The sequence below is a fragment of the Streptomyces tirandamycinicus genome (genome assembly GCF_003097515.1).
Classification (GTDB): domain Bacteria; phylum Actinomycetota; class Actinomycetes; order Streptomycetales; family Streptomycetaceae; genus Streptomyces; species Streptomyces tirandamycinicus.
This window is the reverse complement of record NZ_CP029188.1, coordinates 4483466-4540276: the sequence shown is the minus strand read 5'-3', so window position 1 is coordinate 4540276 and position 56811 is coordinate 4483466. Positions and strand designations below refer to the sequence as shown.

53 protein-coding genes (1 of these 53 running past the window's edge) are annotated in these 56811 nt (G+C 73.6%); 22 read left to right on the top strand and 31 right to left on the bottom strand.

The window, feature by feature from the left end:
- The first annotated feature begins 195 nt into the window (after positions 1-195).
- The 3 genes from DDW44_RS20180 (at position 196) to DDW44_RS20170 (ending at position 4734) form a co-directional block, all read left to right on the top strand.
- Complete coding sequence (locus tag DDW44_RS20180) at positions 196-1071, top strand: MHYT domain-containing protein (protein ID WP_108907279.1); 876 nt, start codon at positions 196-198, stop codon at positions 1069-1071.
- A 215-nt stretch (positions 1072-1286) separates the two neighbouring features.
- The gene (locus DDW44_RS20175; protein WP_108907278.1) at positions 1287-3035 is read left to right on the top strand and encodes an alpha/beta hydrolase; all 1749 of its coding nucleotides are present in this window, start codon (positions 1287-1289) and stop codon (positions 3033-3035) included.
- A 157-nt stretch (positions 3036-3192) separates the two neighbouring features.
- A complete protein-coding gene (locus DDW44_RS20170; protein WP_425275652.1) occupies positions 3193-4734 on the top strand; it encodes an alpha/beta hydrolase in 1542 nt (513 codons plus the stop codon).
- 472 nt (positions 4735-5206) lie between these two features.
- Here DDW44_RS20170 and moeZ read toward each other — a convergent pair whose 3' ends face one another.
- From moeZ to DDW44_RS20135, 7 genes are all read right to left on the bottom strand, one after another.
- Positions 5207-6385, bottom strand: coding sequence for an adenylyltransferase/sulfurtransferase MoeZ (gene moeZ / locus DDW44_RS20165; RefSeq protein WP_018889041.1), 1179 nt, complete (start codon positions 6383-6385; stop codon positions 5207-5209).
- Between the two features lie 66 nt (positions 6386-6451).
- Positions 6452-7207, bottom strand: a complete 756-nt coding sequence (locus tag DDW44_RS20160; RefSeq protein ID WP_108907276.1) for a spherulation-specific family 4 protein — start codon at positions 7205-7207, stop codon at positions 6452-6454.
- Positions 7195-8166 (bottom strand): SDR family oxidoreductase, encoded by a 972-nt coding sequence (locus tag DDW44_RS20155; RefSeq protein ID WP_017947167.1) that lies wholly within the window; start codon positions 8164-8166, stop codon positions 7195-7197. Before DDW44_RS20155 ends, DDW44_RS20160 begins: the two co-directional genes overlap by 13 nt.
- A 160-nt stretch (positions 8167-8326) precedes the next feature.
- The gene (locus tag DDW44_RS20150) at positions 8327-9580 is read right to left on the bottom strand and encodes a hypothetical protein (RefSeq protein ID WP_108907275.1); all 1254 of its coding nucleotides are present in this window, start codon (positions 9578-9580) and stop codon (positions 8327-8329) included.
- Entirely contained in the window at positions 9573-11234 is a 1662-nt protein-coding gene (locus tag DDW44_RS20145) for a DUF3492 domain-containing protein (RefSeq protein ID WP_108907274.1), read from the bottom strand. Before DDW44_RS20145 ends, DDW44_RS20150 begins: the two co-directional genes overlap by 8 nt.
- A 432-nt stretch (positions 11235-11666) precedes the next feature.
- Positions 11667-12980: a DUF3152 domain-containing protein gene (locus DDW44_RS20140; RefSeq protein ID WP_108907273.1), complete on the bottom strand. Its 1314-nt coding sequence runs from the start codon at positions 12978-12980 to the stop codon at positions 11667-11669.
- Between the two features lie 8 nt (positions 12981-12988).
- Entirely contained in the window at positions 12989-13948 is a 960-nt protein-coding gene (locus DDW44_RS20135) for an alpha/beta fold hydrolase (RefSeq protein ID WP_108907272.1), read from the bottom strand.
- Positions 13949-14113: 165 nt separating this feature from the next.
- Between DDW44_RS20135 and DDW44_RS20130 the strand changes: the two genes are divergently transcribed.
- The 3 genes from DDW44_RS20130 to DDW44_RS20120 all read left to right on the top strand — a co-directional run bounded on the left by DDW44_RS20130 (position 14114) and on the right by DDW44_RS20120 (position 15530).
- On the top strand, positions 14114-14356 hold the full coding sequence (locus tag DDW44_RS20130; protein WP_108907271.1) for a hypothetical protein: 243 nt from the start codon (positions 14114-14116) through the stop codon (positions 14354-14356).
- A 163-nt stretch (positions 14357-14519) separates the two neighbouring features.
- Complete coding sequence (locus tag DDW44_RS20125) at positions 14520-15173, top strand: TetR/AcrR family transcriptional regulator (protein ID WP_017947173.1); 654 nt, start codon at positions 14520-14522, stop codon at positions 15171-15173.
- Between the two features lie 129 nt (positions 15174-15302).
- Positions 15303-15530 (top strand): DUF3107 domain-containing protein, encoded by a 228-nt coding sequence (locus DDW44_RS20120; RefSeq protein ID WP_017947174.1) that lies wholly within the window; start codon positions 15303-15305, stop codon positions 15528-15530.
- A gap of 261 nt (positions 15531-15791) precedes the next feature.
- Here DDW44_RS20120 and DDW44_RS20115 read toward each other — a convergent pair whose 3' ends face one another.
- A complete protein-coding gene (locus DDW44_RS20115; protein WP_206307367.1) occupies positions 15792-17027 on the bottom strand; it encodes an IS30 family transposase in 1236 nt (411 codons plus the stop codon).
- A 367-nt stretch (positions 17028-17394) separates the two neighbouring features.
- Between DDW44_RS20115 and DDW44_RS20110 the strand changes: the two genes are divergently transcribed.
- Positions 17395-17664: a hypothetical protein gene (locus tag DDW44_RS20110; RefSeq protein ID WP_027733473.1), complete on the top strand. Its 270-nt coding sequence runs from the start codon at positions 17395-17397 to the stop codon at positions 17662-17664.
- A 154-nt stretch (positions 17665-17818) separates the two neighbouring features.
- Here DDW44_RS20110 and DDW44_RS20105 read toward each other — a convergent pair whose 3' ends face one another.
- Positions 17819-18568 carry a ferritin-like fold-containing protein gene (locus tag DDW44_RS20105; RefSeq protein ID WP_026281538.1) on the bottom strand — a complete coding sequence of 250 codons (750 nt, stop codon included), beginning with the start codon at positions 18566-18568 and terminating at the stop codon, positions 17819-17821.
- Between the two features lie 459 nt (positions 18569-19027).
- Between DDW44_RS20105 and DDW44_RS20095 the strand changes: the two genes are divergently transcribed.
- Both DDW44_RS20095 and DDW44_RS20090 read left to right on the top strand, forming a co-directional pair.
- Positions 19028-20662 (top strand): DEAD/DEAH box helicase, encoded by a 1635-nt coding sequence (locus tag DDW44_RS20095; protein ID WP_108907269.1) that lies wholly within the window; start codon positions 19028-19030, stop codon positions 20660-20662.
- Between the two features lie 111 nt (positions 20663-20773).
- On the top strand, positions 20774-21637 hold the full coding sequence (locus DDW44_RS20090; RefSeq protein ID WP_018889049.1) for an alpha/beta fold hydrolase: 864 nt from the start codon (positions 20774-20776) through the stop codon (positions 21635-21637).
- 60 nt (positions 21638-21697) lie between these two features.
- On the opposite strand, the gene DDW44_RS20085 is transcribed toward DDW44_RS20090, so the two are convergent.
- Positions 21698-22594, bottom strand: a complete 897-nt coding sequence (locus DDW44_RS20085) for an NYN domain-containing protein (protein WP_170812759.1) — start codon at positions 22592-22594, stop codon at positions 21698-21700.
- A 136-nt stretch (positions 22595-22730) separates the two neighbouring features.
- Between DDW44_RS20085 and DDW44_RS32120 the strand changes: the two genes are divergently transcribed.
- Positions 22731-22883 carry a hypothetical protein gene (locus tag DDW44_RS32120; RefSeq protein WP_017947180.1) on the top strand — a complete coding sequence of 51 codons (153 nt, stop codon included), beginning with the start codon at positions 22731-22733 and terminating at the stop codon, positions 22881-22883.
- Between the two features lie 94 nt (positions 22884-22977).
- Here DDW44_RS32120 and DDW44_RS20080 read toward each other — a convergent pair whose 3' ends face one another.
- From DDW44_RS20080 to DDW44_RS20060, 4 genes are all read right to left on the bottom strand, one after another.
- Positions 22978-23583 carry a MarC family protein gene (locus DDW44_RS20080; RefSeq protein ID WP_017947181.1) on the bottom strand — a complete coding sequence of 202 codons (606 nt, stop codon included), beginning with the start codon at positions 23581-23583 and terminating at the stop codon, positions 22978-22980.
- 173 nt (positions 23584-23756) lie between these two features.
- Entirely contained in the window at positions 23757-24629 is an 873-nt protein-coding gene (locus tag DDW44_RS20075; RefSeq protein WP_108907268.1) for a PHP domain-containing protein, read from the bottom strand.
- Between the two features lie 427 nt (positions 24630-25056).
- Positions 25057-25695, bottom strand: coding sequence for a DUF6758 family protein (locus DDW44_RS20070; RefSeq protein WP_026165182.1), 639 nt, complete (start codon positions 25693-25695; stop codon positions 25057-25059).
- A 352-nt stretch (positions 25696-26047) separates the two neighbouring features.
- Entirely contained in the window at positions 26048-26632 is a 585-nt protein-coding gene (locus DDW44_RS20060) for a suppressor of fused domain protein (RefSeq protein ID WP_108907267.1), read from the bottom strand.
- Between the two features lie 421 nt (positions 26633-27053).
- On the opposite strand from DDW44_RS20060, the gene DDW44_RS20055 reads away from it, so the two are divergent.
- Both DDW44_RS20055 and DDW44_RS20050 read left to right on the top strand, forming a co-directional pair.
- Positions 27054-28169, top strand: coding sequence for a magnesium and cobalt transport protein CorA (locus DDW44_RS20055; protein WP_018889053.1), 1116 nt, complete (start codon positions 27054-27056; stop codon positions 28167-28169).
- A gap of 13 nt (positions 28170-28182) precedes the next feature.
- A complete protein-coding gene (locus tag DDW44_RS20050) occupies positions 28183-28725 on the top strand; it encodes a hypothetical protein (protein ID WP_108907266.1) in 543 nt (180 codons plus the stop codon).
- 275 nt (positions 28726-29000) lie between these two features.
- On the opposite strand, the gene DDW44_RS20045 is transcribed toward DDW44_RS20050, so the two are convergent.
- Positions 29001-29780: a hypothetical protein gene (locus tag DDW44_RS20045; protein WP_108907265.1), complete on the bottom strand. Its 780-nt coding sequence runs from the start codon at positions 29778-29780 to the stop codon at positions 29001-29003.
- 230 nt (positions 29781-30010) lie between these two features.
- On the opposite strand from DDW44_RS20045, the gene DDW44_RS20040 reads away from it, so the two are divergent.
- Both DDW44_RS20040 and DDW44_RS20035 read left to right on the top strand, forming a co-directional pair.
- Complete coding sequence (locus tag DDW44_RS20040) at positions 30011-31105, top strand: CBS domain-containing protein (RefSeq protein WP_108908892.1); 1095 nt, start codon at positions 30011-30013, stop codon at positions 31103-31105.
- 43 nt (positions 31106-31148) lie between these two features.
- The gene (locus DDW44_RS20035; protein ID WP_026281541.1) at positions 31149-32282 is read left to right on the top strand and encodes an Mrp/NBP35 family ATP-binding protein; all 1134 of its coding nucleotides are present in this window, start codon (positions 31149-31151) and stop codon (positions 32280-32282) included.
- A gap of 97 nt (positions 32283-32379) precedes the next feature.
- Here DDW44_RS20035 and DDW44_RS20030 read toward each other — a convergent pair whose 3' ends face one another.
- From DDW44_RS20030 to sigE, 5 genes are all read right to left on the bottom strand, one after another.
- Positions 32380-33042: a hypothetical protein gene (locus DDW44_RS20030; RefSeq protein ID WP_108907264.1), complete on the bottom strand. Its 663-nt coding sequence runs from the start codon at positions 33040-33042 to the stop codon at positions 32380-32382.
- Positions 33043-33169: 127 nt separating this feature from the next.
- Positions 33170-33613, bottom strand: coding sequence for a sec-independent translocase (locus DDW44_RS20025; RefSeq protein WP_017947191.1), 444 nt, complete (start codon positions 33611-33613; stop codon positions 33170-33172).
- Between the two features lie 287 nt (positions 33614-33900).
- On the bottom strand, positions 33901-35697 hold the full coding sequence (locus DDW44_RS20020) for a trypsin-like peptidase domain-containing protein (protein WP_108907263.1): 1797 nt from the start codon (positions 35695-35697) through the stop codon (positions 33901-33903).
- A gap of 228 nt (positions 35698-35925) precedes the next feature.
- Complete coding sequence (locus DDW44_RS20015) at positions 35926-36771, bottom strand: anti-sigma factor family protein (protein ID WP_018889058.1); 846 nt, start codon at positions 36769-36771, stop codon at positions 35926-35928.
- Entirely contained in the window at positions 36768-37529 is a 762-nt protein-coding gene (gene sigE / locus DDW44_RS20010) for an RNA polymerase sigma factor SigE (RefSeq protein ID WP_170812764.1), read from the bottom strand. The genes DDW44_RS20015 and sigE overlap by 4 nt, the downstream gene beginning before the upstream one ends.
- A gap of 140 nt (positions 37530-37669) precedes the next feature.
- Between sigE and DDW44_RS20005 the strand changes: the two genes are divergently transcribed.
- Positions 37670-38335: an O-methyltransferase gene (locus DDW44_RS20005; protein WP_018889059.1), complete on the top strand. Its 666-nt coding sequence runs from the start codon at positions 37670-37672 to the stop codon at positions 38333-38335.
- A gap of 232 nt (positions 38336-38567) precedes the next feature.
- Here DDW44_RS20005 and DDW44_RS20000 read toward each other — a convergent pair whose 3' ends face one another.
- Positions 38568-38735 (bottom strand): DUF3117 domain-containing protein, encoded by a 168-nt coding sequence (locus DDW44_RS20000; RefSeq protein WP_003966491.1) that lies wholly within the window; start codon positions 38733-38735, stop codon positions 38568-38570.
- 335 nt (positions 38736-39070) lie between these two features.
- Between DDW44_RS20000 and chcB the strand changes: the two genes are divergently transcribed.
- Positions 39071-39871: a 2-cyclohexenylcarbonyl CoA isomerase gene (chcB, locus tag DDW44_RS19995; protein WP_108907262.1), complete on the top strand. Its 801-nt coding sequence runs from the start codon at positions 39071-39073 to the stop codon at positions 39869-39871.
- Between the two features lie 238 nt (positions 39872-40109).
- On the opposite strand, the gene DDW44_RS19990 is transcribed toward chcB, so the two are convergent.
- Together DDW44_RS19990 and DDW44_RS19985 are read right to left on the bottom strand one after the other, a co-directional pair.
- Positions 40110-40694, bottom strand: a complete 585-nt coding sequence (locus DDW44_RS19990) for a DNA-3-methyladenine glycosylase I (RefSeq protein ID WP_108907261.1) — start codon at positions 40692-40694, stop codon at positions 40110-40112.
- Positions 40691-41188, bottom strand: coding sequence for a hypothetical protein (locus tag DDW44_RS19985; protein ID WP_108907260.1), 498 nt, complete (start codon positions 41186-41188; stop codon positions 40691-40693). Before DDW44_RS19985 ends, DDW44_RS19990 begins: the two co-directional genes overlap by 4 nt.
- Positions 41189-41298: 110 nt before the next feature.
- Here DDW44_RS19985 and folP point away from each other — a divergent pair, with 110 nt between their 5' ends.
- Positions 41299-42171 carry a dihydropteroate synthase gene (folP, locus tag DDW44_RS19980; protein WP_108908891.1) on the top strand — a complete coding sequence of 291 codons (873 nt, stop codon included), beginning with the start codon at positions 41299-41301 and terminating at the stop codon, positions 42169-42171.
- Between the two features lie 201 nt (positions 42172-42372).
- Here the strand turns inward: folP and DDW44_RS19975 are convergent, their stop codons facing one another.
- Both DDW44_RS19975 and dapE read right to left on the bottom strand, forming a co-directional pair.
- Positions 42373-43152: an LOG family protein gene (locus DDW44_RS19975; protein ID WP_017947201.1), complete on the bottom strand. Its 780-nt coding sequence runs from the start codon at positions 43150-43152 to the stop codon at positions 42373-42375.
- 181 nt (positions 43153-43333) lie between these two features.
- On the bottom strand, positions 43334-44413 hold the full coding sequence (gene dapE, locus DDW44_RS19970) for a succinyl-diaminopimelate desuccinylase (RefSeq protein ID WP_108907259.1): 1080 nt from the start codon (positions 44411-44413) through the stop codon (positions 43334-43336).
- A 253-nt stretch (positions 44414-44666) separates the two neighbouring features.
- On the opposite strand from dapE, the gene DDW44_RS19965 reads away from it, so the two are divergent.
- Together DDW44_RS19965 and DDW44_RS19960 are read left to right on the top strand one after the other, a co-directional pair.
- Positions 44667-45608 carry a VldE C-terminal domain-containing protein gene (locus DDW44_RS19965; RefSeq protein WP_240800448.1) on the top strand — a complete coding sequence of 314 codons (942 nt, stop codon included), beginning with the start codon at positions 44667-44669 and terminating at the stop codon, positions 45606-45608.
- 508 nt (positions 45609-46116) lie between these two features.
- Entirely contained in the window at positions 46117-46584 is a 468-nt protein-coding gene (locus tag DDW44_RS19960) for a hypothetical protein (protein WP_017947204.1), read from the top strand.
- A gap of 293 nt (positions 46585-46877) precedes the next feature.
- On the opposite strand, the gene dapC is transcribed toward DDW44_RS19960, so the two are convergent.
- Both dapC and fdxA read right to left on the bottom strand, forming a co-directional pair.
- Positions 46878-47975, bottom strand: a complete 1098-nt coding sequence (gene dapC, locus DDW44_RS19955; RefSeq protein WP_027733460.1) for a succinyldiaminopimelate transaminase — start codon at positions 47973-47975, stop codon at positions 46878-46880.
- Positions 47976-48155: 180 nt separating this feature from the next.
- A complete protein-coding gene (gene fdxA, locus DDW44_RS19950) occupies positions 48156-48476 on the bottom strand; it encodes a ferredoxin (protein ID WP_010474859.1) in 321 nt (106 codons plus the stop codon).
- 139 nt (positions 48477-48615) lie between these two features.
- On the opposite strand from fdxA, the gene DDW44_RS19945 reads away from it, so the two are divergent.
- Both DDW44_RS19945 and DDW44_RS19940 read left to right on the top strand, forming a co-directional pair.
- On the top strand, positions 48616-49623 hold the full coding sequence (locus DDW44_RS19945) for a GNAT family N-acetyltransferase (RefSeq protein ID WP_108907257.1): 1008 nt from the start codon (positions 48616-48618) through the stop codon (positions 49621-49623).
- A 17-nt stretch (positions 49624-49640) separates the two neighbouring features.
- Positions 49641-50480 carry a transglutaminase family protein gene (locus DDW44_RS19940; RefSeq protein ID WP_108907256.1) on the top strand — a complete coding sequence of 280 codons (840 nt, stop codon included), beginning with the start codon at positions 49641-49643 and terminating at the stop codon, positions 50478-50480.
- A gap of 383 nt (positions 50481-50863) precedes the next feature.
- On the opposite strand, the gene DDW44_RS19935 is transcribed toward DDW44_RS19940, so the two are convergent.
- The 4 genes from DDW44_RS19935 to DDW44_RS19915 all read right to left on the bottom strand — a co-directional run bounded on the left by DDW44_RS19935 (position 50864) and on the right by DDW44_RS19915 (position 55001).
- Positions 50864-52987 carry a hypothetical protein gene (locus tag DDW44_RS19935; RefSeq protein WP_208647986.1) on the bottom strand — a complete coding sequence of 708 codons (2124 nt, stop codon included), beginning with the start codon at positions 52985-52987 and terminating at the stop codon, positions 50864-50866.
- Between the two features lie 176 nt (positions 52988-53163).
- Positions 53164-53565: a DUF6113 family protein gene (locus DDW44_RS19925; protein ID WP_017947210.1), complete on the bottom strand. Its 402-nt coding sequence runs from the start codon at positions 53563-53565 to the stop codon at positions 53164-53166.
- The gene (mshB, locus tag DDW44_RS19920) at positions 53565-54590 is read right to left on the bottom strand and encodes an N-acetyl-1-D-myo-inositol-2-amino-2-deoxy-alpha-D-glucopyranoside deacetylase (RefSeq protein ID WP_244224069.1); all 1026 of its coding nucleotides are present in this window, start codon (positions 54588-54590) and stop codon (positions 53565-53567) included. Before mshB ends, DDW44_RS19925 begins: the two co-directional genes overlap by 1 nt.
- Positions 54591-54806: 216 nt before the next feature.
- On the bottom strand, positions 54807-55001 hold the full coding sequence (locus DDW44_RS19915; protein ID WP_017947212.1) for a hypothetical protein: 195 nt from the start codon (positions 54999-55001) through the stop codon (positions 54807-54809).
- A 249-nt stretch (positions 55002-55250) separates the two neighbouring features.
- Between DDW44_RS19915 and DDW44_RS19910 the strand changes: the two genes are divergently transcribed.
- Positions 55251-56811: the 5' portion of a S9 family peptidase gene (locus tag DDW44_RS19910; RefSeq protein WP_108907254.1), read on the top strand. It continues 569 nt past the right edge of the window; the window shows 1561 of its 2130 coding nt (coding positions 1-1561); its start codon is at positions 55251-55253; its stop codon lies off the right edge, out of view.

The following is a 56811-nucleotide window of genomic DNA, read 5'->3' as shown; positions in this document are numbered from 1 at the left end:
ACCCGGAGCCGAACCCGGCCCCGTCGAGGTCCGGCGGGAGGGTGCGCCGCATCCTCGTCCCCGCCCACCGCACCTGTTCCGCCCGCAGCCCCACCCATCCCGCCGTCGCACACAGCCGCGGTCGCCCACAGCCGCCGTCACCCACATCCCGCCGTCACCTGCATCCCGCCGCCGCACCTACGGGGAGGACCCTGAATGACCGCCACGATCTCCAACTTCCACTACGGCGCGGTGACCCCCATCTCCGCCTATCTGCTGGCCTGCCTCGGAGCGGCGTTGGGGCTGCGGTGCACGACACGCTCCTTGCGGCGTCCGCACGGCAGGGCCCGATGGCTGGCACTGGGCGCCGTGTCGATCGGGTGCGGCATATGGACCATGCACTTCATCGCCATGATCGGCTTCAGCATCCAGGGCGCGCTGGTCAGCTACGACACCCCGAGAACGCTGCTCAGCCTGGCGGTCGCCATCGCGGTCGTCGCCATCGGGGTGTTCCTCGTCGGTTACCGGGGCGGCTCACCGGCGAACCTGGCCGTGGCGGGCACGATCACCGGTCTCGGGGTGGCCGCCATGCACTACCTCGGCATGTCAGCCATCCACACCGCCGGTGACCTCCACTACGACACGCCGACGGTGGCGCTGTCGGTCGTCATCGCCGTCGTGGCCGCCACCGCGGCCCTGTGGGCGGCCGTCTCCGTCCACGGGCTGTGGGCGAGCCTGGGCGCGAGCCTGGTCATGGGAGTGGCCGTGACCGGCATGCACTACACCGGCATGGCCGCGGTCTCCGTCCACCTCACCGGCCAGACCTCGGCCTCCGCGGCGCACACGAGCCTGATGTCCTTCCTCCTGCTGATGCTCGCCGGCCCGCTCGCCGTGCTCCTCATCGCCGCCGTGATCGTCATGTTCGACCCCGACATGATGCTGGGCGACAGCGACAGCTGGGACCCGCCCGCCTCGACACCGCACGGCACCGGCACCGGCACCGGCACCGGCACCCCGGCATGGCAGCCGGGACAGCACCCGCCGTCCTACCCGTCCTCCGGACAGCACCCGTCGTCCTCCCGGTCCTGGTGACCGTCCCCCCGTCCCGGCGACCGGTTCCGCCGTCCCGGTGACCGGCGCAGAGGGGGAGCCGAGCGGGCCCCGATGCCGGACCCGGCTCGGGGCACGCTCCCGGTCCCGGCCGGTCGGAACCCGGGGGCGGCCCCCGGGCGGGCCCGGGTCCCGCCCGGTCCCGGCCGGGCCGCCGCCGACAGGCGGAGCGCCGCGCGGGGCCGCAGGATGGGGTCATGCCGACCACCCCCACCGGTCGCCCCGCGGCCGGCCCCGACCCCGGCGGCGACGGCCGGGACACCGACCCACCCGGCTCGCCGGAGGCGCCCGGCCCGCGCCGGGACGCTCAGGCCCCGGCCCGGGACGGCGGCACCCGGAGGGCGTCCGGCACGGTCCACTCGCGGGGCTCCGGACACCGCGGCGCCGCCGCCCGGCGCGCCGGGACCCTGCTCGCCGCCGCGACCGCCACCCTGCTGCTGGTCACCGCAGGCTGCTCGGACGGTGACGCCGGAGGCGGGAACGGGGAGCAGCCCGACCGGGACCTCGGCAGCCAGAACCTCGACTGGAGGCCGTGCCCCGCGCCCTCGGAGGCCGAGGGCGGCGGCACCGCGCCCTCGCCGCTGCCCGGCGGCACCCCGTGGGAGTGCTCCTTCATGGAGGTGCCTCGCGACTGGGCGAAGCCCGACGGCGAGACCATCGAACTGGCCCTCATCCGGGCGAAGGCCCGCGACCAGGCCGACCGGATCGGTTCGCTGATCTTCAACTTCGGCGGCCCCGGCGGCTCCGGGGTCAGCACCCTGCCCGCGGCGGCGGCGGACTTCGAGCGGCTGCGCGCCCGCTACGACCTGGTGAGTTTCGACCCGCGGGGGGTCGGCCGCAGCCAGCCCGTGGAGTGCCTCGACGACCAGGAGCTGGACGAGTACTACGCCCAGGACGCGACCCCGGACGACAGCGCCGAGGAGAAGGCGTACAGCGAGAACCTGAACCGGTACGACTCCGCCTGCGAGGAGAACTCGGGGCCTGACCTGCCCTACGTCGGCACCACCAACGCCGCCCGGGACATGGATCTGATGCGCCGGGTCCTCGGGGACGACAAGCTCCACTACTTCGGCATCTCCTACGGAACCGAACTCGGCGGCGTCTACGCCCACCTCTTCCCGAAGAACGTCGGACGGGCGGTCTTCGACGCCGTCGTCGACCCGACGAGCACCGCGGTGGAGGGCTCACTCGGCCAGGCCAGGGGCTTCCAGCTGGCGTTCACCAACTTCGCCGAGGACTGCGTCGCGCGCGGAGACGCCTGCCAGCTCCCGGGCAGCACACCCGAGGAGATCCAGCAGTTCGTCCTGGACCTCCAGAACCGGCTGGAGAAGAAGCCGATCCCCGGCATCGGCGACCGCGAACTCACCCAGACCCAGGCGACCAACGGCATCGCCCAGGCCCTGTACTCCAAGGAGTACTGGCCGCTGCTGGAGCAGGGGCTCGACGAGGCCGACGGCGGTGACGGCTCCCTGCTGCTCGCACTGTCCGACGCGATGAACGGACGCAACAGGGAGGGGCAGTACAGCAATCTCCAGGCGGCCAACGCGGCGATCAACTGCGTCGACTTCAAGGAGCGGTACTCGCTGGACCAGGCGAAGGCGAGGCTCCCCGAGTTCCGCGAGGCCTCGCCGATCTTCGGCGACTACCTCGGCTGGGGCCTGATGGGCTGCAATCACTGGCCGGTACCCGGGCAGTGGGAGACGCCCGACGTCAGCGCGCCCGGCGCCGCGCCGATCCTCGTCATCGGCAACACCGGTGACCCGGCGACCCCGTACGAGGGCGCCAGGGCCATGGTCGAGGCGCTCGGCAAGGGCGTCGGGGTCGAGCTGACGTACGAGGGCGAGGGCCACGGCGCCTACAACAGCGGCAACAAGTGCGTCGCGAGAGCGGTGGACCAGTACCTGCTGAACGGGAAGGTACCGGCGTCCGGGACCGTCTGCCGCTGACGGCCGACGAGGCGGAGGGCCTGCCGGCGTCCGGGACCGTCTGCCGCTGACGGCCGGGCGGGCCGCACCCGCGAACGGCCCTCGCGGTCACTGTCAGTGACGGCGCCTAGGATGGCGCAGCAGAGTGAACGGACCGGGTGATGCACGGGGGGCACGGATGTCTTGGCGTAGGGGACCGGCCGCGGCGGCCGCGGCGCTGGTGCTGGCAGGCGGAGCGGCGACCGGCTGTGACCCGGGAGGTGGTGCGGGGGCGGACGGCAAGGGACGTCCCACGGCCTCCGTCCCGGTGCGGCCGGGCGACGCCGCCGAGGGACTCCCCGGCAGGCTCGTGAACCAGCGTCCGAGCTGGGCGCCCTGCGCGGGTGCGGAGGGCTGGACCTGCGCCTCGGTGAAGGTCCCGCTCGACTACGGCGCCCCGGACGGCAGGACGATCTCCGTCGCGCTGGTCCGCCGCCCGGCGCGGGACGAGGAGGGGCGCCTCGGCTCGCTGCTGTTCAACTTCGGCGGCCCCGGAGTCTCCGGCGTCGGCCTGCTGCCCCGGGCCGCCGCGGAGTACGAGAAGCTCAACTCGCGCTACGACCTGGTGGGTTTCGACCCGCGCGGGGTGGCGGCGAGCTCGGGCGTGGTGTGCCGGGACGACGAGGGCATGGAGGCGGCCGCCGAACGCGTCGACCTGACCCCCGACACGGCCGCGGAGGAGGCGGCCTACTTCGCGGACGCCAGGGACTTCGGCAGGGGCTGCGAGCGCCGCTCCGGAGAGCTCCTCGCCCATGTGGGCACGGCGAACGCCGCTCGGGACATGGACCTCCTCCGCCATGTCCTGGGCGACCGCCGGCTCAACTACTTCGGCATCTCGTACGGCACCCAGCTCGGCGGCATGTACGCCCATCTCTTCCCGGGGAACGTGGGACGGATGGTGCTGGACGCGGTGGTCGACCCGACGGCGGACACGGTGGGCCACGCCCGCAACCAGGCCGCGGGCTTCCAGCGTGCCCTGGACAACTACCTCACGAGCAGGGGCGAGGACCCGCAGCGGGGCACGGCCCGGATAGCGGCGCTGCTGGCGCGGATCGACAGGGAGCCACTGCCGGCGGGCGACGGCCGCGAGCTGAACCAGAGCCTGGCGCTCACCGGAATCGTGTTGCCTCTCTACTCGCAGAGTATGTGGCCCGACCTCACGGCGGCCCTCGACGAGGCGGAGGGGCGCGGTCGCGGCGCGAAGTTGCTGGCCCTGGCCGACTCCTACAACGACCGTGCACCGGACGGCAGTTACGGTACGCAGAGTCACTCGCAGCGGGCGATATCGTGCGTGGACGACGCCCAGCGCCCGACCCCGGCCGAGGCGAAGGCCCTGCTGCCGGAGTTCAAGCGGATATCCGAGGTGTTCGGCCCGTTCCTGGCCTGGGACACGGCGGGCTGGTGCGCCGACTGGCCGGTTCCCGGTGAGCACGAGACCCCCAAGGCCAGTGCGAAGGGCGCGGGTCCGATCCTGGTCGTGGGCACGACCGGTGATCCGGCGACGCCTTACGAGGGGGCTCGGCGGATGGCGGACGAACTGGGCGAGGACGTGGGCATCCTGCTCACCAACAAGGGCGAGGGCCACGGCGGCTACACCCCTTCGAACGGATGCGTGACCAGCATCGTCGACGACTACCTGCTGGAGGGAGAGGTTCCGGAGGACGGCGGGACCTGCGGCTAGTGCCGCGTTCAGGCAGGTTGTGCTGGTCGCGGAGCGCGTCCGGTGCATGGAATGTCCCCCGGCCCTCCGAGCCGAGGAAACGGGGTGTCCCCCGGCCCCCCGGGCCGAGGAAATGGGGCGCCCCCGGCCCCCCGGGCCGAGGGGATGGGGTGTCCCCCGGCCCACCCCCGGGCCGAGGGGAAGATCGCAAGACGCCGGACCGCCTGATCGTGGGTCTACTCGGTTGATTCGGCAACGCCGCGAGTATCCGTGCCGGGCGTCGCGGCGGGGCGAAGGCTGCCCGATGGGCACTGGACACCTCTTCGCGAATGCCGCCCGCGAGACCGGCCCGCGATGTGACGGCCGGGGCCCCGCGCGCCGCGCCGTCCGTGAGGGCCCCTCCGCGCATCCGGCTCTCCCGGGCCTGCGCCGATCCGGCCGAGACATGCGGAGGGGGCCGGCCTCGGCGGCCGGCCCCCTCCGATGGACCGTTCTAGTAGACCGGCTTCTGCGGCTCGATCTGGTTGACCCAGCCGATCACGCCTCCGCCGACGTGCACGGCGTCGGCGAAACCGGCCGACTTGAGCACAGCGAGGACTTCCGCACTGCGGACGCCCGTCTTGCAGTGCAGGACGATCTTCTTGTCCTGCGGCAGGTCCTGGAGGGCGCCGCCCATCAGGAACTCGTTCTTCGGGATCAGGCGGGCGCCGGGAATCGAGACGATCTCGTACTCGTTCGGCTCGCGGACGTCGATGATGTCGATGTTCTCACCGTCGTCGATCCACTCCTTCAGCTGCTTGGGAGTGATCGTGGAGCCGAGCGCCGCCTCCTGTGCCTCCTCGGACACGACGCCGCAGAAGGCCTCGTAGTCGATGAGCTCGGTGACGGTCGGGTTCTCGCCGCAGACCGCGCAGTTCGGGTCCTTGCGGACCTTCACCTGGCGGTACTGCATCTCCAGGGCGTCGTAGATCATCAGCCGGCCGACCAGCGGCTCCCCGATACCGGCGAGCAGCTTGATGGCCTCGTTGACCTGGATGGAGCCGATGGACGCGCAGAGCACGCCCAGGACGCCGCCCTCCGCGCAGGAAGGCACCATTCCGGGCGGCGGGGGCTCCGGGTACAGGCACCGGTAGCAGGGGCCGTGCTCGGACCAGAACACCGAGGCCTGGCCGTCGAAGCGGTAGATCGACCCCCACACGTACGGCTTGCCGAGCAGCACGCAGGCGTCGTTCACCAGGTACCGGGTGGCGAAGTTGTCCGTGCCGTCGACGATGAGGTCGTACTGGCTGAAGATGTCCATCACGTTGTCGGCCTCGAGGCGCTCCTCGTGGAGGACGACGTTCACGTACGGGTTGATGCCCTTGACGCTGTCGCGCGCGGACTCGGCCTTGGAGCGGCCGATGTCGGACTGGCTGTGGATGATCTGACGCTGCAGGTTCGACTCGTCGACCTCGTCGAACTCCACGATGCCGAGCGTGCCGACACCGGCCGCCGCCAGGTACATCAGCGCCGGTGAGCCGAGGCCGCCGGCACCCACACAGAGCACCCTTGCGTTCTTCAGCCGCTTCTGCCCGTCCATCCCGACATCCGGGATGATCAGGTGGCGGGAGTACCTGCGGACCTCGTCTACGGTGAGCTCGGCGGCCGGCTCGACCAGGGGTGGCAGCGACACGGGGACTCCGTCGTTGGTGGTTGCGTCAGTACGGTTGTTCTCGCTGTAACACTGCCACGCGCCCTCTCATTCCGAGACACCCGGTCCAATCCGCGAGACGATTTCGTCCCAGTAGCCGGGCAACGAGTGGAATGCCCCGTTCTGCCCCCGCCCTGCGCCCGAGCGGTCGGTGAAGAAGATCGTTCCCGCTCCTTGCCAGCGGGCGATCCTCATGGCCTCGTCCAGATGGGTCCGGGGCACCCCGTGCACGAAGTGCACAAAGCGCTCGGGCGGATGGTCGGCGGTCCACTCCGCCACCTGCGACCAGCGGTAGTCGGTCCAGGCACCGCGGAAGGTGACGAGCTGGTCGGCCACCTCCGCGTATCCGGGGTGCGGGTGCCCACCGTGGCCCAGCACGATGTGCCCGCCGTCGAGAACGGCCTCCAGCGTGGCCGTGGCACGGCGTACCCCGGGGAGGTCCGCCTGATCGACCGGACAGCGCTCCAGCAGGAACCCGCCGACCTTGTACCAGTCGAGGTAGCGGTGTGCGTCGGAGACGATCTCACCGAACTCCCGGGCGCCGTGGGCGAGGTCGATACGGCCCAGCACCCGGACTCCGGCGTTGGTGAGCTTGCCCGCCGCCTCCAGGCAGTGCGGGTCCGGTCTGCTGCCGGGGCCGTCCGCGACATCGAGGACGGCCCAGTGCAGCGGGGTGCCCGGTCTGGTCAGCTCGGCCCATTCGGCCGGGGCGACCAGGGGGTGGGCATAGCCCGGGACACCGAGACCGAGCCGGTCGGCGCCCGTGGCGGAGAGTGCGCGGTCCGTGCTGATCAGATGCGGCATGCCGCCTCCATCCAGATGTCCGCGAGGGACTCCTCCAGGTTGATCCGCGGCCGCCAGCCCAGCCGGTCGCGGGCGGTCCGTACGTCCGCCTGCTGCCAGCTGCCGCAGCCGTCGGGGTACGGGTAGGGCGTGATGCCCAATTGCTCCGGCGCGGGCTCGGGGCCCCGTGGCGCCCCGATCACGGGGTGACCGGCGCGGTGCGGCGGGCCGTCCAGCTCGTGCAGCGCCCCCGCGTACCCGGCCACCCGGGCGAGCACGGCGGCGGCGTCACGCAGCCGTACGGAGCGGCCGGTTCCGATGTTGACGACGCCTTGTGCGGCGGAGAGCGAGGCGGCGTGCACGGCGCGCGCCACGTCGCGCACGTCGACGAAGTCGCGCTGGACGCCCAGGCCGCTGAGCTTCAGCTCGCCGTCGCCGGACTGCATGGCCCGGCGCATGGCCTCGGCCAGCCGGCCGAGCGGTGAGCCGGCCGGGGTGCCGGGGCCGACCGGCGAGAAGACCCGGAGGACGATGGCGTCCAGTCCGGACCCGAGGACCAGCTCGGTCGCGGCGAGCTTGGACACCCCGTACGGCCCGCCGGGGCGCGGCACGGCGTCCTCCGCGGTCGAGGAACCGGGCTGCGAGGGCCCGTACTCGGAGGCGCAGCCGAGCTGGACGAGCCGGGCGTCGCAGCCGCTGCGGCGCATGGCCTCGCAGACGGTGGCGACGGCCACGGTGTTGTGCCGGGTCAGATCGCGGGCGCCCCCGCGGGTGGCGCCGGCGCAGTTGATCACGACCCCCGGGTGGACGGCGTCCAGGAACCGGGTGAGTGCTCCCGGGCTGCCGCCCGCGAGGTCGAACCGTACGTCGGCGTCGTCGCCACGCCCCAGCGCGGTGAGATGCACGGCCGGGTCGGCCAGTAGCCGGTCGGCGACGAAGCGGCCGAGGAATCCGTTTGCTCCGAGCAGCAGCACCCTCATCGCGTGGCTCCTCGGGGCCGACGGGCCGGTGCTGGGTGGTGCGGGGTCATCGTCGTCTGTCTCCTCGGGGATGGTGCGGTGGTGGGATACGCCCGCGGCGTCGGCTCCGCGGGAGTGGGTGGGGGGCACGGGAAGGTCGTCTGGTGGGGGCTCGCGAGGGTCATTGGGTGTGGGCCGATGCCCGGGAGAGGGCCGCGGTCGCGTGGACCAGCAGCCCCAGGGCGGCGGCGCCGCACACCAGGGCGGGCACGGCCGGGGCACCCCAGGCGTGCACCGCGGCCTCCACGGGCCGGGCGAGGAAGCCGCAGCCGGGAAGGCGGCCGCCGAGGACCGCGGCCAGTGCCAGGGCCTCGCCGGCGCAGGCGAACGCGAGACCGGACACCGCCGCGTGCGGGTAGCCGTGCACCGTCAGCAGCCGGGCGAGGAAGAGCAGCAGACCGAGGGCGACGGCCGGGGCGATCGCCACGGGCAGCAGCAGGGACGTCAGCACCAGCAGCCCGATGAGGGCGCCGGTGTGCAGGGCGACGCAGCCCAGCAGGAGGGGCCGGGTGCCCGCGGCGAACTCCTCGAGGCCCCTGCTGCCGCCGAGCCTGCGCCGCGCCTGGGCGGAGAAGATCCGCGCGAACCAGGCGGCGGGGGCCACGGCGAGGGCGAGGCCGACGAGCGGGCCGGGCGTGAGCGGCCAGGGTCCGTGGGGGCCGCCGTCGACCAGCTCGGCCAGCAGCCCGTCGCCGAGGAGCGCGTACGCCACGAGCCAGCACACCACATGGCGCGTCGCGCGCATCGTGCGCCCGGGGGCGCGCAGGGGCCCCCGCCGCAGGCTCCAGGCGAGCGCGCCGGCCAGCCCGACGGCTCCGGCCGCCCCCACTCCCAGACTGGCCGCACCGTCGGTGAGGCGGAGACCGGCCGCCGTGACGACGGCGACCGCTCCCGGCGCCGTCGCCGACAGCAGGTGCCCGGGGCGTGCGACGGCGTCCTCGTCCGCCGGGGGCGGCGGGGCCTCCTCACCACGCGGCACCCGGGCGTAGAGCTCCTCCGCGAGGGAGAAGACATCGCGGTGCCGGAAGCGGGCGGCGGTCCGGTCGGTGACGCCGTGGGCCTCCAGACCGGCGGCGATCTCCAGCGGATCCACGGCGCGTTCGCACAGTTCCCGGTGGCGGTGCATCAGGGCCTTCACGGGATCGGCGGGCCCGCGGCGGCCGGTCCGGGTCCGGGCGGCCGCGCCGGTCCCTCCCGCGCCGGCCGCTTTCGGGGCGCGCTCCTTCGCCGCGGGCTCCCGCGGGCCGGCGTCGCGGGCCGCGGCACCGGCGGGTCCTCCGGGAGTGCCGGCCACGGCGACCGGGCGGCGCCCGGAACCGGGCTGCCGCGCGGTGACGGTTCTGCCGGCCGGGGTGGAGTCGGTGAGGTCAGACATCGGGTCCTCCTGGTGCGGCCGCGGTGGTGATGGACGCGGCGTCCGCCCAGCGGGGGCGGCTGCGGCCGCCGGTCCAGTGACCGGGGACATGGGCCTCCGCCGGGGTGGCGAAGGGGACGGGCTCACCGTCGCCGTCGACGGCGTCCGAGTCGCGGTGCACCGGGCTGTGGGAGATGAGCTCCAGGTAGATGCCGCGGAACGCGGCGATGTTCTGCTCGACGGTGAAGAGTTCGAGCGCCCGGGCGCGGGCCGCCGCACCGAGCCGTTCCCGGCGTTCGGGGTCGCGCAGCAGTGCCAGGCAGGCGTCCGCGAGCGCCCGGGGGTTGCGCGGGGGGACCACGAGCCCCGTGCCGCCGATGACCTCGACGACCGCGCCGACATCGGTGGACACGGTCGCCCGGCCGCAGAGCATCGCCTCGACCAGGCTGATCGGGAAGCCCTCGACGACGCTCGACAGCACGATCACCGCTCCGGCGGCGTAGGCGTCGGCGAGGTCCGGGGCCTCCGGCCCGCCTATCTCCTCGAACGAGACGGGGTTGTCGCCGACCGCGTGCGCGTCCGCGGCCTCGTCGGGGAAGAGCTGCGCGGCGAGGGCTTTGCAGTGCGCGAGGTAGGCGCCGGACTCGGGCCCGGTGACGGGGGCGCCCAGAATCCTCAGCCGCGCCCCGGGCTCCTCCTCGCGCACCTTCGCGAAGGCGTGGAGCAGTGCGATGAGGTCCTTGGCCGGCTCGATCCTGCCCACCCAGACGAGGGTGTTCGGGTCGCCCGAGTCGTCCCCCTCCCCCACCGCGGTGAAGCGCTCGGCGTCCATGCCGGGGTAGACCGTGCGCAGCCGGGCCGGGTCGGCCCCGCACCTCTCCTGCCAGCGTCTGGCGTGGGTGTTCCCGGGGGTGATGACGGACGCCTGCCGGTAGACCTCCGAGGCGAGGCACCCGTGGAAGGCGGCGAGCAGGGCACGGACGGGTGCCGCGACGGGCGTGCCGTAGGCCGCGAGGTAGTGGGCCCGCAGTTGTACGCCGTACTCGGTGACCAGGAGCGGAACCCCGAAGAAGCGTTTGGCCAGAAGTCCGGGCAGGGCCGCGGTGCCGCCGGACGCGGCATGGCAGAGGTCGGCCGCGCCGAGGGAGTCGTCCCCGTACCAGTCGAGCGACAGCGGGCGCAGAGCGCGCTCGATCTCGTCGGTGAAGGCGAGGTAGTCCGGTACCGCGGCGGTGTGCACGGCCCGGCGGGCACCGGGGGCGCGGCAGGCGGACTCCAGTGTGCGCACGGCCAGTTCGGAGCGCAGCGCCGCGTACAGGCCACCGCGCTCCCGGGCGAGGCCGGCGAGCCCGTACAGCCCCTCGGCGAACGCCTCCGGGTCGCCGTCGGAGCAGACGGCGGCGGCGAGGGAGGCGAAGTGGGCGGCGAAGAGGCGCCGTTCACGGCGCCCGTAGGTGCGCCCGTCGTCCTCGGGCGCCCACAGCGGTGCCGTCCGCACCCGCTGGACATGGCGCGGCAGCTCCATCCAGCCCTGGTCCTCCTGGTGGGCGGAGCGGCTGAGGGCGTAGACGTCGAAGTCGTGCTGGGGGAGCCCGCGCACGAGCCGGTCGCACCAGAGCCTGGACTGACCCGTCGCATACGGATAGCCACCATCCGTGAGCAACCCGATCCGCACGAGTGCACCCCCGATCTCCTGTGTGGGCGGCCGCCTTCCGTCCGGCGGCCCGCAGCGCGAAAACCTACGCGGAGATGTCGGTGGAGCGACGGACGGTTGTCCGTCGCGCCACCGGAAGGGGTGAATGCACGTAACTTTCCCGCTCTCGTAGCGTTCGGTCGCGCTACACGCGGATTCCGTCATATTCCGTCAGAGCCCGGCGAGTTCCCGCCGACGGCCGTGAGCGGCGGCGGCCACGGGCACGGGCCGCGAGCGGAAGCACCGGAGTACGGCTCCCGACGAGGCCCGTACGCCTTCGGCGGTGTCCCGCCGCGCGGCGCGCTCCTGCGTACGGCCGCCGCCGTGCGCTGCACCTGCCGTACCCGCGCCGGGGCTCGCGTGCGGTGAGCACCGCGCACATCCCCGCGGCGGTCCCGCCACCGCGGCCGCGGATCAACCGCCCGGGTGCGCCCAGGGGTTGGGGCGGCATGCGATCCCGCCGATGTCCAGCGACTTCGTCTGCTGCTGCATCACGGGGGCCAGGGCGCCGGCGGTGCGGCAGTTCACATGGCCGTAGCCGAGGCGGTGGCCGACCTCGTGGTTGATGAGCATCTGGCGGTAGGGCAGCATCGCCTTGGCGCCGTAGGTCTCCGCGCCCTGGGCCCAGCGGTACGCGTTGACCATCACGCGCTCGGTGGAGGCGGAGTCGCAGGAGACGTTGTCGACGGTGGTGTCGAGTCCCGACTTGGCGCACCAGACCGCGGTGGTGCCGGGACTCGCCAGGGTGATGACGAACTCGGGCTCTCCCGAGGAGATCCGCTCGAAGCTCATGGCCCCGCCGTGCGCCCAACTGCGCTCGTCGTTGAGGGTCTTCTGGACGGCGTCCGCGAACAGCGCCCCGTCCAGGCCGAGTCCCTGCTCGACATCCACCCGGTAGCGGATCTTCCGGCCCTTGCCGGGCGCCCGGTCCAGGCCGGGGACCGCCTCGAACTTCCCCGGGCCCTTGAGCTCGGGGTCGAACGGGAACTGCCGGGCCATCAGCTGTGCGTAGGTGGGCGGCGCCGCGGGGGCGGCCTGCCGCGGCGGCTGCGCGCGCTGGTCGGAGCGGGACGCGTCGTCCTCGGTGATCCGCTCGGCCCCCTCGGCCGCCTCCGTGGCGGCGCCCCCCGGCCCGGTGTCCGTGACCTGCCCGGCGACCACGACCGCGAGGACCGTCGTCACGGCGGCGGCCGCGACGCCCGTGACCGTACGGCCGCGGGCGTGTTTGGCGGGCGGCTCGTCCTCGCCGCCGGGCCCGGTCTTCGCGCCCTGCGTCCGTTCGCCCGCCGGGGGCGGTGCGTCGAAGGCCTCGACGAACTCCCGGCGCGGGCCGGGGATCCGGGCACCCGCGCCGATCGGCGGCCGCGCGGCGCCGGGCGGGGAGCCCGGGGGCTGTCCGGTCGTCGCGGTGGCCGGCCCGCCCGGGTGCCGTCCCGTGGTGGCGGCCGTGTGGCCGCGCGGGACGCCCTGCCAGTCTCCGTACCGTCCGCCGTCCGCGGGCCCGCCCCAGCCGCCGCCCGTCTCGTACTGCTGGGGGTGACCGCCGCGCACCTGCGGTACGCCGTGCGCCGGTGTGCCGTCCGCCGCGGGACCGGAGTGCTCCGGCGGTCCGGCCGGCCGCCTGCGCCGCCCGGGGCCGGGGCCGGCGGCCTGGCCCGGGGCGCCCGCACCGCCGCCGCGGGTGTCGGCGGCCTTGGGTGCGGGGCCCTTGCGGCTGTGTCGTCCCACGCCCCGGATCAGCTCCTCGTGCTGTCGTCGAGCAGTTGCCGTACGGCCGCTGCGACCGTCTCCGGATACTCCATCATGGCGACATGGCCCGCGTCCGGGAGGGTCAGCAGCCGCGAGTCGCGGAAGGCCGAACTCGCCCGGCGCGCCATGCGGTACGAGACCAGTTGGTCCCGGCAGCCGTACACCAGCAGCGTCGGCGCCAGCACCCGCTCCGCCTGGCGCCACAGCCCGTGCTGCCCCCCTAGCGTGTACGCGTCAATGAGACCGCGTGCGGAGCGGGCCATGGCGTCCCAGAAGTAGGGCAGCGCCAGCCGGCGCTCCATCTCCTCCACGGCGTGCAGCAGGGCCTCGTCCGTCACCCGGCCCGGGTCTCCGTAGCAGAGGGCCATCACACCGCGGACCCTCGTCTCGGGCGTCCAGTCCCGCGTCAGCCTCTGGACCAGCGGGGCGACGCCGGGCAGAGCCAGCGCCGCGGTGGGCCAGGCGCTGCGCTGGGCGCGGAGCTCGGGCAGCGCGGGCGAGACCAGGGTGAGGGTGGTCACCAGGTCGGGGCGGACGGCCGCGACCCGGGTGGCGACCGCGCCGCCCAGCGAGTTCCCGAGCAGATGGACGGGGCCGCGTCCGCGCGCGTCGACCAGCCGGATCACCGCGCGGGCATGGGCGGTGATCGAGTAGTCGCCGTCGTCGGGCGGCGGGGAGTCCCCAAAGCCGGGCAGGTCGACGGCCTCGCCGTCGACCGTGTCCTTCAACGCGTCCATCAGCGTCGTCCAGTTCTGCGACGATCCGCCGAGTCCGTGGACGAAGAGCGCCGGGGGCAGTCCGGAGCGGGCGGGCGGACGGGCCCGCACCGTGAGCGTCAGCCCGGGGAGCGCCACGGAGCGGAGCTCCTCCCCCTCGGCGACCCGCACGGAACGGATCCGCCCGGCCGGATCGGCGGCACGGGTTCCCGGCAGCTCGGTCGAAGACATGGGGGCAATGTTACGAGACGATCACGCCACGGAACCTGTGTTCGGCATCACACACCGCATAGCGCCCGGCCCGGCATGCTCATACGCTCGATTACGGGGTACTCGCTCCTGGCCGAACGCCGCAGCGGAAGCAGCGGATGCAGAGGGCAGAGGAAGGGGATCCAGATGGCTGCCGACCCGACGGACCCGGACGCCGTCACGGAGTACGACCAGGGGATGCCGAACGAACTCGGGGAGCCGGAGGAGCTCGACGAGGAGACTCCCGAGGCCGACGCCGCCGAGCAGCACACCGAGGTGCGGCCGGTCGCCGACGAGCCGCTCACCCGGATCGACCCGGCCGGCGCGAACGAGGCGGACGCCCTGGAGCAGGCCAGGGTGGTGGCCCTCGACGAGGAGGACTACCGCTGATCTGTTCGTCTTCTTCGAGCCACCACCTACCGCGGGCGTCCGGTACGTGAAATTCTGCGCCCGCAGCGCGCACACCACGGTTACCCAAAAGTACGATGGCGGGCGCGAGCGCAGAGCGCACGCACGGAACACTGTGCTTGTGACATCGAACGTGGGAGGCGGCGTGACAGCCATCGAGCAGACAGAGGCGGCGCGCCCGCGAGGCACCCGCCTGCCGCGCCGTGCCCGACGCAACCAGCTCCTCGGCGCGGCCCAGGAGGTCTTCGTCGCCCAGGGGTACCACTCGGCGGCGATGGACGACATCGCGGAGCGGGCCGGCGTCAGCAAGCCGGTGCTGTACCAGCACTTCCCCGGGAAGCTGGAGTTGTACCTGGCGCTGCTGGACCAGCACTGCGAGTCGCTGCTGCAGGCCGTGCGCGGCGCCCTGGCGTCGACGACGGACAACAAGCAGCGGGTCGCCGCCACGATGGACGCGTACTTCGCGTACGTCGAGGACGAGGGTGGCGCGTTCCGGCTGGTCTTCGAGTCGGACCTGACGAACGAGCCCGCCGTGCGGGAGCGCGTCGAGCGCGTGTCGCTGCAGTGCGCGGAGGCCATCTCCGAAGTGATCGCCGAGGACACCGGACTGTCGCAGGACGAGTCGATGCTGCTCGCCGTGGGGCTCGGCGGGGTCTCCCAGGTGGTCGCCCGGTACTGGCTCTCCAGCAGCTCGGGGATCCCGCGCGACACCGCGGTGCAGCTGCTGACGTCGCTCGCCTGGCGCGGAATCGCCGGTTTCCCGCTCCACTCGGCGGAGGGCCACGGCGACGGCCAGTGACCGCCCGGGCGTCCGGTGTTCGCTGCGGGCGTGCACGGCCGGGCCGTGTGACATCGCCTCACCGGGCTAATGTGTGCTGCGTACGGCGCGGCTGACCGCGCATCGCTGACCGTTCGGAGGGACATAGCCGTGGAGGTCAAGATCGGCGTGCTGCACGCGCCCCGGGAGATCGTTCTGGAGAGCGGCTCGACCGCCGAGGAGGTCGAGCGGGCGGTCGCCGACGCCCTGGCCGGAAAGGCACAGCTGCTCAGCCTGACCGACGACAAGGGGCGCAAGGTGCTGGTTCCGGCCGACCGCGTCGCCTATGTCGAGATCGGCGAGCCGACCACGCGCCGCGTGGGCTTCGGCGCGCTCTAGTTGCTCGACCGGCGGTAGCCGCCCGACCGGCGGTGTCCGCCCGTCGAGGAGCCTCATCCGGCGCCTGCCGCCGCACGGCGGCGGGAAGTCCCGGTGGCGCCGCCGGGTGGGCCTTCGGCCGAAGGGGCGAGGGTGCGTGCCGGACGGCACGACGGGTCGGCGGTCGGTGCCCGGCGCCGTCCCGGCACCGGGCACCGACCGTGCCGAGGGGCCCCGCGGGCGAGTCTTGGGTTCAAGGGGTCGTCGCAACACCACTTGGTTTCAGGTGGTGAGTAGATCACGTAGACGCTCGGCTGGGGTATCCCAGCCGAGCGTCTTGCGTGGGCGGCCGTTGAGTTCCTGGGCGACGTGTTCGAGGTCTTCGGGACTGTGCAGGCTCAGGTCGGTGCCTTTCGGGAAGTACTGCCGCAGCAGCCCGTTGGTGTTCTCGTTCGAGCCGCGTTGCCAGGGCGAGGCCGGGTCGCAGAAGTAGACGGGCATGTCGGTGGCCATGGTGAACTGCTTGTGGCGTGCCATCTCGCTGCCCTGGTCCCAGGTGAGAGAGCCGCGCAGGTGGGCGGGCAGGGTCTGGATGGTGCGGACGAGCCCGTCACGGACGGTCTCGGCGTCGTGGGCTCCGCCCGACAGGTGGACCAGCATGGTGTAACGGGTGCTCCGTTCGACCAGGGTGGCGATCGCGGAGCGCCCGCCTGCGCCGATGATCAGGTCGCCTTCCCAGTGCCCGGGCACGGCCCGGTCCTCGACGGCGGCGGGCCGGTCGCTGATCATCACCATCGGGTCGATGAACCGGGGAGTGCGCCGCTCGGGGTCCCGGCGTGGTTTGCGGCGGGTCCGGCCGGAGCGGATGGCTGCCTGCACTTCCCGTTTCAGGCCGCCGCGGGCCTGGAAATACAGCGCCTGGTAGATCGTTTCCACGCTCACCCGCATGCTCTCGTCGTCGGGATGTTCCTTTACCAGAGCGTGGCAGATCTGTTCCGGTGACCACCGCCTGCGCAGGTGGTCCTGGACGAAGCGGCGCAGCCGTCCCTCGCGCAGCAGCTTGCGATCCTTGGGCCGGGGCCTGCGCGCTGCCGCCGCCCGGTGGGCCGCGTAGGGCTGGTAGCCCTCGCGGCCCGAGTTCGCGTCGATCTCCCGCTTGACCGTGCTCGCCGGCCGTCCCAGAGCACGCCCGATCGCCCGCAGCGACTGACCCGCCGCGCGCAGATCGCGGATCTTCTCGCGCTCGGCGAGCGTCAAGAATCGCGGGTTGAGCTGCTTCTCCAGGGCCGTCAGGCCCACCGGTGGCGTGGTCACACCGCACATCGTGACGGTCCCCGCCGTGTAGTCGACACGCCGCCCGTCGGCATAGGTGCGCGTCGTGGCGGTCTTCTTGACGCCCCAGTCCCAGTCCTTGGCCGTGCGCTCGTTCACACCGACCTGCCGGGCCGCGACCCGGCGTGCGACACCGGCGGCCCGAAGCCGCTCGTACTTGTCGCGCCCGGGGTGCCGCCGCGGCAGGCGCACCGAGTTCCGTCCGGCTTTCCGGGCCCAGCCGAAGGCGGTGTTCCGGTTCACCCCCAGCTCACGCGCCACCACGGTCACGTTCCCCACGGCATCCAGCCGCGCAAGGAAACGCTCCCTCAACCCCGCAAGATCATCGCGTCCAACGGCCACGGTCCTCGCAACTCCCACAGATCGCGGGTGTTGCGAGGACCGTCAGAACCCAAGAGTCGCCCGCGGGGCCCTTCGGCGTGTCCGGCCGCTACCCCGTCGGGGCCGAGGTGTCCAGCGGTGATCGGGTGGAGCGGAGGGTTGTCCGCCGACCGGTCCGGGTAGGACGGGCTACGACCGCATCCGCCGCCCGCCGCCCGTGAGGTGATCCGTGGTGATCCTGGAGGCTCTCGGCTCCGTCCTGCTCGGCCTCGCGCTGTCCTGGGCCGCTCTGCGACGGCTCGCGGACCGGCTCCCGGCCCAGCGGGTGGTGTACCCGGCGGGCACCCTCGGCGCGCTGTTCGGCGCGTACCTGACGCACACGGCCCTCGGCTCCGGCCATCTGCCGGCCACCCTCCTCGGCGCCGCGCTGGTCGCCGCCGTCGCACTGTCGCTGCTGATCCGGCCGAGGACGCGGCGGCTGCGCCGATCAGCCGCCGTCTGACACCCGCCGCCACCCGCCGCCACCCGCCGCCACGCGCCGGACGCACAGACCGCACCGGACGCACGGGACGCACCGGACGCACCGGGATCGAGGACGCGCCGCGCTCGGGACGCCCCCGGATCGAGGGCGCACCGCGCTCCGGCATCCCCGGCCGCTACGAGGCGAGCCCCAGCGCGGCCATCCGCTTGGTGTGCGCCTTGGTGATCCGGGTGAACATCTCGCCGACCGCGGCCAGGTCGAACCCGTCCGCCACCCCGCCCACGAGCATCGTGGACAGTGCGTCGCGCTCCGCGACGACCCGCTGGGCCTGGGACAGCGCCTCGCCCATCAGCCGGCGGGCCCACAGCGCGAGCCGGCCGCCGACCCGCGGGTCCGCCTCGATCGCGGCGCGGACCTTCTCCACGGCGAAATTGCCGTGACCGGTGTCGTCGAGCACCGCGAGCACCAGGGCGCGGGTGTCGGAGTCCAGCCGTACGGCCACCTCGCGGTAGAAGTCGCTGGCGATCGAGTCGCCCACGTACGCCTTGACCAGGCCCTCCAGCCAGTCGGACGGGGCGGTCTGGCGGTGGAACCCGTCCAGCGCGGCCGCGAACGGCTCCATGGCCTTGGTGGGCTCGGTCTCGATCGCGGCCAGCCGGTCGCGGAGCCGCTCGAAGTGGTGGAACTCGGCGGAGGCCATCTTCGCCAGCTCGGCCTTGTCGGCCAGCGTCGGGGCCAGCTTGGCGTCCTCGGCGAGCCGCTCGAAGGCCGCCAGCTCGCCGTAGGCGAGCGCGCCGAGCAGATCCACGACCGCGGCGCGGTACTGGGGGTCGGCGGAGGCCGCGGCCCAGTCCTGGGCGGCGATCCCGGTCGGTTCTTCGGCCGCGTCGGCGGCCGGCGCGGTGGCGTTGTCAGGCGTCTCCATGAAGCGCACAATAGCCCGCCGTCGGCAGCGCGGAAGGGCCTGGTCAGCCCCGTCGCGACACGGCTCCGGGGAATTCGGCCGACACAGATGCGCGAATCCGGGGTACAGTGGTATTAAGCCTGCCGGTCTTATCGGCGGGCCCTCTGAATGAGGATGCCCGGTCGGTGGCCCGATCGGCTCCGACCCGACAGCCCTCTGTGCGCATTCCGCCACATGAGGGGACCTCAGCGGCACGAGCGCTCGAGCGACGGCAGTGGTCCCGCGCCTTCCGGCCAATCCACCGCCGGCACCCGTACCCAGGTGCGGTAGGACCCCCAGCGTTCGCCTCGCGCCGCGTCTCACAGAAGAGGCAACACCCTGACTACGCAGGCCAAGACTTTCCGAGAGCTCGGGATCCTCCCCGAGACCGCCGAGGCCCTGGAGGCCGTCGGCATCACCACGCCGTTCCCCATCCAGGAGATGACCCTTCCGGTCGCGCTCTCCGGCTCCGACGTCATCGGCCAGGCCAAGACCGGCACGGGCAAGACGCTGGGCTTCGGCCTCCCGCTGCTGGAGCGGGTCACCGTGCCCGCCGACGTGGAGGCGGGCCGGGCGAAGCCCGGGGAGCTGACCGACACGCCGCAGGCGCTCGTGGTCGTCCCCACCCGTGAGCTGTGCACGCAGGTCACCAACGACCTGCTCACGGCCGGCAAGGTGCGCAACGTCCGGGTGACCGCGATCTACGGCGGCCGCGCCTACGAGCCCCAGGTCGAGGCCCTGAAGAAGGGCGTCGACGTCGTCGTCGGCACACCCGGCCGGCTGCTGGACCTCGCGGGGCAGAAGAAGCTGAACCTCTCGCACGTCAAGGCGCTCGTCCTCGACGAGGCCGACGAGATGCTCGACCTGGGCTTCCTTCCCGACGTCGAGAAGATCATCCAGCTGCTGCCGGTGCGCCGCCAGACCATGCTGTTCTCGGCGACCATGCCGGGAGCGGTGATCGGGCTCGCGCGCCGCTACATGTCCCAGCCCACCCATATCCGCGCCACCGCGCCGGACGACCAGGGCGCGACCGTCGCGAACATCACACAGCGCGTGTACCGGGCGCACTCCCTGGACAAGCCCGAGCTGGTCGCCCGCATGCTGCAGGCCGAGGGCCGCGGCCTGGCGATGATCTTCTGCCGTACGAAGCGCACGGCCGCGGACATCGCCGACCAGCTCGCGCGGCGCGGCTTCGCCTCCGGCGCCGTCCACGGCGACCTGGGCCAGGGCGCGCGCGAGCAGGCGCTGCGCGCCTTCCGCAACGGCAAGGTCGACGTGCTGGTGTGCACCGACGTCGCCGCGCGCGGTATCGACGTCGAGGGCGTCACGCACGTGATCAACTACCAGACCCCGGAGGACGAGAAGACGTACCTCCACCGCATCGGCCGGACGGGCCGTGCGGGCGCGACCGGTACCGCGGTGACGCTGGTGGACTGGGACGACATCCCGCGCTGGCAGCTGATCAACAAGGCGCTGGACCTGGACTTCAACGACCCGGCCGAGACGTACTCCACGTCTCCGCACCTGTTCGAGGAGCTGGGCATCCCGGCGGGTACCAAGGGCGTACTGCCGCGCGCCGAGCGCACCCGCGCCGGTCTGGCGGCGGAGGAGCTCGAGGACCTGGGCGAGCCCGGCGGCCGCGGGTCGCGCACGAGGACGTCCGACCGCTCCGAGTCTCCCGCCCGTACCCGCACCCCGCGTCAGCGGCGCCGCACCCGCGGCGGAGCTTCGGTGGAGGCGGAGGCTGCCGTGACCGCCGCGGCCCCGGCCGCCGTGGAGGAGACGGCGGAGGCGCCGCGCACCCCGCGCCGTCGCCGCCGGACCCGGGTGGGCGCGGGCGCCGAGGCGTCCGCCGTGCCGGCGACCGAGGCACCGGCCACCGACGCCACCGCCGAGGAAGCGGCCCAGCCGCGCCGACGCCGCACCCGCGCCAAGGCGGTTCAGCCGGAGGCCGCGACCGCCACCACGACGGACGCACCCGCCGCGGAGGCACCGGCCACCGACGCCACCGCCGAGAAGCCGGCCCAGCCGCGCCGACGCCGCACCCGCGCCAAGGCGGTTCAGCCGGAGGCCTGAGCCGTTCACCGAGGGCCCGCCCCGTCCCGCCGAGGGATGGGGCGGGCCCTCGGCCGTCCGCTGCCGCCCGCCGGCGGCCAGCCGGCCGGACACGCCGGTAACCTCGTCCGCATGAGCCGGCCGCCCACCTTCCGCCCGCCCGCCTGTGCCCGCGCCTACGCGCTGCGCACCAGCCGCGGGGAGTTCGCCGTGCTGGACGCCGGACCGGGCCCCTGCCCGGACGGGGGCGTCCGGGACCGCAAGGGGACCGCGCTGCTGCTGCCCGGGTACACCGGCAGCAAGGAGGACTTCATCGCGCTGCTGGAGCCGATCGCCGCGGCTGGGTTCCGGGCCGTCGCCGTCGACGGGCGCGGCCAGTACGAGACCGGCGGCCCCGACGACGAGTCGGCCTACGCGCAGACCGAGTTGGCACGGGACGTGCTCGCGCAGGCGGAGGCGATCGGCGACGCGCCCGTACACCTCGTCGGGCATTCCCTGGGCGGCCAGATCGCACGGGCCGCCGTACTCCTCGACGTACGCCCGTTCCGGACCCTGACGCTGATGTCGTCCGGCCCGGCGCGCATCGCCCCCGCTCAGCAGCACAAGGTCAAGCTGCTGAACGACGCGCTGGCGGTGATGGACATGAGCGAGGTGTGGGAGGCCATGCGCGCCCTCGACCCGCCGGAGGAGGCCTCCACCGACGGCGAGGAGATGCGGCAACGATGGCTGCGCCACCGTCCCGCCCAGCTGCGGGCCACCGGCAGGCAGCTCACCGTGGAGCCGGACCGGGTCGACGAGCTCGCCGCCGCGGGGCCGCTGCCCGTGCATGTGCTGTCGGGCGAGCGGGACGACACCTGGCCGGTGCCGCTGCTCGACGAGATGGCCGCGCGGCTCGGGGCGTTCCGTACGGTGATCCAGGGGGCCGAGCACTCGCCGAACACGGACCGCCCGGCGCCGACCGCCGAGGCCCTGGTGGACTTCTGGTCCCGGCACTGACGGGCCGCCCCCTCAGCCGGCCGTCCGGTCGCCGAAGCCGTACCTCCGCGGCCTGCTGCCTCAGAACCGGCCCTGCAGGTGGTCCCAGAAGCCGTCCCGCAGCGCCCGCCGCAGATGGGCGTAGCCCCGCAGGGAGTGCTTCAGCAGCTTCTCCGCCTCGATGAGCAGGTCCTGGTCGACGGGGCCGGGCAGGTAGGGATGGCCGGGCAGCAGGGCGGCCAACGGATCACGGCCGCGTTCGGCCAGCCAGGTGGCGGCTATCTGCGCGCCCACGAAGCGCACGTCGTCACGGGACGGGGGCGGGCTGTCGTCCTCGTACGTCGTGACGGGCCGGCGCGTGACGTACGGGCGGCAGAAGTCGAGGTCGAAGGTGCGCTGGCTGTCGACCTCCCAGAGCAGTGGCTCGGCCTGGTTGCGGCCCTCGGCCGCCTCTATGCCCCACAGGTGGACCCGGGCGCCGAAGCCCTGGGCGGCCTCCACCGCCGAGACGAGGTCCTCGTCCCCGCCGACGAGCGCCGCGTCGCTGATCGCCCGGTGCCGGGCGAGTGACTCCAGGTCGCTGCGTATGAGGGAGTCGACGCCCTTCTGCTGGTTGTTGGCGTTGAGATTGCCGAGCCGGACCTTGACGTCGGGCAGTTCCGCTATGGCCTGCTGCTCGGCCGTGTGGATGCGGCGCCGCGCGCCGTCGTACCAGTAGACGCGCAGCAGCCGGCTGTCCGCGAAGATCGTGCGGGCCTTGTCGATGAACGCCTCGATGAGCCCTTCGGCGTCGAGGTCGAACGAGCGCCGGTCCTCGGTACCCGCCACAAGCAACCCGGCCGCAGCATAGACGTAACCGGCGTCGACGAAGATGGCATGCGTGGACGGGGTCTTGGCGACCTCGGCGATCATGCGCTGGAGCAGCTCGTTGGTGCGCTCCAGGCGGGCGCTCATCTCGGAAAGCTCAGAGTCGTTCATGACGACCCCATTGTGAGCGGGCCGGGGGCCGCCTGCCAGTAGTTAGCCATCCAAAAATTTTCTTTAGCGTAGGGAATGTTTGTAGGCAGCATCCCGTTGAGAGGTGCATACACAGACGGCCAGAGGGGAGTACTTCATGCGTTTCGAGATCATGCGACTCGACGACGTCGACGGCACCGCGGTGGACAGCACCGTCGTGGACGCCGCCTCCGTGGGCCGGATGGTGCAGCAGGCCGCCGCGATCGGCCAGCGTATCTACATCCGGCCGGCCGAGGCCTCGGCTTCGTAACGCCATCCGGCACAGCTGCACGGCGCCCCCGAACGGAGAAGCCTCCGTTCGGGGGCGCCGTGGCGAGCGCGGGCGGACCACCGGCGCGACGGCCTCAGGAGCCCTGGATCACCTGGGTGACCCCGTTGATGATCTGCTGCACGGCGATCGCCGAGAGCATCATGCCCGCCAGCCTGGTGACCAGCACCACTCCGCCGTCCTTGATCAAACGGATGATCAGCAGCGAATGGCGCATGGTCAGCCAGAGGACGGCGTGCATCGCGACGATCGCGGCCCAGACCGAGATCTGCTCGGCGGCGCCGCCCGCGTCCTGCACCGCGAGGATGACCGAGACGATCGCGCCGGGCCCAGCCAGCAGCGGCATGCCCAGCGGTACGAGCGCCACATTGACGTCCTTGGTCTGCTGGGGTTCGTCGGTCTTCCCGGTGAGCAGATCGAGCGCGATGAGCAGCAGGAGCAGCCCGCCCGCGATCATCAGCGCGGGCACCGAGACATGGAGGTAGTCGAGGATCTGCTGGCCGAGGATCCCGAAGACGGTGATCACGCCGAAGGCCACGGCCACCGCCTGCCACGCCATCCGGCGCTGGACCTTGGCGGGCCGGCCGGACGTGAGGGCCAGGAAGATCGGGGTGATTCCGGGAGGATCCATGATCACGAACAGGGTGAGGAACAGGGAGCCGAAGACGGCGGAGTCGAACACGGTGAGGCCTTGCGGGTGTGGGACAGACAGGGGTGTCGGGGAACCGGGGACGGACGAGGAGCGGCGCCGCGAGGTCCGTGCGCCGCAGGCGCGGGTACCTCGCCGCGGCGGACGGCGGCGTCCCGGAGACGGAGGGGGCCCGGGGGCCCGGGAGGAAGGTCGCAGAGGGGCGGTCAGACCCGGCGGCCGGGCGTTCCGCCCGTGCCCGGGACCGGGAACGCGCCGGTGGCACGGCGGGTGATCTCGCCGTACACCTCGGGGTCGGTGGTGAAGTCGCCGAGCAGGCAGGTCTTGCGGCTGCCGTGGTAGTCGCTCGAACCGGTGGCGAGCAGGCCGAGGTCCGCGGCAAGTCCGCGCAGCCGGGCCCGGGTCGGCTCGTCGTGGTCCATGTGGTCCACCTCGATGCCGTCCAGACCCGCCGCAGCCAGCCGGGCGATGACGTCCTCGGAGACGACCTCGCCGCGCTGCACGGCGAGCGGGTGGGCGAAGACCGTGACCCCGCCGGCCGCCTTCACCAGGCGAACGGCCTCGAACGGGTCGAGCTCGTGCTTCTCGACGTAGGCCCGGCCGCCGTTCGCGAGCCAGTCGGGGGTGAAGGCCGCGGACACATCGGGGACGACGCCGAGCTCGACCATCGCGGCGGCGATGTGCGGCCTGCCCACCGAGCCGTCGCCGGCAGTCCGGGAGACCTGCTCCCAGGTCACCGGCACACCCAGTTCCCGAAGCCTGCCGACCATGGCCCGGGCGCGCGGCACCCGGTCGTCCCGCACCAGCTCGCGCTCGCGCGCCAGCTCGGTCTCCTCGGGATCGAAGAGGTACGCCAGCATGTGGAGGCTCACACCGCCGGTGCGGCAGGAGAGCTCCGCGCCGGTGACGAGGGTCAGACCCTCGGGCAGCGCGGCGATCGCCTCGGCGTGGCCGGCCACGGTGTCGTGGTCGGTGAGCGCCACGACGTCGAGTCCGGCGGCCGCCGCGTTGCGGACGAGCTGCGCCGGGGTGTCGGTGCCGTCGGAGGCCGTGGAGTGGGTGTGCAGGTCGATGCGCACGACGCGGGACTCCAGGGCTCGGGGCGGACGGGCTGACGCCCAATCGTAACGGGGGCCCGAGCACCGCCCCGACCGGCTCGTCACGTGAAACCCGTCACGGACCGTGAGGGGTTCACGGGTCCGGGGACATCCGCGCGGAGCATGTGACCCGGTCCGCGGGCCGTCGTGCGGGACTGCCCCCGCCGGTCAGCGGGCCGTCGTACGGGAAGGCCGCGCCCTCGCCACCCCGCCGGGCCCACAGCCCACAGGGCCCACGGACCGCCGGGCCCACACCTCGCCAGACCCACAGCCCGCCGGGCTCACACTTCGCCGGGCTCACGCGACGGCTCGCGGCCACCCGCACCGGCCCCGTCCGGCTGCGGCTCCCACAGCCGGCCCCGCCGGCCCCGCCCAATCGTGCCGGGTCCCGGGCGCGGGCCGCCCGCCGTCACATCAGCAGGCGCGGCGAAAGCGCCCCGCAGGGCAGCAGCTCGAGTTCCTGACCGGCGTCGCGCAGATCGGTCAGTATCAGCTCGTCGTACATCAGCAGCCCGGTCGACTCGGGCCAGACGATCGCCCACAGCCACAGCCCCCGAGCCTCGCCCGCGAACACCGCGCGGTCCTCCGGGGCATCGTTGACGTGCCACAGCGGCGTCGGCCTGCCCGCGGCGAGGACCTTCGCCTGGGGCGAGGTGTCGACGGTCATGTGCGGCCCCGGGTCGGGTCCGTCGATCCCGGCGAACCGGGCGCCGAGGCCGACGCCGAGTTCCTCGGCGACGAGCAGCAACTCCCCCACGCCGCCCAGCGGTCCCGGCCCCGAGCAGGCCACGGCCGTGGCCCGGCCGCCGCTGCGGTCGTCGCCGGCGTAGGCGACGCCGGTGAAGAGCCAGCCGACGGGGAGCGGCCACGGCATCCACACGGGGACCTCGGCACGGGCCACCACCACGCTGAGGGCCTCGACGCTGGGCGGGATCACGGGCTGCAGCGGATACACGGAGCCGTGCACATCGCACTGCCACGTGTCGGCGAAGAGACCGGGCGCCCTGACCCGGCCACCGCACTTCGGGCAACTGGGTTCGCCCCTCATAGCGCTCAACGGTCCTACCCGTCCGGCGCCGCGTCAAGGACGATCACCCGTCCCGCACGGCGGTTTCACCCGCCCTCAGCAGGAAGGGCCGCATACCGGCCCGCGCCGGCCGGCAGTCCCGGCCGTCCCGCTCCACTGCCCGCGCAGGAGCGGAGAACCGGCCCACCCAGGAGAAGTTCCACTGTCAGTCCTGCGGCCACCAGAGCACACGCGGACACAGTGGGCGCCCTGAACGTTCTACGGGCCGGGCTGGTCCGTCGCGACGCCAACCCGGCATAGCGAGAAACCCCCTCGTTCACGAGGAGGAGGAGTCACGAGATGCGTCACTTCACACTCCGCACGACTGCTGACATCACGTCAGCGGCACGGACGAGCGCAGCGGATCGCGGAGGTCGGTGCCCTGGGTCAGCCACCGCTCCTGGAGCTTCTCCGCACCGTGCACCCGCTTCCACGCGGCCTCGTTCGGCGTCATCGGCAGCAGCGGCAGGAAGCGGACCGGGTCCATGGGGCCGCCGAGTTCGAGGTCCTCGACCAGGCCACCGGACTCGGCGACCAGCACCGAGGTGAACGGGGCACCCGGCCACAGCGGCTCGCCCACGTCCATGGAGTTCCCGGGGGCCACGACCACCCCCTCCACCTGCGGGGACGAGGCCAGGACGGCGAGCGGCCGCAGCACCTTGTCGGTCTCCGCCGACCCCGCGCGCACCGACAGGACCAACTCGGCGCGCGGTCCCTTGACCGGGTCGGCGAGGGCGTCCTCGGGGTCGTTCATCGGACGGGCCGACATGCCCAGGGTGGCGTACCGGACGACGTCCCCGTCGATGAACCGGAGCACCTCGATCCGGTCCGTGCCGAGAAAGGTGACGGCGGCGCGCGCGTCCGGTTCGCCCAGCGCGCTGCGCAGCCGCGCCTCGACCAAAGCAAGAACTTCTCCCATCCCGCGAGCATAGATCGCCCCGGGAACGGGCAAAGGAAGGGATTGGCCCTCAGTCGGCTGATAGGCTTGGCCGCCTGCTCGGGACAACATGCAGAAGCATGGTTCTCGGATCCCGACGACACGTCTTCCCCCACGGGGGACCGGCCGGAGGAGGTGGGGCTGCGATGGATCGAAGTCGACCGTGCAGTACCAACCGCTCTTCCGCGCGACTCCTTCCCTCCTTCCGCTGAGGACCCCCGCACCGGCGGCTCCACGGCACCGCGCACGACGGAAGAGCACGACTCACCTGCCTGACTGTCTGTAGCGAACGCCGTCACCGCGTACCGCGGTGCCGCCCGCTTTGCGGACGTACCGAGACACGTCCTCATTCCGGGCTGTGCCACGCCACGCACCGGCGGCCTCCGTCGTGAAGGAGCGTGCCATGTCGATGATCCGTGACCTGCGCCAAGTCGTCCGCCCCGCGCTGCGGAAGAGCGTCGGCCCGTACAGCGCGTACGACGCCACCCGTGACCCCTCGGCCTCCACCGCCGTCGTGGACTGCGCCGTCTACCGTGACGGCAAGCGCCTGGAGGACACCGGCTGCCTCACCCCGCGTGAGGCGATGCTGCGGGTGCGTGAGGGCGGCGGCTTCGCCTGGATCGGCCTGCACGAGCCGACGGAGGAGGAGTTCTCCGGTATCGCCGCCGAGTTCGGCCTGCACCCGCTGGCCGTCGAGGACGCCGTGCACGCCCACCAGCGGCCCAAGCTGGAGCGGTACGACGACACCCTGTTCACGGTCTTCAAGACGGTCCACTACGTGGACCACGCCGAGCTCACCCCGACCAGCCAGGTCGTCGAGACCGGCGAGGTGATGTGCTTCACCGGGCCCGACTTCGTGATCACCGTCCGGCACGGCGGGCAGGGGTCCCTGCGCAACCTCCGCCACCGGCTCCAGGACGACCCGGAGCTGCTCGCCAAAGGCCCCTCCGCGGTCCTCCACGCCATCGCCGACCACGTGGTGGACGGCTACATCGCGGTCGCCGACGCCGTGCAGGTCGACATCGACGAGATCGAGATCGACGTGTTCTCCGCGCCGTCGAAGGGCAGCACCCGGGGCACCGACACCGGGCGGATCTACCAGCTCAAGCGTGAGGTGCTGGAGTTCAAGCGGGCGGTGACACCGCTGCTGCGGCCGATGCAGCTGCTGAGCGAGCGTCCGATGCGGCTGGTCGACCCGGACATCCAGAAGTACTTCCGCGACGTCGCCGACCACCTGGCCCGGGTGCAGGAGCAGGTCATCGGCTTCGACGAGCTGCTGAACTCGATTCTTCAGGCCAATCTCGCGCAGGCCACCGTCGCCCAGAACGAGGACATGCGCAAGATCACGTCCTGGGCCGCGATCATCGCCGTACCGACGGCGGTGTGCGGGATCTACGGCATGAACTTCGACCACATGCCCGAGCTCCACTGGCGGTACGGGTACCCGATGGTGCTCGTCGGCATCGTCGGGATCTGTCTCACCATCCACCGCACCCTGAAGCGCAACGGCTGGCTCTAATAGGCTGCGGGGCATGAACGACGCTTCCGCACACCCCGCCGGGGACGCCCTGCTCGGGCCGGCCCTCGTGGAGGAGGCCACCAAGAAGTCCGGCCTCATCTGGGTCCGCGGCACCGGCCCGGACCGGGCGCTGTGGCACGCGTGGCACGACGGCGCCGCGCATGTCGTCGGGGACGGTCCGGGCGAGCAGCCGCTGCCCGGCCTGACCGGCGGCTCCACCGCCGAGGTCACCGTGCGCAGCAAGGACAAGGGCGGCCGGGTGGTGTCGTGGACCGCCGCGGTGACCGAGCTGACGCCGGGCTCCGAGGCCTGGGAGGCAGCCGTCGGCGAGCTGAAGGGCAAGCGGCTCAACGCCCCGGACGGCGAGCGGATGACCGAGCGCTGGCGCCGCGAGTGCCGGGTGCTGCGGCTGGAGCCGCGCGAGTCGACCACCGAGCACCCCGAGGGCTCGCTGGCCGCTGCACCGCTGCCCTCGCCGGCCACGACCAGGCGGCCCGTTCCGGCGGCGCTGCCCCGGCTCCTGGGCCTCGGCCGCAGGCGCCGCCGGAGCCGCTGAGGCCGCTGAGGCCGCTGAGGCCGCTGAGAGCGCGGCGCAGGCACCACCGGGGTTTCCGGGGGCCGTCGAAACCGGCGGGGGCACAGGCGCCACCGTGGCCCCCGAGGCCCCTCAGGCCGCGCAGGCCGCGCAGGCCGCGCAGGCCGCGCAGGCCGCGCAGGCCGCCGAGGACCGTACCCGTCGCCCGAGGACCGCGGGCCGCTGCCGAGGAGCCGCGCCGGGCGTCCGCGACCCGTCGCGCGCCGCCGGGGATCGTCCGGCGCGGGCGACACGGCCTACGGGCTGTCGCGCGGAAGCTGGCGGCCGTAGTCGACCGTCTCCTCCTTGGCGGGGGCCTCCAGCGGGAAGTCCTGCCCCCAGTCCCCCAGGGTGAGGACGCCCGCGTCGCCCGCCCGGTCCAGCTGGAGCGGGTACGGCGTCCCCTCCAGTGAGACGGCGAGCGTCCCGCCGTTGCCCCCGCCGCCCATGATCTTGATCGTGCGGACGCCGCCGATCGTGCTGCGGTCGCCCTTGCTGAGCTTGCCGTGCAGCCCCAGCAGCCCGTCGAGCAGCACGTTCATATCGGTGAAGCCCCGCAGCTGCTTGTAGGCCGGGTCGTCCTGGGGCACCTTCACGTACTTGTCGTCCAGCTTCTCGGCGGCGGCCCGGTCCTCCTCACCGGGTTCCGCGCCCCCGTCCCCGCCGTCGGAGTCGGCGTGCACCCAGAAGCCCGCGTCGGCCTTCAGATAGAGCGCTTCACCGACCCGGAGCAGCTCGAACGTGGAGTTCTTCGAGGTCACCGAACCGACCCCGCCGGTCTTCTTCAGCCGCATGTTCAGCTTGTACGTGCCGCCCTTGGACACCAGCGTGCCCGCCACCCGCACCGCGACCGCCGCGTCCGCCGCCGTCTTGGCCTTCTTCTCGATGGCGGTCGCCTCCAGCTTCCCGACGCCGTTCGTTCCCGCGTCCGGGTCCTCGCCGCACCCGGCGAGGGCGGCGGTCAGCGCCGCGCACAGTGCGACGGGGAGCGCGGCCCGGCGCGCAGGGGCTGCCGGACCCGGGGGGAGAGCGGTCACGTGCGCACTGCCTCTCATACGCGTGGGGGTGGCAGACCGCAGCGTACCCGGGGCCGCGGGGCGGTCCGGAAGGCAGTCGTCCGCACCGCCGGCGCCAGCGCCACGGATCGGTACGGGCTAGCCTGAAGCCGTTGAACGATGCCATTTCGGAGCAATCCGTTTCGCTCCTCGTACGACCTCCGGCGGACCTCTCGGTGCCCGCCGCGGCGGCGGTGGAGGAGGCTCTGAGCATGACGGCGGACGGCGCCCGGTTCTTCGTATCGCACCTCGCCGGGGTCCCGGTCTTCGGTCCCGGCGGGGTCCCGGTCGGACGCGTACGGGACGTGGTGGCCACCTTCCCGGCCGGTCGCCCGCCGCGGCTGACGGGTCTGGTCGTCGAAATGCGCGGGCACGGTCCCGTCTTCGTACCCGGGTCCCGGGTGACCGGCCTCGAGTCCGGCCAGGTCACCGTCTCCGGCGCGGTCAGCATGCGCCGTTTCAGCCCGGGACCGGGCGAGACACTCGTCCTGGACGGACTGCTGGACCGGCGGGTGCGGCTGGCCGACTCGGGCGAGGAGGTCACCGTCCTGGACGTCGAGGTGCACCGGCACCCGGAGCGCGGGCAGTGGGAGGCCGACCGGATCTGCGCCCGCCGGGACCGGGGCGGACCCGCGCGGCACCGGGGCGAGGCGCTGACCGTGCACTGGTCGGCGGTGCGGGGCCTGCCGCCCGGGGAGCCCGCACCCTCCCCGGAGCAGGACCGCGCGCGCCCCGGGGCGGAGGGCGAGGCGTCCGGGCAGGAGCGCACGGCACGCGCCCTGATGAGGACCGGGCCGGTCGTGGTGCCACCGGAGAGCACGGTCGCGAAGGCCCTGGCCCGGATCGGGGAGCGGGAGCCGATCCCGGCGCTGGCGGCCCAGGTGTACGTCTGCCGGCCGCCCGGCGAGCCGCCCACGGGCAGGTATCTGGGCACGGTGCCCGTCCAGCGGCTGCTGCGAAGCGCACCGGACGCGCCGGTCGCGCCCCTGGTGGACGCCGAGCTGCCGTCGCTGGACGCGGACACCCCGCTACCGGCGATCAGCTGCTGCCTGGCCGCCTACGACCTGGTGGCGGCGCCCGTGGTGGACGGCGGCGGGGCGCTGCTGGGCGCGGTCACCGTCGACGCCGTACTGGACCATCTGCTCCCCGACCACTGGCGGGAGGCCGAGTACGGATTGCCGGACTCCGAGGGCACCCGGCCCGGGGCGGCCGGGGCCCGCCCGGAGGGAGGACCACCGGGGCGGCCCGCGCCGGCCGCGCCGTTCCCCGCCGGGCCCCTTGGCGGACGTGACGAAGGCGACCGCTGACGCGGGCCCCCGGGGCGGGATCGCGCGCCGTACCATCGTGCGTATGGTTACGGAAGACGCGGTGCGCGACGCACTGGCGACGGTCAACGACCCCGAGATCAACAAGCCGATCACGGACCTCGGTATGGTCAAGTCGGTGCGGATCGGGTCCGACGGCGCGGTCGCCGTCACGGTCTACCTCACCGTCTCCGGCTGCCCGATGCGCGAGACGATCACCCAGCGCGTCACGGACGCCGTCTCGGGCGTCGAGGGCGTCACCGGCGTCGAGGTCACCCTGGACGTGATGAGCGACGAGCAGCGCCGTGAGCTCGCGGCCGCGCTGCGGGGCACGTCCGCCGAGCGCGAGGTGCCGTTCGCCAAGCCGGGCTCGCTGACGCGCGTCTACGCCGTCGCCTCCGGCAAGGGGGGCGTGGGCAAGTCCTCCGTGACGGTGAACCTGGCGGCTGCCATGGCCGCCGACGGGCTGAAGGTCGGGGTCGTCGACGCCGACATCTACGGCCACAGCGTGCCGCGCATGCTCGGCGCGGAAGGCCGTCCCACCCAGGTCGAGAACATGATCATGCCGCCGTCCGCGAACGGCGTGAAGGTCATCTCGATCGGCATGTTCACCCCGGGCAACGCCCCGGTCGTCTGGCGCGGGCCGATGCTGCACCGCGCGCTCCAGCAGTTCCTCGCGGACGTCTACTGGGGCGACCTGGACGTGCTGCTGCTCGACCTGCCGCCGGGGACGGGCGACATCGCCATCTCCGTCGCCCAGCTGGTGCCGAACGCCGAGATCCTCGTCGTCACCACCCCGCAGCAGGCGGCGGCGGAGGTCGCGGAGCGGGCCGGTTCCATCGCCGTCCAGACCCACCAGAAGATCGTCGGTGTCGTCGAGAACATGTCGGGTCTGCCGTGCCCGCACTGCGACGAGATGGTCGACGTCTTCGGTACGGGCGGCGGCCAGCTGGTGGCCGACGGACTGACGAAGACCACGGGCGCCCCGGTGCCGGTGCTCGGCCAGATCCCCATTGACGTGCGGCTCCGGGAGGGCGGCGACGACGGCAGGCCCGTCGTCCTCACCGACCCCGGGTCCCCGGCCGGTGCCGCCCTGCGGTCCATCGCGGGCAAGCTCGGCGGCCGTCAGCGCGGCCTTTCGGGCATGTCGCTCGGCATCACCCCGCGTAACAAGTTCTGACGCCGTCCCGGCCGCCGGCGGGACGACCGCACGGGACTGCCCACGGGCCACAGGGCCCGTGGGCAGTCGTCGTCACCGGCGGCGCGGCACGGCCCGGCTACGCGTACGCGCCCAGGTCCTGCACCACGGAGAAGCCGAGCCCGTACGCGCTCATCCCGCGCCCGTAGGCCCCGATGTGCACCTCGTTCCCGGTGGAACCGGCGAGCACCCAGCCGAACTCGGACTCGCGGTAGTGGAACGGCATCGGCACCCCGTCCACCGGCAGGGAGAGCTCCGACCAGGGGGGACCGGCCAGGTCGTCCGCGAGGTCGAAGGCGGTCTCCGTCTGCTGGTTCAGCCAGTCGTCCCGCAGGGAGTGGTCGAGCTGCGCCGGCCATGTGCAGGCCAGCAGGCCCGAGCCGGCCAGCCAGGCGGCCGAGGAGACGGTGGTGGCGTCCAGGACGCCCGTTCCGTCGCCGGTGCGGCGCACCGGGCTCGACGCGACGGTGACGACCACGGCGAAGTGTTCCTTCTCCCCGCCCGCGGCGTCGGACTTTATCGACGGCTCATCGCCGTGCCCCATGGAGCCGTGCTGCACCGAACCGTCCGCGGCCGTACCGACCTGCATCAGCCAGCGCGGCCCGGTGAAGGCCTCGTCCAGGCCGTACCAGGGGAAGGGTGCGCGCAGGTAGCCGTCGACGGTACGCCGGGCCGCGGGCACCCCCTCAGCGGTGGAACTGCCGGGCGGATCCTGCGCCCCTAGCCGACTCGTCGTCTCCATCTACCCGGCCGCCTCCTTGGTCAGCGAGGTCCGGAACGGCCCGCCCCCCGCGGGCGTCCTCGATCCCGGACAGATGGAGGATAGCCACCCGTCACCGCCCGGCCGGGATTGACGGCGGTTGGGGGCCTCAGGTGGCGTCCGAGTCGAAGGGCGGTCGCTCGCGCCGATCGGGCGTTTCGCGCTTCTTGAGGAGGTCCGGGGTCGCGCCGCCCGGCGTGCCGCCGACGCCGGCCGGCACCGAGTCGCCGGGTTCCTTGCCGTTCACGGCGTCCGCGACCTCGTTGATCTCCTTCTTGAGATCGAAGCTGCTGCGGATCTCCTTGAGGTCCTCGTTCTCGGTGAGCTGCTTCCGGATGAACGCCTTCGGGTTGAGGTCCTCGAACTCGAAGTCCTTGAACTCCGGTCCCAGTTCGCTGCGGATGTCGTGCTTCGCGTTGTCGGAGAACTCACGGACCTTGCGGATGAAGCGCGAGACGTCCTGGATGACCTTGGGCAGCTTGTCCGGGCCGAAGACCAGCACGGCGAGGACCACGAGCGTCACGAGCTCGAGTGCGCCTATGTCGTTGAACACCTTGCCGCTCCTTGTGTTCTCGTTCTCCGTGCCCGCAGCGCGGGACGAGCGGGACCGCTCCACGGTACCCGGCAAATCTGTCCCGACGGTACCTTCGGGATGTCCGGCACGTGCCGGTCGACGAGCCCCGGCAGCATCTTCGTGACGCCCGTCACACGGCGCTCTTGGCGAGCCCGACAGCGCCGTCGCCACGCCCGTCACCTCCCGCCCCGCGAACCCCGGCAGCACCGTCGCGACACCCGTCACATCCCGCTCCGCGAACCCCGGCAGCACCGTCGCGACACCCGTCACGTGCCCGTCGAGGAGCCGAGTGTCACCGCCCTGGTCTGCTCCTTGCCGTCGCGGAGCACCGTGAGCTCCAGCCGGTCGCCGGGCCGGTGCGCCCGGATCTTGACGATGAGCTCCTCGCCGTTGTGCACCCGCTGGCCGTCGACCTTGGTGATGACGTCGCCCGGGCGGATGCCCGCCGTGGCGGCGGGGCCGCCCGCGATGACGGACGGGGCCCCGTCTTTGCCCTTCTCGCCGACCCGGGCGCCGTCTCCCGAGTACTGCATGTCGAGGCTGACGCCGATCACCGGATGGGTGGCCTTTCCGGTGTTGATCAGCTCCTCGGCCACCCGCTTGCCCTGGTTGATGGGAATGGCGAAGCCGAGACCGATGGAGCCGGCCTGCCCGGAACCCGAGTCGGGGCCGGAACCGCCGTCCGCGGCGCGAATGGCGCTGTTGATGCCGATGACCCGCGCCTTGGAGTCGACGAGCGGTCCACCCGAGTTGCCGGGGTTTATCGGTGCGTCGGTCTGCAGGGCGTCGACGTAGCTGATGTCGCTGCCGTCACCCTTCTCCCCGCCGGCGGTGATCGGGCGCTCCTTGGCGCTGATGATTCCGGCGGTCACGGTGTTCTGGAGGTCGAAGGGGGCGCCGATGGCCACCACCGGGTCGCCGACCCGGACGTTGTCGGAGTTGCCCAGCGGCAGCGGCTTGAGGCCGGAGACCCCCCTGACCCTGACCACGGCGAGGTCGTAGCCGCTGTCCTTGCCGACGAGGGTGGCGCGCGCCGTCTCCCCGCCGCTGAAGGTGACGGAGATGTCGCCGGATCTGCCGGCCGGGGAGACCACGTGGTTGTTCGTGAGGATGTGCCCCTTCGCGTCCAGGACGAAGCCGGTGCCGGTGCCCTGCTCGCCGCCTCCGCTGACGTGCAGCGTCACCACGCCGGGGAGGGCGCTGGCCGCGATCCCGGCGACGCTGCCGGGCGCGCGGTCGGTGCTCTCCGGCCCCGCCTGGGGCAGTTCGACGGTGGTGATCCCCCCGTTGCGTTCCAGGTACGCGCCGACTCCGCCGCCGAGGACTCCGGCGAGCAGCGCGACGATCAGCCCCCCGGCGAAGGCCGTGCCCCGCCGGGTCTTGTTCTTCGGCGGTTCGCCGGTCCCGATCAGGGGCGCGCCGGGTGCGCCCCAGGGGTCGTACTGCCGCCACTGCTCCGCCACGGGGGCGGCCTGCGGCGCGGGGCCCGGGACGGGCTCGACGGGTACCGGGGCGGGGCCGTGGGCAGGTGCGGAGCCGGGGGAACCGCTGCCGGCCGGGTAGCGCGGCGGTGTGCCGCCCGCCCCGGTGGGGTGCTGCACCGGCGGTGCGGGCGCCCACGGGCCGGGGTCGCCGTACGGCGGTGTGCGGTACTCGTCCGGCTCGTGCAGGGGCCGGACGGCTTCACCCGTGTACCCGGCCGCCTGCTCGTCAGCCGGGCCGTGCGGGAGCTCCCCGGCCGTGCCGGGGGCGCCGTCCTGGGCCGGGTGCGGCCCGGGGCCGGGTGTGATGCCCCCGCGCCCGGCGCCGGACGCGTGGTGCGCCGCGGCGGCCGGATCGCCCTCGCGGGCCTCGTCCGGCGCGGGCCGCCGGGACCGCGCGTCCTCGGCGGGTGTGCCGCCCGGCGGCTGCGGGACGGCAGGGGCCTCGGCGCCGAAGGGCCCGGCCGGGGTGCTCTCGGGCCGGCCGTCCACCGTTTCCTGCCGTGCCACGGGCGCCGGTGGCGGAAGCGGGTAGTCGGCCCGGTCGTCGACGGGGGCCGGGGCCGCCTCTGCGTCACCCACCGGCGCTCCTGCCGCGGGCACGGTGCGGGCCGCGCCGGGAGGCGGCGACGGCTCGGGGTGGGCCGGACGGCTCCACCACTTCGGCTCGGGACCCGTCGGCTTCCCGTTCTCCATGCTCTCCCCGCAACTGCCGCTCCGTGCGCCCCGCCGGGCACCGTCCCCCGGATTCAACCAGGTTTGCGGATGGCGTCCTACCGTGCGGCCGGCCCCGGGGGTGATCGCCGCGCGTCAGCGCCGGGGCGGGGCGTCAAGTCTGCTGGGCAGCGGGGACGCGGACGGGCCGGGGCCCGGGGCGGTGGCCAGCTGGAACGCGGAGGCGGTCGGCCTCGCCTGCGCGGTGAGACCACCGTGGAGCAGCGACGACGCCGCGAAGGGATGGGCAGGTGGCCGCGTCCGGACCAGTGTGTGCGGGGCCACCGCCACCACGGGAGTGCTGCTGACGCCGGTCACGCCGACGCCGCCGGCCCGTCTGCGGTTGGCGTCCGCTCCGGCGCCGCTGGTGGCCGTGCGCAGGGGGGTCACATTGTTGCCCCGGTTGTCCCCGCGGGCCGAGGCGTCGCCGGTGGCGGCGAGCGGCAGCGCCCCGCCCAGGGCGATCGCGGCGAACGACACCGCGCTGGCCGCCGCGAAGGCGAACCTCCGGCCGCGCCACATGGAGCGCTCCGCTTCATGCCGGGCCGCGTCGTGGATGCGGAAACCGGACTCCGGGCCGCCCTCGGCCAGGCCGTGGCCGCCGGGGAGGAAACCGAAGCCGTTCGCGTTCACGCCGAAGACGCCATCGCCGGGACGCCCCCGGCCGAGAGGGCCTCCCCGCCGGTCGTCATCACCTCCCGGCGGCCCCGCGGGCAGCCCCTGGAGCCGTGCGAGCAGGCCCTCGGACGGCGGCGGCGGCGCGGCCGCGGCGAAGACGCTCTTCAGCCTGCGCTGTGCGTCGGCCTCGGCCTTGCACCTGGGGCAGGTCGCGAGATGGGCCAGGACGCGCTCGCGCGCGTCGTGTTCGAGCTCGCCGTCGACCAGGGCGGCGAGCCGGTCCCCCAGATGCTGCTCCGCGGGGGTCGGAATCGTGCCGCTCACGGCGCCCCGCCCTCCCCGGCCACGCCCGCGAGGGCCCGCTGCTCGGCACGCGCCTCGGGAGACCGGTGCTGCAGGGCCCTGCGCAGGTGGGAGCGGCCGCGGTGGATCCGGCTGCGGACGGTGCCGAGCTTGACGCCGAGCGTGGCGGCGATCTCCTCGTACGACAGGCCCTCGATGTCGCAGAGCACCACGGCGGCGCGGAACTCGGGGGCGAGGGTGTCCAGCGCCTGCTGGACGTCGGCGTCGAAGTGGGTGTCGTTGAAGACCTGCTGCGGGGACGGCTCCCGGCTGGGCAGCCGCTCGGCAGCGTCGTCGCCCAGGGCGTCGAAGCGGATGCGCTGCTTGCGGCGGACCATGTCGAGGAACAGGTTCGTGGTGATGCGGTGCAGCCAGCCCTCGAAGGTGCCCGGCGTGTAGGTCGACAGGGAGCGGAAGACCCGGACGAAGACCTCCTGGGTGAGGTCCTCGGCGTCGTGCTGGTTGCCGGTCAGACGGTAGGCGAGGCGGTAGACCCGCCCGCTGTGCGTGCTGACGATGTCCTCCCACGAGGGAGGCGTCCACGCCTGCGTTTCCGCATCCGGTGCGAACGTCGCGGTGGGTACGGAGTCGGCCTGGCCGGAACGGGCGTCAGCGGTGTCGGTCACGGATTTCGGCTCACCCGCCGACCCGAGAAGGCGCCTCAGCACCCCTCTCCGATCCACAGGCGCAGCCGCACCTCCCCTGTCGGCTCTGGTGGTGTCCAGTGGAGCCCCTACCATAGCCACCTCGCCCGTTAGCTCCGGATAAGAATCTTTACGCGAATTTGGGGAGCGCGCCGTCCGCCCCGGCCCTTTTCCCCGCTCTTCTGTAACGCCCGGTCCCATCTGCGGGTTCCCGTGCGCAACGGATACAGTCACGGTTGCGCCGACTACGGGGACAGGAGAGGGTCATTACCGCCAACCGGCAGACGAGCTGGGCGTTCGCCGACGCCTTTGTCGCCGAGGAAGAAGCACTGCGCTGGGCCCGTGACCGGGCCCGGGAGGCGGGGCTGCCCTCGGTGTCGCCCGGCACGGGCTCGGCCCTGCGTCTGCTGGCCGCGACGGCGGGGGCCAAGGCGGTGGCGGAGATCGGCACCGGCACCGGTGTCTCCGGGGTCTACCTGCTCCAGGGCATGCGGCCGGACGGCGTGCTGACCACGGTCGATCCGGAGCCGGAGCGCCAGCAGTTCGCACGCGAGGCGTTCCGCGCCGCCGGCTTCGCCGCGAACCGGGCCCGGTTCATCCCCGGCCGCGCGCTCGACGTGCTGCCCCGTCTCGCGGACGGCGGGTACGACCTCGTGTTCTGCGACGGCGACCGGCTGGAGTCCCTGGACTACCTAGCTGAATCGTTGCGCCTGTTGCGGCCCGGGGGTCTGGTCTGCTTCGAGGGCGTCTTCGCGGACGGCCGCACGGTCGACTCGGCGGCCCAGCCGGGCGAAGTGCTGCGGGTGCGGGAGCTGCTGCGCACGGTCCGGGAGAGCCAGGAACTGCTGCCCTCGCTGCTCCCGGTGGGCGACGGGCTGCTCTGCGCGGTACGGCGCGGCTGACGACCGCTCCGGGGTGCCGGGGCCGGGGGCGCGGGGCCGGGGAGCGGCCACGGGGGCGCCGCGAACTCGACTCGACGCCGGCCGCGGGAAGGACCACCCCCGGCGAGAGGCACCGGGAACGACCACCTCGGTGAAACGCGCGGCGTCGGGCAGGCGGCCTCCGGGAACGGCACCGCCCCGGCGCAGCGGGTGCCGTGCCGGGGCGGTACAGAAAGGTGTGGGCGCTTCCGCGTCAGCCGACGACCTTCTTGAGGGCATCGCCGAGGGCGTCGGCCTCGTCCGGAGTCAGCTCGACGACAAGCCGACCGCCGCCTTCGAGCGGAACGCGCATGACGATGCCCCGCCCCTCCTTGGTCACCTCGAGCGGGCCGTCGCCCGTCCGCGGCTTCATGGCCGCCATGCTCGTTCCCCTTCCTGAAACCAGCTCATCGTCAGCCGACGGCCCCTGGGTGGGCACACGTCACCGGCATCGAACACATTGCTTCCCAGCCATTATCCCGCATCGCGGGACCCGATGACCAACATCGGCCGGCATCGCTTGCGCAACGCGCTTTCGCAAAACCACCTAATTCGGGGAGCCGGCTGCGATACTTCGCCCCCCGCCCGGTACCGGCGCCGGAAACCGGGGCCCGGGAATTCTTTGACGCAGGTCACATACCGGGGGGTAGGTCGGTCCCGGCGGCCTCCGCCATGCTGGGCTCGACAACACTGCCCGAGGTGCGAAGGGGACACTCCATGGCCGACACCGTGCTGTACGAGGTGAACGACGGACTCGCGACGATCACGATCAACCGGCCCGAGGCCATGAACGCGATGAACGTCGAGGCCAAGGCCGCCCTGCGGGACGCCCTGCGGGCGGCCGGGGCGGACACCGGCGTACGGGCGGTGCTGCTGACGGCGACGGGCCGCGCCTTCTGCGTGGGCCAGGACCTCAAGGAGCACATCACCCTGCTGGCCTCCGACCGCGAGTCCGGCACCCACCACACCATGAACACCGTGCGCGACCACTACAACCCGATCGTGCGCGCGATCACCGAGATGCCGAAGCCGGTGGTGGCGGGCGTGAACGGCGTCGCCGCGGGTGCCGGCATGGGCTTCGCCCTGGCCGCCGACTACCGGGTCGTCGCCGACAGCGCCACGTTCACGACGTCCTTCGCCGGGGTGGCGCTGACGGCGGACTCCGGGGTCTCCTGGACGCTCCCCCGGCTCATCGGCCCCGGCAGGGCCGCCGACCTGCTGCTCTTTCCGCGGTCGATCACCGCGCAGGAGGCCTTCGAGCTGGGCATCGTGAACAAGCTCGTACCGGCCGGCGACCTGGCGGCGGAGGCCGCGGCGGTCGCCCGCGCCCTGGCCGGCGGCCCCACGCTGGCCTATGCCGCGATCAAGGAGTCCCTCGCCTACGCGGCGGGCCACACGCTGGGCGAGACGCTCGACAAGGAGGACGAGCTCCAGACCAGGGCCGGCGCCTCGGAGGACCACGCCATCGCGGTCCAGGCCTTCATCGCCAAGGAGAAGCCCGCGTACGTGGGCCGCTGAGGGGCTCACAGCACCGGCCGGTGGCGGTCGCGCGGAGCGTGCGCGACCGCCGGGATCACCGGCCGGGATCACCGCCCCGCGGCCGTCGCGCGTGCGGCGGGCGCGTCCGAGATCAGCTCGGCACGGACGGGTCGCGCCCGGGGCCGCCGCGCGCACGGAACGGGCGCGACGAACAGCCCGATCGCCGCGACCGGAGCCCCGCGGCCGTCGCGCTCACGGAACGGGCGCGGCGCCCGGGTCACCGCCCCCCGCGTGCCACGCAGTCCGCGAGATGGTCGTCGACCAGACCGCAGGCCTGCATCAGCGCGTAGGCCGTCGTCGGGCCGATGAAACGCAGACCGCGCCTCTTGAGCTCCTTGGAGAGGGCGGTGGACTCGTCCGTGACCGCCGGGACGTCCGCGAGGGTGCGCGGCGCCCGGCGGACGGCAGGATCCGGCGCGTACGACCAGATCACGGCGTCGAGCTCGCCCTCCGCCCAGCCCGCCAGCACCTGGGCGTTGGCGATGGTCGCCTCGATCTTGGCGCGGTTGCGGATGATGCCCGCGTCGGCGAGCAGACGCTCCCGGTCGTCGTCCGTGAAGGCCGCGACCGAGACGATCCGGAAACCCGCGAACGCTTCCCGGAAGCCCTCACGGCGGCGGAGAATGGTGATCCAGGACAGGCCCGACTGGAACGCCTCCAGCGCGAGCCGCTCGAACAGCGCGTCGTCCCCGCGGACCGGGCGGCCCCACTCCTCGTCGTGGTACCTGACGTAGTCCTCGGTGGACAGGCCCCAGGGGCAGCGCAGCCGCCCGTCCGGTCCGGCCACGGCTCCGCCGCTCATCGCCGCCCCCCGTCGTCCTGTCCGGTCCCCTCACCGGGGAGGTCCGGGTGCCCGGGCGGGGGGTCCCCCGGATCCGGCGCGCCCGGGCCGCTCTCCGCGGCCGGGCGGTCCCCGCCGGCCTTCGGGAAGGGGCCCGGCCGCTCCCCCGGCACGTCCTCGGGCCGCTCGCCGAGGAGCCGGTCCCGGCTGAACTCCGTCGCCTGCCGGCCCGCCAGCGCGGTCTCCAGCTCGGCGATCCGGGCGTCCCGCTCCGCGAGCTCCGCGCCGAGCCGTCCGAGGACCTCGTCGACGTCGAGCATCCGGTACCCCCGCGCCGTCACCGGCAGACGCAGCGCCTCGATGTCGGCGCGGCCCACGGGGCGCGTCAGCGGCAGCGGGTCCACCAGGCGCTCCGGCGCCACCTCGGGGAGCACCGCCTTGTCACCGCCGCCGACCACCGCCAGGGTGACCGCGGCGACGACCACGACCATCGCGATCAGCAAGAACCAGAACACAGCGCGCCTCTCCCCGGAGCAGAAACCGTCCGCTGCCGATCGTGCCATGCGCCACCGACGGTTAAGGTCGCAGGCGACCGATCGCAAGGAGGAAACAGCGGATGCAGGGGATGCACGACGGGACTCTGCGACTGGGGAGGCGCGAGTTCGGCGCGCACGAGCCAGTGATCATGGCGATCGTGAACCGGACGCCGGACTCCTTCTACGACCAGGGCGCCACGTTCCGCGACGAGCCGGCTCTCGCCCGGGTCGAGCAGGCGGTGTCCGAGGGTGCCGCCATCATCGACATCGGCGGAGTGAAGGCCGGCCCCGGCGAGGAGGTCAGCGCGGCGGAGGAGGCTCGCCGCACGGTCGGTTTCGTCGCCGAGGTGCGCAGGCGCTTCCCGGACGTGGTGATCAGCGTCGACACCTGGCGGCACGACGTGGGCGCCGCCGTCTGCGAGGCGGGCGCCGACCTGCTGAACGACGCCTGGGGCGGCGTCGACCCCGCTCTGGCCGAGGTGGCCGCCCGGTACGGGGCGGGCCTGGTCTGCACGCACGCCGGCGGGGCCGAGCCGCGGACCCGGCCGCACCGGGTCGCGTACGACGACGTGATGGCGGACATCCTGAGGGTGACGACCGGGCTGGCGGAGCGCGCGCTGGGACTCGGGGTGCGCCGGGACGGCATCCTGATCGACCCGGGACACGACTTCGGGAAGAACACCCGCCACTCGCTGGAGGCGACCCGCCGACTGGGCGAGATGGCCGGGACGGGCTGGCCGGTGCTGGTCTCGCTGTCCAACAAGGACTTCGTGGGCGAGACCCTCGACCGCCCGGTCAAGGAGCGGCTGATCGGCACGCTGGCGACGACGGCGGTGTCGGCGTGGCTCGGTGCGCGGGTGTACCGGGTGCACGAGGTGGCGGAGACCCGGCAGGTGCTGGAGATGGTGGCGTCGATCGCCGGGCACCGGCCCCCGGCGGTCGCCCGCCGGGGCCTGGCCTGAGCCCCGCGCCGGCCCGGAGCGGCGACCGCCCGGGATCCGGCGGTGGGACCCGGCGGCGGAACGCGACGCGGAGGCCGGCGCTCCGGACCGGGAGGGCTCGCCGCCCTGGTCCGGGGCGCGGCCGTCCGGCCGGGGCGGACCGGGCGGGGCGGACCGGCGGGCCCGGCGAACCGGGCCCGCTGCTCACTGCCCGCTGCCCGCTCAGGCCTCGTAGCCCTCGTACGGGATCGGCGGCGGCGGTCCGGTCTCCTTGGTGACCAGGGCGACGGCCTCGTCCACGTCGTCCGTGACATGGAAGAGCAGCAGATCGCGCGCCGACGCCTTGCCCTCCGCGACGACCGTCCCGCGCAGCCAGTCGACCAGGCCAGACCAGTACGCGGACCCGAAGAGCACCACGGGGAAGCGGGTCACCTTCCCGGTCTGGACGAGGGTGAGCGCCTCGAACAGCTCGTCCAGCGTGCCGAAGCCGCCCGGCATGACCACGAAGCCCTGCGCGTACTTGACGAACATCGTCTTGCGGACGAAGAAGTAGCGGAAGTTCACGCCGATGTCGACGTGCGCGTTGAGGCCCTGCTCGAAGGGCAGCTCGATGCCCAGCCCGACCGAGATGCCGCCGGCCTCCCGCGCGCCGCGGTTGGCGGCCTCCATCGCCCCCGGACCGCCTCCGGTGATCACGGCGAAGCCGGCGTCCACCAGCGCCCTGCCGATCCGCACGGCGGCGTCGTACTCGGGGGTACCGGGAGCGGTCCGGGCGGAGCCGAAGACACTGATGGCGCTGGGCAGTTCGGCGAGCGCGCCGAAGCCCTCCACGAACTCCGACTGGATGCGCATGACCCGCCACGGATCGGTGTGCACCCACTGCGAATCGCCCTCGGTGTCCAGCAGGCGCTGGTCCGTGGTACCCGGCTGGATCTGATCCCTGCGCCGCACCACCGGACCCAGCCGCTGCTCCTCCGGCCGCGCTTCCCCGGGACTGCCCATGACCTGCTCCCTCCGCTGTGGTGCACGTTCCAGGTCAGGGTAGGTCGCCTGAGATGGACGCGAGCGAAATTCCGGTGGTCGGATACGGGGAAGTCAGCAAGTCAGCACGTGGCGGTTCATCCGGTGATCGGTCACGCGGTGGCGTGCCCCCGATCCGGACGGTGACTCCGCACACCTGCCGTCACGCGGTGAGCCACCGCCGCAGACGCTCCTCGCAGTGCGTGATCCTTTCGACGGCCACATGCTCGTCCCGCTTGTGGGCGTAGAGCGCGTCGCCCGGACCGTAGTTGACCGCGGGGACGCCCAGCGCGCTGAAGCGCGACACGTCGGTCCAGCCGAACTTGGGCTGCGGGGTACCGCCGACGGCCTCCATGAACGCGGCTGCGGCCGGGTGCGAGAGACCGGGCAGCGCCCCGCCGGTGTGGTCGTCGACGACGAACTCGGCCACCCCGCAGTCGGCGAACACCTCGCGGACATGGGCCTCGGCCTCGGCCATGGTCCGGTCCGGGGCGTAGCGGTAGTTGATCACCACGGTGCACTCGTCGGGGATGACGTTGGTGGCCACACCGCCCTCGATCCCGACGGCGTTGAGCCCCTCGTGGTACCGCAGCCCGTCGATCACGGGACGGCGGGGCTCGTAGGCGGCGAGCCGGGCCAGGATCGGACCGACGGCGTGGATGGCGTTCGACCCCATCCAGCTGCGGGCGGAGTGTGCGCGCTCTCCCGTCGTACGGAGGTGGACACGCAGAGTTCCCTGGCAGCCGCCCTCCACCTGGGCATCGGAGGGCTCCAGCAGAACGGCGAAATCGCCCTCCAGCCAGTCGGGGTGGGCGTCCGCTACATGCCCGAGTCCATTGAGGTGTGCCGCGACCTCCTCGTTGTCGTAGAAGACGAACGTCAGGTCCCGGTTGGGCTCGGGAACGGTCGCGGCGATCCGCAGCTGGACGGCGACCCCCGACTTCATGTCCGAGGTGCCGCAGCCCCACAGGACGCCGTCTTCGTCGAGCCGGGAGGGCACGTTGCCCGCGATCGGCACGGTGTCGATGTGCCCGGCCAGGACGACGCGCTCGGCCCGGCCCAGGTTCGTCCTGGCGACCACGTTGTTGCCGTGCCGGTCGACGGCGAGATGGGGCAGGGCGCGCAGCGCCTGCTCGATCGCGTCGGCGAGGGGCTTCTCGTCGCCGCTGACCGACGGGAAGTCGACGAGCCGTGCGGTGAGTGCCGGGCCGTCCAGGGTGAGGTCAAGCGCGCTTTCGGGCATGGCCCCGACCCTAGCGTCCCGCCCCGCGCCCCTGCCCGACGGCGGTCGGCCGCCGGGCCCCGGCGGATGCTCCGCGGCACCGACGGCCGCCCCGCGCGCGGGAGACTTCGGTTCTGCCCGCAGTCGGCCCAGGCCTCTCGGACGCGGTCGCCGCGCGCGGGAGACTCCGGCCGGTGCGCGGGGCCCGGGTCCCGTGCGCGGCCGCGCGAGGTGCCCGCCCGGCCGTCCACGGGGCTCCAGTACGGTGGGCGCCGTGACCAAGACCGCCTCCCCCACCCGGCGCGGCCGCTCCCTTCGTCTCGCGGCCGCGTTCGCCGTGCTGCTGGGACTGGTCGCCTATGTGGTCGTGCACTACGTGAGCGGCGACGGCGCGCCGCGCTGTGTGGTCCGCTCCGGCGACGGAGGGGACCCGGACCGCTCCGGCGCGGAGGCGGCGGAGGGCGGCGGCCGGTACGAGCTCAGCCCGGAGATGGCCGCCAACGCCGCCACCATCTCCGCGGTCGGCACGACCAGGGGGATGCCGGAGCGGGCTGTCACCATCGCGCTGGCGACGGCCCTCCAGGAGTCCGCGCTGCGGAACATCCGGCACGGCGACCGCGACTCCCTCGGGCTCTTCCAGCAGCGCCCTTCGCAGGGCTGGGGCACCCCGCAGCAGATCCTCGATCCGGTGTTCTCCGCCGGGGCGTTCTACGACCATCTCGCCGAGGTGCCGGGCTACTCGAGGCTGCCGCTGACCGTCGCGGCCCAGCGAGTCCAGCGCAGCGGTTTCCCGCAGGCCTACGCCAAGCACGAGCCGGACGCCGCGCTGCTCTCCGCGGCGCTCACCGGCCGCGCCTCGGCCTCCCTGACCTGCACGGCCGCGCCCCCGACCAAGCCCGGTGACCCGGCGAAGCTCCGTTCCGAGCTGACGCGTTCCTTCGGCCCGGGGGTTCTTCCCGCGGCCGGCGGCAAGGGACGGGCAGGGGCTTCGCAGTCCTCGGAACTGACGGTTCCGGTCACCTCGGCCGCCCGGGACTCCGGCGACGCGGACCGCCGCGGCTGGGAGCTCGCCCACTGGGCCGTGGCGCAGGCGTCCGAACTGGGGATCTCCGAGGTCTCGTTCGCCGGGAAGGTCTGGAGCGCGGAGGAGGCCGGCGAGGGCTGGCGCACGGACGGGCCGGACGGCGCGGCGGTACGGATCCGGCTCGCGCGCTGACCCTCGGGCCCGGCCGTGCTGCGGCACGGGACGGCTTCCGCGGTCCCGTGCGGTGGCCCGGCACCGCGGCGCGGCTCTCCCGGACCCCGGCCGGCCGCGGATCCCGCGCGCCCGGGCCGCGGCGGCGAGGCCGGCCGCGAGTACGCCCCGGCGGCAGTACGGCGCGCCACGCGGTCGGGAATGCGCCTTCCCCCGGTAGCGCACCCGTCCTACCGGACACCCTTACGGGTTATGCCGCGCATGCCGTCGTGAGGCTTTTCCGAAGCGCCCGAGCCGGTGCGGGCGGAAACCCCAATTCCCTTGCGGCATCGCAGAAGTGACGGTTCAGCAGGCTGTCCGCGCACATATTGTTCGCCCGTTTTTGTCCCCAGCCGATTATGCGATGCATTGCAAACTCTTTACCTTGCGCCACCGCAACCTTCCCCGCCCTCCGAGGGGTTGTCAGTGCGTCCGATCGCCGGACATCGCCCTCGGACACCACCCAACGTTCTCTCGTCGAAGGAGCATCATGTCCCTCCCCCTGACCCGTCGGATCGCCCGTGCCGCGCTGCTCGTCGCAGCCGGGGCAGCTCCCGTGGTCGGTGCGGCCGGCTCCGCGAACGCCGTGGACCTCCCCACCCGCGACCTGGGCAACGGCGGCCTGACCCAGCTCGACGGCGACGCGGCCGGCTCCGCCGTCGACGGCGCCGCGCACCAGGCCGCCGGCACGGCGAACGAGGCCGGCGGCAAGGTGGTGGGCACCACGCTCCCGGCCGCCGCAGGCACCCTGGGCGGCGCGGCCCGGACCGGCCTCCCCGCCGCCCAGGAGACCGCCGGCCAGACCGCGGGCAGCACCGCCGGTGTCCTCGGCGAGACCGCCACCTCCGCGACCGCGCAGGGCCTGCCCGCCGCCCAGGGTCTGGCCGGCGGCGGCCTCCCGGACACGGGCGCCGCGCTGCCCGCGGGGGAGCTGCCGGTGCAGGGGCTGCCCCTCTGATCCACCCCGCTGGGGGCCGAGCACAGCAAGAGGCCTTCGGGAGCGGCATGCCGCTCCCGAAGGCCTCTTGCTTCCGTCTGCCCCGGCCCGCACCGGTGCACACCGTCCCGGACGCCCGCACGGCACTCACGCCCGCACCGTCCCGCCTGCCCGCTCGCTCGGCGATGACGCCCTCACGGCACGGAAGCGCCGGTGCGTTCCCCGCGTCGTCTTCACCGGCGGCGGGCGCCACGAGCGGGCCCCGGGCGGGCACCCGCGGACGGCCGCCGGATCCCCGTCCGGGTCCGCGCCCGTCACCCGAGGCGCTTGACCGCCGCCTCGACCCGCTCGTCGGTCGCCGTGAAGGCGACGCGCACGAAGCGCTCCCCCGCCTCGCCGTAGAAGTCGCCGGGCGCGACCAGGACGCCCAGCTCCGCCAGGTGCGCCACCGAGTCCCAGCACGGCTCGTCCCGCGTTGCCCACAGGTAGAGGCTCGCCTCGCTGTGCTCGATCCGGAAGCCGTGCTTCAGCAGGGCCTCGCGCAGGGCGAGGCGGCGGGCCGCGTACCGGGCCCGCTGCTCGGCGACGTGCGTGTCGTCGCCGAGGGCCGCGACCGTGGCCGCCTGCACCGGCGCGGGTGTCATCATCCCGCCGTGCTTGCGGATCTTCAGCAGCTCGCCGAGCACGGCCGCGTCACCGGCGACGAAGGCCGCCCGGTAGCCCGCGAGGTTGGAGCGCTTGGACAGCGAGTGGACGGAGACGATCCCCTCGTACGTACCGCCGCAGACGTCGGGGTGCAGCACGGAGACGGGCTCCGCCTCCCAGCCCAGCTCCAGGTAGCACTCGTCGCTGAACACCGGTACACCGTGCTCGCGGGCCCAGGCGACGACCCGGGCCAGCTCGTCCCCGGGGAGGACCCGGCCGGTCGGGTTGGACGGCGAGTTCAGCCAGAGGAGCTTCAGACCGGCGGGGTCGAGGTCGGCGACCGGGTCGTCGTAGACGACCGGGTCCGCCCCGCAGAGCCGCGCGCCGACCTCGTAGGTCGGGTAGGCCAGGCGCGGGTACGCGACCTTGTCGCCGGGCCCCAGGCCGAGCTGGGTCGGCAGCCAGGCCACCAGCTCCTTGGACCCCACGACCGGCAGTACGTTGGTGTGGGCGAAGGACACCGCGCCGAGCCGCCGCTCGCACCACGACACCAGCGCGTCCCGCAGGGCGGGGGTTCCCCACACCGTCGGATAGCCGGGCGAGTCCGCGGCCTCGACGAGGGCCCGCCGGACCAGCTCCGGGACCGGGTCGACGGGTGTGCCGACGGAGAGGTCGACGATGCCGTCCGGGTGGGCCGCGGCGGTCGCCTTGTACGGCTCCAGCTTGTCCCAGGGGAAGACGGGGAGTCGGGACGATACGGCGGACACGGTGCTCACTTTCTCGTTCGTACGGCGGTTCGCCGGCCGGCCGGCGACCGGTCGGGGCCACCGGCTCCGGGCTGCGCGCTGCGCCGCGCCGGGCTGGGGCCTGCCGTAAGGCCCTGGGGCCTTACGCGAACGCCGCGGTCCCGCACGGCGGACGCACCGTACGGGACCGGGGACACGCGATCAGCCGTTCTGCGGCGGCAGTGCGGCGATGAAGGGGTGGTCGCGCTCGATCAGACCCAGCTTGGAGGCGCCACCGGGCGAACCGAGCTCGTCGAAGAACTCGACGTTCGCCTTGTAGTAGTCCTTCCACTCCTCAGGAGTGTCGTCCTCGTAGAAGATCGCCTCGACCGGGCAGACCGGCTCACAGGCACCACAGTCGACGCATTCGTCCGGGTGGATGTACAAGGACCGCTGGCCCTCGTAGATGCAGTCGACGGGGCACTCCTCGATGCAGGCCTTGTCCTTGACGTCGACACAAGGCTGCGCGATGACGTAGGTCACGCTGTCGTTCCTCCTCGGTAGGGCGCGGCGTCCGGTCTGCGGCTCGCCGCGGGGCTGCGCGGGAGCGCGGCGTCGTCGATGCCCGCACCTAGTATCTCCGTTCCTGGGGATGATCCGAACAGGAGGGGAGGCCTGAGCTGTGGAATTCTCCGCGGGCGGACGACTGGAGGTCCGCATCACCCCGTCTGACGTGGGAAAACGCGTCTCGGTGCGACGGCGCGCCGAGTCGGCGGACCGGCCGGCGGAGTTCACCGACGCGGTCGGGGTTCTCACATCGTGGAACGAGGGTGTGCTGCTGATCACCCGAAGGACCGGGGAGACCGTCCGCATTCCGGAATCCTCGCTGGTCGCGGGCAAGGTCGTGCCCCCGGCGCCGGCGCGCCGACGGGGTGTGCCGGCGGCGTCCTTCGAGGAGCTGGCGCGTGTCTCGGCCCGGGCCTGGCAGCCGGTCGAGAGCGAGGCGCTGGGCGAGTGGACGCTGCGCGCGGCGTCCGGCTTCACCCGCAGGGCGAACTCCGCGCTGCCGCTCGGCGACCCGGGCATACCCCTGGACGACGCCCTGGCGCGGGTCGGTGACTGGTACGCCCGACGCCGCCTCCCGGCCTACGTCCAGACGGCGACCGGCGCGGAGGGGACCCAGGAGCGGCTCTGCGCCGCACTGGAGGAACGGGGCTGGGAGCGGGAGGTGACCGCCGAGCTGCGCGTCGGAGGGCTGGCGCCGGTCGGCGACCTGGACGCCGACGCGGCGCGGGTACGGCTGCTCCGGTCCGTGGACGAGCCCTGGCTGAGGCGGTACCAGCGGTTCACTGCGCCGGGCCCACATGTGCTGAAGGTACTGGGAAGCGGCCCGTCGGTATGGTTCGCCACCATCCCTGGTGACTCCGATATCCCGGCGGCAATCGGCCGGTGTGTGGTCGACGGACGCTGGGCCGGCTTCATGGCGGTGGAGGTGGACCCGGCGCAGCGCAGGCAGGGGCTGGCGAAGGCCGTGATGGCGGCACTGGCCCGGCGGGCACTGGACGAGGGTGCCTCGGCGGCCTGGCTGCAGGTCGAGTCGGACAACGACGGCGCGCTCGCCCTGTACGAGGGGATGGGATTCGCGGTCCACCACCTCTACCACCACTTCCGATACTCCCGATCTTCCTGAGCGGGTACGAGACGCGTATGCAACCGCCACTCCCCGAGGCCACGGGCTGGCGTCGCCGGTTCGCCGAGGAGGCCCGCTCCGAGCGGCCCGACCTGGCGACGCTGTGCCTGCTCGTGGGCGCGGAGGCGGACCCGCGGCTGGACGAGACGGGTCTCGACGCCGCCGAGATCGAGCTGGACCGGCTCGCGGGGCTGCTGCCGTACGGGATCACCGGCCCGCACAACTGGGTGGCCGCGCTGTCGTCGCTGCTGGGCGAACGCTGCGGCTTCCACGGCACCCCCGACTGCTACCAGCGGCTGGAGTCGTCGCTCCTGCACGAGGTGCTGCGCCGCCGCCGCGGCCTGCCGATCCTGCTCTCGGTCGTCTGGATGGAGGTGGCCCGCCGCGCCGGCGCACCCGTGTACGGGCTGGCTCTCCCGGGCCACTTCGTGGTCGGCTTCGGCGACCCCGGGAACCCGGTGATGGCGGACCCCTTCGCGGGCGGCCGCCTGCTCACGGGACCGGACGCGGAACTCCTCGTCGCGGGCACCACGGGCGCGCCGCTCGACCCCTCGATGATGGCCCCGGCGGGCCCGCTGGAGATCGTCCTCCGCATCCTCAACAACATCCGCGCCTGGGCCGCCGCCCGCCCCGAGCACACGGACGTCGCCCTGTGGGCCGTCGACCTCTCCCTCCTCCTCCCCTCCCACCCGGCCCGTCTGCGCTACGACCGTGCCGAACTCCTCGTCCGGCGAGGCGACTTCCTCGCGGGGGCGGCGGAGATGGACGCGTACGCGGACGTCGTGTCGGCGGTCGAACCGGCGACGGCGGCGGCGATCCGGCGGAAGGCGCACGCGGCCAGGTCGATGCTGAACTGAACCGCGGGCGGGGACTGAGCGATACCGCCGTGACGATCCGGCGCGCGCGGGCCAGGACCCCGCGGTACGGCCCTCCCCGGGCCGCGCGCGAGGTGCGGGAGCGCACGGCGGCTGCGTGTACGCCCAGCCTCCCCGGGCCGGCGGGGACGGGTGGGCGTCGCGGGTGACACGCCGACGCGGGCGGACCGCAGTGAGTGGACCCGCACACACGGCGAGGTGCCTCACCCCGGTCCCACCGCTCCCCCGGAGCCGTCATGGGTGGCGGCCGACCGGGCCCCGGCTGATGCGGACACGCCCGAGCCCCCGGACCCCGGAGACCGGGACGGGGGCTCGGAAGGCGCGGCGGCGGGCTCAGCCCTGCTCGTGCCCTGCCCTGACCGTGCTCAGCCCTGCCCGTCGAGCTCGATCGTCTGGGTGCGTTCCTCGGGCGTCCTGCCGAGCAGTGCCTTCTGCATCGCGGAGGCGACGTCGTCGGCGGACACCGGGTACTGCTTCCCGTCGCCCTTGGTGACCGTGATGCCGTCGAAGACCCCGTCCAGCAGTTCCGTGATGGCCTGCTTGTCGTAGACCTCGACGAGCCGGCCGTCGACCGCCTTCATCGACAGGATCCTCGGCAGCGACCTCGCCGGTCCGAACTGGATCTCCTTGTCGCCCGCCCTGATCGTGACCAGGCCGGACATGGCCGGCTCGGCGAACTCCTTCATGGCCCGGTTCAGCTCGGTCTCGGTGATCGTCGGTTCGCGGGTGGTGACGGGGAGTTCGACGTCGTTCGCGCGGCCCGTCTCGACCTGGGCGCGGAACGCGTCCCGCACCGAGATCATCGACTGCCGGACGTCCAGTGCCCTGCCCGCCTTGCCCGGAACCGGCACGGCCTTGCCCGGCTCGAACCTGATCGTGCCCTCGGATGCCGAGCCGGACGTGCCCGCCAGATCGGTCAGGGCGACAGCGAGCTTCTCCTCGTCGACCGGGATGACCGGCTGCGCGACCCGCTCGCCGCCGAAGAGCGAACCGATGACCGATACGGGGTTGTAGTCGCTGCCCGCGGCCCCTCGGACCGTCGCCTGGCTGTCCAGGGTGAGACCGGCCTTGTCCGGCGCGAGTTGGACCTTCTGGCCGGCGACGCTGAGCCGCAGCGGGGAGGTGGCACGCTCGCCGAGCGCCGCCTCCAGCCGGGCCTGCGCGTCCTCCTTGGTACCGCCGCCGATGTCGACGCCGAGGACGGTGGTGCCCTTGGGCACCTCGGAGTGGTTCAGCAGCAGCCCCGCGCCGTAGGCGACGACGAGCAGGCCGAACGCCCCGGCACCGGCGAGCACCAGCTTGGACCGGCCCTTCCGCGCCGGGCCGGACGACGCCGGCGCGGACCGCGTGGGGGACGACGACGCCGGCGACGAGCCGGACGCGGGCGGCTGGGAGGTGGCGCGGCCGGGGAAGTCGGGCGCGGAGAAGTCGGCGCCGCCGGGCCCGGAGGGCCACGGGGACGCCGCGCCGCCGGGCCCGCCCGGACCGCCGGGCTGGAATGGTGAGCGGTGCTCGGGCGGCACCACGGGCAGGCCGCTGGTGAGCGTGTCGCCCGAGACGTTGCCGCCCGGGCCACCGGGCGGCACCGGTCCGCCCGCCCCGGAACCGGGTCCGGGATTCTGCGGGGTGAGGACGGCGGTGTCGTCGCTCATCCGCGGAGGACCGGCGGGCCCGGCCCCGGTGACACCGCCGGGCGCACCGGTTCCCGGGACACCGCCCGCGCGGGCTCCGGGAGCGAACGGCGAGGTGCCCGGGGCGGGTCCCGTGGTGGGGCCCGCCGGACCGGCACCCGGGGGACGCTGCCCCGGTGCCGCCCGGCCCGCGGCCTCCGGGTCCGGCGACAGCACGTCCAGACCGCTGCGGGGCCGGCTTCCGGCGCCACCCTGCCCGTCGGGGAACCCGGGGGCGGCGGGCGCACCCGGTGCCCGGTGGGCTCCGGTGTCCTCGGGGCGCGGTCCCGGTACCCCGTTCGGCCCCTGGCCGGGGCCCGTCGCCTGGGGCGGGACGGAGGCCGGCGGGGGCGTGGAGCCCGGCGGCGTCCTGCGCGGGGCGAACCAGTCGCTCGTCTTCTCGTCGGCGGGTTTCCCGGGTGCGTCCGGGCTCCCCACGTCCCGTCCCGCGTCGGCGGGCGCGGTGGCGGACTGTGCGGGCGCGGGCGGGCGGGGAGTGCCGCCCGTACGTTCGGCGACCCCCTCGCGGGGTGCCGGGGCGCCCTTCTTGTCCAGGTCGCTCATGGGCGTGCGCATGACCACCGGCGGGATCGGACGCGACCCGGGGATGTTGATCCGGATGCGGGTCGTCAGCGTCGTCTCGGTCCTGGGCTCGTCCGGCCGCCGCGCGGGGGCGGGTTCGGTTCTCTCCTCCGGAGCGTCCTGCGTCGGGTGCAGCGACGGATACTGGCGGGATCCGTACGGCGGTGTCCCCGAGGGGTAAGCGGCCCCGCCGCGCCCCTGGGGGCCGGAGGACGAACTGTCAGTTTCACGGCTCAAAGCAGGTTCTCCCGGTTGGCTCCGCCGCCCGTTATGACTGGTTCTCGTTGCTGCGGGCGGCTCGGCGGCGCGCACCACCATACTGGCCGCCGCCGACCCGTATCCGGCGAGCGCGGGAAGCGGCGGCCCGCGGCCGCCCCGACGAGCGCGGGCAATTCGGCCTCAGATGGGACACGTCACGTGCCAAGTCGGCCGGAGGACCCGCCCGGTTGCGGCAACCGCGTCATGGTGGCACACATCACAGCCAGCGCGGTCCCCCCGAACAGGAACACGATCTCGCCGAGACCGCCGGCGAAGAGACCGTCGCCTTCCGGCCGTCCGGCGCTCAGCAACAGCACGGAGGCGACCCAGCCCGCGGCGGGCGCGACGACACCGAGCTGGGTGCCGGTCGCGCGCAGCCCGCCGTAGAACAGCGCCGCCGCGCCGAGCAGCGCGAGCAGCAACCCGAGCGGGAACCAGGCCGCTTGGACCAGCGAACCGGCGGCTCCGACCGCCACGCCGAGGACGGCGAGACCGATGTACGCGGCGATGCGCACCGCCTTCGGGGGCCTGGCCGGCCAGGCTCCGGACCCGCTCATCACGCTGTCTCCCGTGTCGTCTGCGACGACTGTGTCGTCGGTGTCGTCGGTGTCTTCGGTGTCGTTGACGGCGTCTGCGTCTCTGATGTCGTCTGCGCCGTTGACGTCGTCTGCGTCGCCGAGCCCATCGTCACGGCGCCGGAGTCCACCCCCGCGAAGAGGTCGCGTTCACGCTCGCCCTCCGGTGCGCCGGGGGTTCCCCGCACCAACTGGTAGTACTCCGTGGTGAACAGCGGCTGGCCGAGGTCGTTGGAGAGCGCGAAGAAGGGCCCGTCGACGGCGATCTGTGTCGCGTGGGCGCGCATCGCGGCGGCCTTCCGCTCGGCGTGACGGGCGCCGTCGATCTCGGCGGTCACCTCCGCGTCGTCGACCACACCCGGGATGTCTTCGACAGCGGCGACGCCCGGGAACCGCACGTCCGCGGCGCGCAGCCGGGCGAAGCCCTCCTCGGCCGCCGTGCGCGGCACCCGGTTCCAGTAGATCTTGGCGATGCGGTACGGGGCGCCGAGGTCGCTCCGGAAGTCCGGGTCCGCGGCGAGCTCCGCCGCGCGCATGGCGACGCGATGCGCCTGGATGTGGTCGGGGTGCCCGTAACCGCCCTGCGGGTCGTAGGTGATCAGGACCTGGGGCCGTACGCCGCGGATCACCTCGACGAGATACGGCGCGGCCTCGTCCACGGGTGTGTTCCAGAAGGCGCCCGGGCGGCGGTTCTGCGGAACTCCCATCATCCCCGAGTCGCGGAAGCGCCCGGCACCGCCCAGGAGCCGGTGGTCGTGCACGCCCAGCTCCCGCATCGCGGCCGCCAGCTCCCCGGCCCGGTGCGCACCGAGGGTGTCGTCCTCGTCCGCGGCGAGATGCCCGAGCCCGGGCGGGATCACCTCGCCCTCCTCGCCGAGGGTGCAGGTGACCAGGGTGACCAGGGCGCCTTCGGCGGCGTACCGGGCCATCGTGGCGCCGTTGTTGATCGACTCGTCGTCGGGGTGCGCGTGCACCAGGAGCAGACGACGGGCTGGGAGATCCGTCATGGCTACCAGCCTACGAGGCCGCGGTCCGGTGGCGCGTCGGCCGAGGTTCGTCCCGCCGCGGCACCCGGCACGGCGCCCCGCGGCGCTGCCGCATCCGCCGGGCAGGCCCGCTGCGAGGCCGGTGCGGCGCCTCGCGATCCGCTCGGCCCGGAGGGCCGGGGAGGCCCCGGGCAGCGGACACCGCTCCTCGGCGGGCAGCCCCTGCGTGACGCGGCGCTAGAACTTGAGCCCGCCGATCATGCCGGCCACGTTGGTCGTCAGTTCGTTGATGGTGGGCGCGATCGAGGAACTGGCGAGGTAGAACCCGAGGAGCATGCAAACCGCCGCATGTCCGGCCTTCAGTCCGGATTTCCGGACCAGCAGGAAGACGACGATCGCCAGCAGCACCACCGCCGAAATCGAGAGTGCCACGGCGGCTCACCTCCACAGATATTCGGTCGGGAACGGGCAGCATGCATGTGCCGGAAGGTTCCTACCCACCTGGCGCTACGGATCATAACTATCCGTTCCGCCGCATCGATCGGTGCACGGCAGCACACGGGGGCGCACGGCCGCGGCCCCCGGGTACGTCAGGGGAAGACGGCGGACCGGGCCGGCCGGTTCCGTGACCGCGGAGTTCGATCGGCTCGCCGTACCGGCCCAGACGCTAGGTTCGGTCCCATGACGTCGAAGCAGCAGCTCTCCTTCCCCCGCCAGTACGCCAGGACGCAGCGCTTCACCCTCGGCGCGCCCCGCGCTTTCACGGTGGCCCCGGACGGTTCCCGGGCGGTGTTCCTCAGGTCGCCTTCGGGGACGGACCGTTCGCACCTGCTCTGGGTGCTGGACCTCGAGGGCGAGGTCCGCGAGCGGGTGGCGGCGGACCCCGGGGTGCTGCTGGGCGGCGCGGACGAGGAGTTGCCGGCGGAGGAGCGCGCACGGCGGGAGCGCAGCCGTGAGGGTTCCGGGGGCATCGTGGGCTACGCGGTGGACCGCGAGGTGGAGTTGGCGGCCTTCGCGCTGTCCGGCCGGCTGTTCACGGCCGAGCTGCGGGCCGGCACGGCGCGCGAACTGCCCGCCGCCGGGCCGGTGATCGACCCGCGGCCGTCGCCGGACGGACGCCTGGTGGCGTACGCCGCCGGCGGCGCGCTGCGCGTCGTGGGCGCGGAGGGCGACGCGGACCGGGCGCTCGCCGAACCGGACGACGCGGACACGTCGTACGGGGTGGCGGAGTTCGTCGCGGCCGAGGAGATGGGCCGTTCCCGCGGCTTCTGGTGGTCGCCCGAGTCGGACCGGCTGCTGGTGGCGCGGGTGGACGACTCCGCCGTGCGCCGCTGGTGGATCGCGGACCCGGCGTATCCGGAGCGGGAGCCGGTGCGGACCGCCTACCCCTCGGCGGGGACGGCGAACGCCGCGGTGGGGCTGCTGCTCATGGGGCTCGACGGCACGCGCACCGAGGTGGTCTGGGACCGTGAGCGGTATCCGTACCTGGCGCGGGTGCACTGGTCGCCGTGCGGACCGCCGCTGCTGCTCGTCCAGACCCGCGACCAGCGCACGGCGCTGCACCTCGCCGTCGACACGGAGAGCGGCGCCACGCGCACGGTGCATGTCGACGAGGACCCGGCGTGGGTCGAACTCGCGGACGGGGTGCCCGGCTGGGCGCCGGACGGACGGCTGGTGCGGATCGCGGACGAGGGCGGGGCCCGGGTGCTGTCGGTGGGCGGCCGGCCGCTGACGGGGCCGCAGTTGCACATCAGGGCGGTCCTGGACATCGGCGATTCGGATGTGCTGGTCTCGGCGTCGGCGGGCGAGGCGGCGGCGGAGCCGGAGACCGGCGAGATCCATGTGTACCGGGTCGGCGAGCAAGGGGCGGAGCGGGTCTCGGAGGGCGCGGGGGTGCACGGGGCGGTGCGCTCGGGGGCGGTGACGGTGCTCGCGTCGGCGCGGCCCGGAGAGGCGGCCGGCGCGGCGGTCCAGGTGCTGAGGGACGGCAAACCGCTCACCACGATCGCCTCATATGCGGAGAAGCCCGTCATCTCCTCCCGCGCACGGTTTCTCGAAGGGGGCGCACGGCGAATTCCGTGCGCCGTACTCCTCCCGCACGGCTACCGGGAATCGGATGGCCCGCTTCCGGTGCTGCTCGACCCCTATGCGGGGCCGCACGGCCAGCGGGTGGTCGCCGCGCACCATCCGCACCTCACCTCCCAGTGGTTCGCGGACCAGGGCTTCGCCGTGGTGGTCGCGG

Bases quoted from the DNA above. Each gene is read 5' to 3' on its own strand.
- DDW44_RS20060 (WP_108907267.1), bottom strand. From the start codon at position 26,632: ATGGGAGAAGTTCTTGCTTTGGTCGAGGCGCGGCTGCGCAGCGCGCTG.
- DDW44_RS20175 (WP_108907278.1), top strand. From the start codon at position 1,287: ATGCCGACCACCCCCACCGGTCGCCCCGCGGCCGGCCCCGACCCCGGC.
- DDW44_RS32120 (WP_017947180.1), top strand. From the start codon at position 22,731: ATGCGTTTCGAGATCATGCGACTCGACGACGTCGACGGCACCGCGGTG.
- DDW44_RS20135 (WP_108907272.1), bottom strand. From the start codon at position 13,948: ATGTCTTCGACCGAGCTGCCGGGAACCCGTGCCGCCGATCCGGCCGGG.
- DDW44_RS20095 (WP_108907269.1), top strand. From the start codon at position 19,028: ATGACCCTTCCGGTCGCGCTCTCCGGCTCCGACGTCATCGGCCAGGCC.
- DDW44_RS20030 (WP_108907264.1), bottom strand. From the start codon at position 33,042: ATGGAGACGACGAGTCGGCTAGGGGCGCAGGATCCGCCCGGCAGTTCC.
- DDW44_RS20090 (WP_018889049.1), top strand. From the start codon at position 20,774: ATGAGCCGGCCGCCCACCTTCCGCCCGCCCGCCTGTGCCCGCGCCTAC.
- chcB (WP_108907262.1), top strand. From the start codon at position 39,071: ATGGCCGACACCGTGCTGTACGAGGTGAACGACGGACTCGCGACGATC.
- DDW44_RS20105 (WP_026281538.1), bottom strand. From the start codon at position 18,568: ATGGAGACGCCTGACAACGCCACCGCGCCGGCCGCCGACGCGGCCGAA.
- DDW44_RS20155 (WP_017947167.1), bottom strand. From the start codon at position 8,166: ATGAGGGTGCTGCTGCTCGGAGCAAACGGATTCCTCGGCCGCTTCGTC.
- DDW44_RS20150 (WP_108907275.1), bottom strand. From the start codon at position 9,580: ATGTCTGACCTCACCGACTCCACCCCGGCCGGCAGAACCGTCACCGCG.
- DDW44_RS20000 (WP_003966491.1), bottom strand. From the start codon at position 38,735: ATGGCGGCCATGAAGCCGCGGACGGGCGACGGCCCGCTCGAGGTGACC.
- DDW44_RS19925 (WP_017947210.1), bottom strand. From the start codon at position 53,565: ATGAGCGGGTCCGGAGCCTGGCCGGCCAGGCCCCCGAAGGCGGTGCGC.
- DDW44_RS19960 (WP_017947204.1), top strand. From the start codon at position 46,117: ATGTCCCTCCCCCTGACCCGTCGGATCGCCCGTGCCGCGCTGCTCGTC.
- mshB (WP_244224069.1), bottom strand. From the start codon at position 54,590: ATGACGGATCTCCCAGCCCGTCGTCTGCTCCTGGTGCACGCGCACCCC.
- DDW44_RS20085 (WP_170812759.1), bottom strand. From the start codon at position 22,594: ATGAACGACTCTGAGCTTTCCGAGATGAGCGCCCGCCTGGAGCGCACC.
- DDW44_RS19940 (WP_108907256.1), top strand. From the start codon at position 49,641: ATGCAACCGCCACTCCCCGAGGCCACGGGCTGGCGTCGCCGGTTCGCC.
- DDW44_RS20040 (WP_108908892.1), top strand. From the start codon at position 30,011: ATGACGGCGGACGGCGCCCGGTTCTTCGTATCGCACCTCGCCGGGGTC.
- sigE (WP_170812764.1), bottom strand. From the start codon at position 37,529: ATGGTAGGGGCTCCACTGGACACCACCAGAGCCGACAGGGGAGGTGCG.
- dapE (WP_108907259.1), bottom strand. From the start codon at position 44,413: ATGCCCGAAAGCGCGCTTGACCTCACCCTGGACGGCCCGGCACTCACC.
- folP (WP_108908891.1), top strand. From the start codon at position 41,299: ATGCACGACGGGACTCTGCGACTGGGGAGGCGCGAGTTCGGCGCGCAC.
- DDW44_RS20070 (WP_026165182.1), bottom strand. From the start codon at position 25,695: ATGAGGGGCGAACCCAGTTGCCCGAAGTGCGGTGGCCGGGTCAGGGCG.
- DDW44_RS20160 (WP_108907276.1), bottom strand. From the start codon at position 7,207: ATGCCGCATCTGATCAGCACGGACCGCGCACTCTCCGCCACGGGCGCC.
- DDW44_RS20170 (WP_425275652.1), top strand. From the start codon at position 3,193: ATGTCTTGGCGTAGGGGACCGGCCGCGGCGGCCGCGGCGCTGGTGCTG.
- DDW44_RS20180 (WP_108907279.1), top strand. From the start codon at position 196: ATGACCGCCACGATCTCCAACTTCCACTACGGCGCGGTGACCCCCATC.
- DDW44_RS19975 (WP_017947201.1), bottom strand. From the start codon at position 43,152: ATGGGCAGTCCCGGGGAAGCGCGGCCGGAGGAGCAGCGGCTGGGTCCG.
- DDW44_RS20055 (WP_018889053.1), top strand. From the start codon at position 27,054: ATGTCGATGATCCGTGACCTGCGCCAAGTCGTCCGCCCCGCGCTGCGG.
- DDW44_RS20035 (WP_026281541.1), top strand. From the start codon at position 31,149: ATGGTTACGGAAGACGCGGTGCGCGACGCACTGGCGACGGTCAACGAC.
- DDW44_RS19990 (WP_108907261.1), bottom strand. From the start codon at position 40,694: ATGAGCGGCGGAGCCGTGGCCGGACCGGACGGGCGGCTGCGCTGCCCC.
- DDW44_RS20130 (WP_108907271.1), top strand. From the start codon at position 14,114: ATGGCTGCCGACCCGACGGACCCGGACGCCGTCACGGAGTACGACCAG.
- DDW44_RS20050 (WP_108907266.1), top strand. From the start codon at position 28,183: ATGAACGACGCTTCCGCACACCCCGCCGGGGACGCCCTGCTCGGGCCG.